The 56585-nt window shown below is 73.2% G+C and carries 50 protein-coding genes and 1 tRNA gene (1 of these 51 running past the window's edge); 19 read left to right on the plus strand and 32 right to left on the minus strand.

Features of this window, described 5'->3' with window-relative positions:
* Together ABT112_RS07270 and ABT112_RS07275 are read left to right on the plus strand one after the other, a co-directional pair.
* On the plus strand, nt 1-827 hold an 827-nt coding region (locus ABT112_RS07270; protein WP_351506531.1), incomplete at its 5' end, for a class E sortase.
* A gap of 129 nt (nt 828-956) precedes the next feature.
* Nucleotides 957-1679 (plus strand): class E sortase, encoded by a 723-nt coding sequence (locus ABT112_RS07275; RefSeq protein WP_351506533.1) that lies wholly within the window; start codon nt 957-959, stop codon nt 1677-1679.
* A gap of 325 nt (nt 1680-2004) precedes the next feature.
* Here ABT112_RS07275 and pknB read toward each other — a convergent pair whose 3' ends face one another.
* The 6 genes from pknB to ABT112_RS07305 all read right to left on the minus strand — a co-directional run bounded on the left by pknB (nt 2005) and on the right by ABT112_RS07305 (nt 10100).
* The gene (gene pknB / locus ABT112_RS07280) at nt 2005-3990 is read right to left on the minus strand and encodes a Stk1 family PASTA domain-containing Ser/Thr kinase (protein ID WP_351506535.1); all 1986 of its coding nucleotides are present in this window, start codon (nt 3988-3990) and stop codon (nt 2005-2007) included.
* Nucleotides 3991-4157: 167 nt separating this feature from the next.
* A complete protein-coding gene (locus ABT112_RS07285; RefSeq protein ID WP_351506537.1) occupies nt 4158-5618 on the minus strand; it encodes a peptidoglycan D,D-transpeptidase FtsI family protein in 1461 nt (486 codons plus the stop codon).
* Complete coding sequence (locus ABT112_RS07290) at nt 5615-7012, minus strand: FtsW/RodA/SpoVE family cell cycle protein (protein ID WP_351506539.1); 1398 nt, start codon at nt 7010-7012, stop codon at nt 5615-5617. The genes ABT112_RS07285 and ABT112_RS07290 overlap by 4 nt, the downstream gene beginning before the upstream one ends.
* A 21-nt stretch (nt 7013-7033) precedes the next feature.
* Nucleotides 7034-8599 (minus strand): PP2C family protein-serine/threonine phosphatase, encoded by a 1566-nt coding sequence (locus ABT112_RS07295; RefSeq protein ID WP_351506541.1) that lies wholly within the window; start codon nt 8597-8599, stop codon nt 7034-7036.
* Nucleotides 8600-8719: 120 nt separating this feature from the next.
* Nucleotides 8720-9256, minus strand: coding sequence for an FHA domain-containing protein FhaB/FipA (locus ABT112_RS07300; RefSeq protein ID WP_351506543.1), 537 nt, complete (start codon nt 9254-9256; stop codon nt 8720-8722).
* Nucleotides 9257-9266: 10 nt separating this feature from the next.
* Nucleotides 9267-10100 (minus strand): FHA domain-containing protein, encoded by an 834-nt coding sequence (locus tag ABT112_RS07305; RefSeq protein ID WP_351506545.1) that lies wholly within the window; start codon nt 10098-10100, stop codon nt 9267-9269.
* A 363-nt stretch (nt 10101-10463) separates the two neighbouring features.
* Between ABT112_RS07305 and ABT112_RS07310 the strand changes: the two genes are divergently transcribed.
* Nucleotides 10464-10550: transfer RNA gene (locus tag ABT112_RS07310), tRNA-Leu, on the plus strand.
* A gap of 504 nt (nt 10551-11054) precedes the next feature.
* Here the strand turns inward: ABT112_RS07310 and ABT112_RS07315 are convergent.
* The 4 genes from ABT112_RS07315 to ABT112_RS07330 form a co-directional block, all read right to left on the minus strand.
* Entirely contained in the window at nt 11055-11357 is a 303-nt protein-coding gene (locus tag ABT112_RS07315; protein ID WP_351506547.1) for a hypothetical protein, read from the minus strand.
* Nucleotides 11354-11968, minus strand: a complete 615-nt coding sequence (locus tag ABT112_RS07320) for an RNA polymerase sigma factor (RefSeq protein WP_351506549.1) — start codon at nt 11966-11968, stop codon at nt 11354-11356. The genes ABT112_RS07315 and ABT112_RS07320 overlap by 4 nt, the downstream gene beginning before the upstream one ends.
* Nucleotides 11965-13527, minus strand: a complete 1563-nt coding sequence (locus tag ABT112_RS07325) for a sodium:solute symporter family protein (protein WP_351506550.1) — start codon at nt 13525-13527, stop codon at nt 11965-11967. Before ABT112_RS07325 ends, ABT112_RS07320 begins: the two co-directional genes overlap by 4 nt.
* 190 nt (nt 13528-13717) lie before the next feature.
* Entirely contained in the window at nt 13718-13960 is a 243-nt protein-coding gene (locus ABT112_RS07330; protein WP_502975269.1) for a DUF3311 domain-containing protein, read from the minus strand.
* Between the two features lie 168 nt (nt 13961-14128).
* Here ABT112_RS07330 and ABT112_RS07335 point away from each other — a divergent pair, with 168 nt between their 5' ends.
* Nucleotides 14129-15631, plus strand: a complete 1503-nt coding sequence (locus tag ABT112_RS07335; protein ID WP_351506553.1) for a sodium:solute symporter family protein — start codon at nt 14129-14131, stop codon at nt 15629-15631.
* On the opposite strand, the gene ABT112_RS07340 is transcribed toward ABT112_RS07335, so the two are convergent.
* The 14 genes from ABT112_RS07340 to ABT112_RS07405 form a co-directional block, all read right to left on the minus strand.
* Nucleotides 15594-16841: an MFS transporter gene (locus ABT112_RS07340; RefSeq protein WP_351506555.1), complete on the minus strand. Its 1248-nt coding sequence runs from the start codon at nt 16839-16841 to the stop codon at nt 15594-15596. The two genes, ABT112_RS07335 and ABT112_RS07340, sit on opposite strands and share 38 nt — an antisense overlap.
* Nucleotides 16842-16895: 54 nt before the next feature.
* A complete protein-coding gene (locus ABT112_RS07345) occupies nt 16896-18134 on the minus strand; it encodes a peptidogalycan biosysnthesis protein (RefSeq protein ID WP_351506558.1) in 1239 nt (412 codons plus the stop codon).
* Between the two features lie 8 nt (nt 18135-18142).
* Nucleotides 18143-18892 (minus strand): SDR family oxidoreductase, encoded by a 750-nt coding sequence (locus ABT112_RS07350; RefSeq protein ID WP_351506560.1) that lies wholly within the window; start codon nt 18890-18892, stop codon nt 18143-18145.
* A complete protein-coding gene (locus ABT112_RS07355) occupies nt 18892-19584 on the minus strand; it encodes an aspartyl/asparaginyl beta-hydroxylase domain-containing protein (RefSeq protein WP_351506562.1) in 693 nt (230 codons plus the stop codon). The genes ABT112_RS07350 and ABT112_RS07355 overlap by 1 nt, the downstream gene beginning before the upstream one ends.
* A 52-nt stretch (nt 19585-19636) precedes the next feature.
* A complete protein-coding gene (locus ABT112_RS07360) occupies nt 19637-20293 on the minus strand; it encodes a class I SAM-dependent methyltransferase (RefSeq protein ID WP_351506564.1) in 657 nt (218 codons plus the stop codon).
* A 20-nt stretch (nt 20294-20313) separates the two neighbouring features.
* Nucleotides 20314-22494: an aminotransferase class V-fold PLP-dependent enzyme gene (locus ABT112_RS07365; RefSeq protein ID WP_351506566.1), complete on the minus strand. Its 2181-nt coding sequence runs from the start codon at nt 22492-22494 to the stop codon at nt 20314-20316.
* Entirely contained in the window at nt 22476-23666 is a 1191-nt protein-coding gene (locus ABT112_RS07370) for a phosphonoacetaldehyde reductase (protein WP_351506568.1), read from the minus strand. The genes ABT112_RS07365 and ABT112_RS07370 overlap by 19 nt, the downstream gene beginning before the upstream one ends.
* Nucleotides 23663-24874, minus strand: a complete 1212-nt coding sequence (gene aepY, locus ABT112_RS07375) for a phosphonopyruvate decarboxylase (protein WP_351506570.1) — start codon at nt 24872-24874, stop codon at nt 23663-23665. The genes ABT112_RS07370 and aepY overlap by 4 nt, the downstream gene beginning before the upstream one ends.
* Nucleotides 24871-25761 (minus strand): isocitrate lyase/phosphoenolpyruvate mutase family protein, encoded by an 891-nt coding sequence (locus ABT112_RS07380; protein WP_351506573.1) that lies wholly within the window; start codon nt 25759-25761, stop codon nt 24871-24873. The genes aepY and ABT112_RS07380 overlap by 4 nt, the downstream gene beginning before the upstream one ends.
* A 10-nt stretch (nt 25762-25771) precedes the next feature.
* Nucleotides 25772-26956, minus strand: a complete 1185-nt coding sequence (locus ABT112_RS07385; RefSeq protein ID WP_351506575.1) for a pyridoxal phosphate-dependent aminotransferase — start codon at nt 26954-26956, stop codon at nt 25772-25774.
* Nucleotides 26953-28065, minus strand: a complete 1113-nt coding sequence (locus tag ABT112_RS07390; protein WP_351506577.1) for an Ldh family oxidoreductase — start codon at nt 28063-28065, stop codon at nt 26953-26955. Before ABT112_RS07390 ends, ABT112_RS07385 begins: the two co-directional genes overlap by 4 nt.
* 228 nt (nt 28066-28293) lie before the next feature.
* A complete protein-coding gene (locus tag ABT112_RS07395; protein WP_351506579.1) occupies nt 28294-29466 on the minus strand; it encodes a glycerate kinase in 1173 nt (390 codons plus the stop codon).
* Complete coding sequence (locus ABT112_RS07400) at nt 29463-30359, minus strand: TauD/TfdA family dioxygenase (RefSeq protein ID WP_351506581.1); 897 nt, start codon at nt 30357-30359, stop codon at nt 29463-29465. The genes ABT112_RS07395 and ABT112_RS07400 overlap by 4 nt, the downstream gene beginning before the upstream one ends.
* 532 nt (nt 30360-30891) lie before the next feature.
* Nucleotides 30892-31542 (minus strand): FMN-dependent NADH-azoreductase, encoded by a 651-nt coding sequence (locus tag ABT112_RS07405; protein WP_351506582.1) that lies wholly within the window; start codon nt 31540-31542, stop codon nt 30892-30894.
* A 105-nt stretch (nt 31543-31647) separates the two neighbouring features.
* Between ABT112_RS07405 and ABT112_RS07410 the strand changes: the two genes are divergently transcribed.
* The 4 genes from ABT112_RS07410 (at nt 31648) to ABT112_RS07425 (ending at nt 35507) form a co-directional block, all read left to right on the plus strand.
* Nucleotides 31648-32010: a winged helix-turn-helix transcriptional regulator gene (locus ABT112_RS07410; protein ID WP_351506585.1), complete on the plus strand. Its 363-nt coding sequence runs from the start codon at nt 31648-31650 to the stop codon at nt 32008-32010.
* 259 nt (nt 32011-32269) lie between these two features.
* Entirely contained in the window at nt 32270-33724 is a 1455-nt protein-coding gene (locus ABT112_RS07415; RefSeq protein ID WP_502975270.1) for a DUF2252 domain-containing protein, read from the plus strand.
* Between the two features lie 548 nt (nt 33725-34272).
* Nucleotides 34273-35106, plus strand: coding sequence for a J domain-containing protein (locus tag ABT112_RS07420; protein ID WP_351506587.1), 834 nt, complete (start codon nt 34273-34275; stop codon nt 35104-35106).
* Nucleotides 35107-35162: 56 nt separating this feature from the next.
* Complete coding sequence (locus ABT112_RS07425) at nt 35163-35507, plus strand: rhodanese-like domain-containing protein (RefSeq protein WP_351506590.1); 345 nt, start codon at nt 35163-35165, stop codon at nt 35505-35507.
* Nucleotides 35508-35759: 252 nt separating this feature from the next.
* Here ABT112_RS07425 and ABT112_RS07430 read toward each other — a convergent pair whose 3' ends face one another.
* The 6 genes from ABT112_RS07430 to paaA form a co-directional block, all read right to left on the minus strand.
* Nucleotides 35760-36896, minus strand: coding sequence for an acyl-CoA dehydrogenase family protein (locus ABT112_RS07430; protein ID WP_351506592.1), 1137 nt, complete (start codon nt 36894-36896; stop codon nt 35760-35762).
* A 405-nt stretch (nt 36897-37301) separates the two neighbouring features.
* Nucleotides 37302-38381, minus strand: a complete 1080-nt coding sequence (locus ABT112_RS07435; protein WP_351506595.1) for a 2Fe-2S iron-sulfur cluster-binding protein — start codon at nt 38379-38381, stop codon at nt 37302-37304.
* Entirely contained in the window at nt 38382-38897 is a 516-nt protein-coding gene (gene paaD / locus ABT112_RS07440) for a 1,2-phenylacetyl-CoA epoxidase subunit PaaD (protein ID WP_502975271.1), read from the minus strand.
* Entirely contained in the window at nt 38894-39595 is a 702-nt protein-coding gene (gene paaC, locus ABT112_RS07445; RefSeq protein WP_351506599.1) for a 1,2-phenylacetyl-CoA epoxidase subunit PaaC, read from the minus strand. The genes paaD and paaC overlap by 4 nt, the downstream gene beginning before the upstream one ends.
* A complete protein-coding gene (gene paaB, locus ABT112_RS07450; protein WP_351506602.1) occupies nt 39592-39879 on the minus strand; it encodes a 1,2-phenylacetyl-CoA epoxidase subunit PaaB in 288 nt (95 codons plus the stop codon). Before paaB ends, paaC begins: the two co-directional genes overlap by 4 nt.
* Complete coding sequence (gene paaA / locus ABT112_RS07455; RefSeq protein WP_351506604.1) at nt 39876-40832, minus strand: 1,2-phenylacetyl-CoA epoxidase subunit PaaA; 957 nt, start codon at nt 40830-40832, stop codon at nt 39876-39878. Before paaA ends, paaB begins: the two co-directional genes overlap by 4 nt.
* Before the next feature lie 178 nt (nt 40833-41010).
* On the opposite strand from paaA, the gene ABT112_RS07460 reads away from it, so the two are divergent.
* The 3 genes from ABT112_RS07460 to ABT112_RS07470 are packed head-to-tail and all read left to right on the plus strand — an operon-like array spanning nt 41011 to nt 43780.
* The gene (locus tag ABT112_RS07460; RefSeq protein WP_351506606.1) at nt 41011-41685 is read left to right on the plus strand and encodes a DUF5819 family protein; all 675 of its coding nucleotides are present in this window, start codon (nt 41011-41013) and stop codon (nt 41683-41685) included.
* Nucleotides 41682-43124 carry an HTTM domain-containing protein gene (locus tag ABT112_RS07465; protein ID WP_351506609.1) on the plus strand — a complete coding sequence of 481 codons (1443 nt, stop codon included), beginning with the start codon at nt 41682-41684 and terminating at the stop codon, nt 43122-43124. Before ABT112_RS07460 ends, ABT112_RS07465 begins: the two co-directional genes overlap by 4 nt.
* Complete coding sequence (locus ABT112_RS07470; RefSeq protein WP_351506611.1) at nt 43121-43780, plus strand: TrmH family RNA methyltransferase; 660 nt, start codon at nt 43121-43123, stop codon at nt 43778-43780. Before ABT112_RS07465 ends, ABT112_RS07470 begins: the two co-directional genes overlap by 4 nt.
* A gap of 52 nt (nt 43781-43832) precedes the next feature.
* On the opposite strand, the gene paaN is transcribed toward ABT112_RS07470, so the two are convergent.
* The gene (paaN, locus tag ABT112_RS07475) at nt 43833-45530 is read right to left on the minus strand and encodes a phenylacetic acid degradation protein PaaN (RefSeq protein WP_351506613.1); all 1698 of its coding nucleotides are present in this window, start codon (nt 45528-45530) and stop codon (nt 43833-43835) included.
* A 154-nt stretch (nt 45531-45684) separates the two neighbouring features.
* On the opposite strand from paaN, the gene ABT112_RS07480 reads away from it, so the two are divergent.
* Together ABT112_RS07480 and ABT112_RS07485 are read left to right on the plus strand one after the other, a co-directional pair.
* Nucleotides 45685-47208 carry a 3-hydroxyacyl-CoA dehydrogenase gene (locus tag ABT112_RS07480; protein WP_351506615.1) on the plus strand — a complete coding sequence of 508 codons (1524 nt, stop codon included), beginning with the start codon at nt 45685-45687 and terminating at the stop codon, nt 47206-47208.
* On the plus strand, nt 47205-47804 hold the full coding sequence (locus ABT112_RS07485; RefSeq protein WP_351506617.1) for a TetR/AcrR family transcriptional regulator: 600 nt from the start codon (nt 47205-47207) through the stop codon (nt 47802-47804). Before ABT112_RS07480 ends, ABT112_RS07485 begins: the two co-directional genes overlap by 4 nt.
* Nucleotides 47805-47938: 134 nt before the next feature.
* On the opposite strand, the gene ABT112_RS07490 is transcribed toward ABT112_RS07485, so the two are convergent.
* A complete protein-coding gene (locus ABT112_RS07490; RefSeq protein ID WP_351506619.1) occupies nt 47939-48439 on the minus strand; it encodes an Lrp/AsnC family transcriptional regulator in 501 nt (166 codons plus the stop codon).
* Nucleotides 48440-48663: 224 nt separating this feature from the next.
* On the opposite strand from ABT112_RS07490, the gene pdhA reads away from it, so the two are divergent.
* From pdhA to ABT112_RS07520, 6 genes are all read left to right on the plus strand, one after another.
* On the plus strand, nt 48664-49806 hold the full coding sequence (gene pdhA, locus ABT112_RS07495; protein WP_351506621.1) for a pyruvate dehydrogenase (acetyl-transferring) E1 component subunit alpha: 1143 nt from the start codon (nt 48664-48666) through the stop codon (nt 49804-49806).
* Between the two features lie 53 nt (nt 49807-49859).
* On the plus strand, nt 49860-50855 hold the full coding sequence (locus ABT112_RS07500; protein ID WP_351506800.1) for an alpha-ketoacid dehydrogenase subunit beta: 996 nt from the start codon (nt 49860-49862) through the stop codon (nt 50853-50855).
* On the plus strand, nt 50855-52417 hold the full coding sequence (locus ABT112_RS07505) for a dihydrolipoamide acetyltransferase family protein (RefSeq protein ID WP_351506802.1): 1563 nt from the start codon (nt 50855-50857) through the stop codon (nt 52415-52417). Before ABT112_RS07500 ends, ABT112_RS07505 begins: the two co-directional genes overlap by 1 nt.
* 128 nt (nt 52418-52545) lie before the next feature.
* A complete protein-coding gene (locus ABT112_RS07510) occupies nt 52546-53607 on the plus strand; it encodes a DUF6457 domain-containing protein (protein WP_351506622.1) in 1062 nt (353 codons plus the stop codon).
* A 565-nt stretch (nt 53608-54172) separates the two neighbouring features.
* On the plus strand, nt 54173-55753 hold the full coding sequence (locus ABT112_RS07515; RefSeq protein WP_502975279.1) for a molybdopterin molybdotransferase MoeA: 1581 nt from the start codon (nt 54173-54175) through the stop codon (nt 55751-55753).
* Nucleotides 55754-55913: 160 nt separating this feature from the next.
* Nucleotides 55914-56585, plus strand: the 5' portion of a protein-coding gene (locus ABT112_RS07520; protein WP_351506803.1) for an NAD(P)H-quinone oxidoreductase. It continues 306 nt past the right edge of the window; only the first 672 of its 978 coding nucleotides appear in the window; it begins with the start codon at nt 55914-55916; its stop codon lies beyond the right edge, outside the window.

Below are 56585 nucleotides of genomic sequence, written 5' to 3' on the forward strand. Positions count from 1 at the left end.
CCGCCCGGCGCAAGGCCGCACAGGGCGGCGGGCGCCGCCGGGCCGGGCACGGACGGCGCGCGGCCGGACCGGCCGCCTCCGCCGCGTCCGGGACGGCCGCCTCGGCTCCGCTCTCCCGGGTGGAGGCCCGGCGGCAGGCGCGAGCGCGCAAGGATCCGCCGAGCGTGATCGCCAGCCGCGCCCTGGGTGAGACGTTCATCACCATCGGTGTGCTGATGCTGCTGTTCGTGACGTACCAGCTCTGGTACACCAACGTCCTCGCCCAGCAGGAGGCCGGCGGCGCCGCCAGCAATCTGCAGAAGGAGTGGGACGGCGAGGGCGCGCGCAGCGCCGGCGCGTTCTCGCCCGGGCAGGGATTCGCGATCATGTACATCCCCAAGCTGGACGTGAAGGTCCCCATCGCCGAGGGCATCGACAAGAACAAGGTCCTCGACCACGGCATGGTCGGCCACTACGCCGACGGGCAGCTGAAGACGGCGATGCCCTGGGACAAGAAGGGGAACTTCGCGGTCGCGGGCCACCGCAACACCCACGGTGAGCCCTTCCGGTACATCAACCGCCTCAACCCCGGCGACGAGATCATCGTTGAGACGCAGCGCACGTTCTACACGTACGAGATGGCGAGCATCCTTCCGCAGACGCCGCCGTCCAACACCGATGTGATCAAGCCGGTTCCCCCGGGTTCGGGCTTCACCGGACCGGGGCGCTACCTCACGCTGACGACCTGCACGCCCGAGTTCACCAGCACGTATCGAATGATCGTCTGGGGAAGGATGGTCGATGAGCGGGCCCGCAGCCAGGGCAAACCGGACGCGCTCGTCGGCTAGACCCCGCGCTCCGCAGGCCCGGAGCCGCTGAGAAGCACCGAGAACCCGACCAGCACCCACGAAGCACGACCCACGAAGCAGCACCCGAGCACCAGAGCACACGGAAAAATCGAAACGGAGTACGACGCGGTGGCAGTGACCCATCACGCAGAGGACACCGAGGCACAGCCACCGCGACCCCAGCGCCCTCGACGGCGGACAGCCGCCGTCGTCAGCGTCATCGGCGAACTGCTGATCACGGCGGGCCTGGTGCTCGCCCTGTTCGTCGTCTACTCGCTGTGGTGGACGAATGTGCTGGCCGACCGGGACGCCTCGGAGAAGGGCCACCAGATCCGGGACCGCTGGGCGGACGGCCCCGGGCCCCTGGACACCAAGGACGGCATCGGCTTCCTGCACGTACCGGCGATGAAGAACGGTGAGGTGCTCGTCACCAAGGGCACCGGTTCCGACGAGCTCAACCACGGCGTGGCCGGCTACTACACCAAGCCGGTCAAGTCGGCGATGCCCTGGAAGCGGACCGGCAACTTCTCGCTTGCCGCCCACCGCGACGGCCACGGCGCGAAGTTCCACAACATCGACAAGGTGGACGAGGGCGATCCGGTCGTCTTCGAGACCCGCGACACCTGGTACGTCTACAAGGTCTTCGCGAAGCTCCCGGAGACCTCCAAGTACAACGTGGACGTCCTGGACCGGATCCCGAAGGAGTCGGGGCGGAAGAAGCCGGGCCGCTACATCACCCTCACGACCTGTACTCCGGTCCTCACGTCGAAGTACCGGTACATCGTCTGGGGCGAACTGGAGCGCACGGAGAAGGTCGACGCGGACCGCACGCCCCCGAAAGAACTGAGCTGACCCCCGCAGGGGCAGCGCCGGAGGCGGGGACGGGGCAGTGACAGGGCCAGTGACAGGGCCAGTGGCAAGGGCCAGGGCCGCCGGCACTCGGCGCCGCTGAGGAGCCGATGAGGCGCACCTGAGGGCCGCTCGGTGAGAGCCGGTCCCGCACGACGGCTCCACGGGCCTCTCCGCCGCCGTCAGAGCCCCCGGCGACCCGGGCCGCGGTGCTGCGGTGGACGGCGGCGGCCCCCGGGACGGCATGACAGAGGGCCCCTGACACCTTCGCGGGTGTCAGGGGCCCTCTGTCATGCCGTGCAGCGGCGTCACGCCCTGCGACGGCCTCTCAGTTCTTCTTGTCCTTCCCGCCGCCCGTGCCGCCGAAGAGGACTCCGCCGTCGTCGCCGCCCTGGGGCGGCGTGGTGACGAGGCCGACCTGGTCGCCCTTCTTGACCTGGGTACCGGCCGCCGGGTTGGAGGCGACCACGGTGGCGTCCTCCTCCTGCGCCGGGCCGGCGGACTGCACGACCAGGCCGGCGTCCTCCAGGGCCTTCTGGGCGTCCTTGAGCTTCTGGTTCGTCACGTCCGGCATGGCGAACTGTTCGGCCTGCTTCGCCACGACCAGGGTGATCGTCGAGTCCGGAGCCACCTCGCTGTTGCCGGCCGGGCTCTGGGAGATCACCGTGCCGGGAGCGGCGTCGCCACTCTCCGTCTCCCGCTTCTGCACCGTGAAGCCCAAGCCCTCGAGCTGCTGCTTCGCCGCGTCGAAGGGCTGGTTGGTGACGTCCGGGACCTGGGTCTTCGTCTTCTCCTTGGCCACGGAGAGCGTGATCGTGGCGGTCTTCGCCCGCTCACTGCCCGCCGCCGGAGTCTGCTCGATCACCGTGCGCGGGGTCCGGTCCGACTCGACCTGCTTGGTCAGGATCTTGTCGAAGCCCTTGCGCTGGAGGCGGCTCCGGGCATCGTCGAGCGGAAGGTCCTCGACGTCCGGGACGGAGACCAGCTCGGGGCCCGAGCACAGGGTGACCTTCACGGTCCCCTTCTTCTCGACCTGGGCGCCCTGCTCCGGATCCTGCTTGGTGACCTGGTTCTTCTTGACGTTGTCGCAGGACGTCGAGCCGTCCTTGACCACGCTGAAGCCGCCGTTCTCACCCTGCGCCTTGGCCTCGGACAGGGAGTCGCCGACCAGGTTGGGTACGTCCACCTGATCCTCCGGCCGGTCGCCGGCGAAGATCTCCCGGCCGATGAAAATCGCTCCGACCAGCACGAGTATGCCCGCGACCACCAGCAGCACCGTGGAGGTGTTGCTCTTCTTGCCACCGCCGCGGCGGCCGCCCCGCTCGTCGTAGCCGAAGCCGCCGTCGTCGTCCCGCATCGGCGGCAGCATCGACGTCTGCCCGTTCCCGTCCTGCGGGCGCAGGGCGGTCGTCGGGTGGTCGCCGCCGTACGCGCCGTAACCGACCGACCCCATGGCCGCCGTGGCCGCCACGGGCTGGCCCTCGAGAGCCGCCTCGATGTCGGCCCGCATCTCGTCGGCCGACTGGTAGCGGTAGTCGGGATCCTTGGTGAGCGCCTTGAGGACGATGGCGTCCATCTCCGGAGCGATCTCCGGATCGAAGGTGCTCGGCGGCTGCGGCTCCTCACGGACGTGCTGGTACGCCACGGCGACCGGCGAGTCGCCCACGAAGGGCGGCCGCACGGTCAGCAGCTCGTACAGCAGACAGCCGGTGGAGTAGAGGTCCGAGCGCGCGTCGACCTGCTCGCCCTTGGCCTGCTCGGGCGAGAGGTACTGCGCGGTGCCGATGACGGCCGCCGTCTGCGTCATGGTCATGCCGGAGTCACCCATGGCGCGGGCGATGCCGAAGTCCATCACCTTGACTTGACCGGTGCGCGTCAGCATGACGTTCGCCGGCTTGATGTCACGGTGCACGATGCCCGCCCGGTGGGAGTACTCCAGCGCCTGGAGGATCCCCACCGTCATCTCCAGCGACCGCTCGGGCAGCAGCTTTCTGCCGGAGTGCAGCAGCTCACGGAGAGTCGACCCGTCCACGTACTCCATGACGATGTACGGGATCGAGACCCCGTCGACGTAGTCCTCGCCGGTGTCGTACACGGCGACGATCGACGGGTGGTTGAGCGATGCGGCCGACTGGGCCTCTCGGCGGAACCGGGCCTGGAACGACGGGTCACGGGCCAGGTCGACCCGCAGCGTCTTCACAGCCACGGTGCGACCGAGGCGGGTGTCATGGGCGAGGTACACCTCGGCCATGCCTCCGCGCCCGAGCACCGAGCCCAGCTCGTACCGGCCGCCGAGGCGACGCGGCTCTTCCATAGCTTTCTCCAGCCCTCTCCGTCTTTCCCGGCGCACCGGTGTGGGTCCGGCAGTGTGCTGTTCGGGCCTACCGTACCCGGCACGCCGTGGGGGTCCCGGACACGACCGCTACCTGATACCGGACCGGTACGGTCTCGTGGGCGGTTCGGTTCAGACCGTGATCCCGGTCACTTGTCGTCGTTGACGACCGCCTCCATGATGTTCCGCGCGATCGGAGCGGCCAGACCGCCACCCGAGATGTCGTCCCGGTTGGCGCTGCCGTCCTCGACGACGACGGCCACCGCGACCGGGCTGCCGTTGTCGGTCTTGGCGTACGAGATGAACCAGGCGTACGGCTTCTCGCTGTTGTCCACACCGTGCTGTGCCGTACCGGTCTTGCCACCCACGGTGGTCCCCGGGATCTGGGCGTTCTTGCCGGTGCCGTCCTGGACGACCGTCTCCATCATGTCCTGGAGCTTCTGGGCGTTCTCCGGCTTGAGCGGCCGGCTCATCTCCTTGGGCGTGTGCTGCTCGACCTTGGTGAGGTTGCGCGCCCGCAGCTCGTCCACCATGTACGGCTCCATCAGCTTGCCGTCGTTGGCGACCGCGGAGGCGACCATGGCCATCTGGAGCGGGGTGGTGGCGGTGTTGAACTGGCCGATGGAGGACAGGGCGTTGCCCGGCCGGTCCATCTTGTCGTCGTAGACGCTCTTGTCGGCGCGGACCGGGGTGAAGACTTCCTTGTTGAAGCCGAACTTCTCGGCCTGCTCCACCATCTTGTCCCGGCCCACGTCGTCACCGAGCTTGCCGAAGACGGTGTTGCAGGAGACCCTGAGCGCGTCCCGGAGCGTGGCGTTCTCGCAGGGGATGTTCCCCTCGTTCTCCAGGTTCCGGGAGCTGAGCGGCAGCTGCCACGGCAGCGGGGACTTGGTGTTCGCGTCGATGTCGTCGACCACGCCGTTCTCCAGGGCGGCGGCGGCGGTGACGACCTTGAAGGTCGAGCCGGGCGGGTACGTCTCCCGCAGCGCCCGGTTGACCATCGGCTTGTCCTTGTCCTTGTTGAGCTTGACCCAGGCCTTCTCGTCGTCCGCGCCGTTGCCGGCGAAGCTCGACGGGTCGTAGCTCGGGGTGCTCGCCAGGGCGAGGATCGCACCGGTCTTCGGGTCGAGCGCGACCGCGGCGCCCTTCTTGGAGCCCAGCCCCTTGAAGGCGGCCTTCTGCGCCTTCGCGTTGAGGGTGGTGACGACCTGCCCGCCCTTCTTCTCCTTGCCGGTGATCATGTCCAGCGTGCGGTTGAAGAAGAGCCGGTCGTCGTCGCCGGTGAGGATGCCGTCGTACAGCTCCTCGAGCTGGTTGGCGCCGAAGGCCTGCGAGGCACGGCCGGTGACCGGGGCCCACATCGGCCCGTTCTTGTAGGTGCGCTTGAACTTGAAGTCGCTGCCGGTCGTCTCGCGGTGGCCGGTGATCGGCTTGCCGTCGACGATGATGTCGCCGCGCTCCTGGCTGTAGCGGCCGATGGCCACCCGGCGGTTGTTGGAGTCGGTGGAGAGCTCCTCGGCCTGGACGAACTGGACCCAGTTCACCCGGACCAGCAGGGCGAGGACGAGCAGGCCGCAGAAGATGGCGACCCGGCGTAGAGGCTTGTTCACGGTCGGACCACCTGGGTCATCTCGGCGTCGGTGGACGGAGCAGGGGCCGGGGCCGGCCGGCGCGCGGTGTCGCTGATGCGCAGCAGAACGGCGACGAGGGCCCAGTTGGCGATGACGGACGAGCCACCCTGCGCGAGGAAGGGCATGGTCATACCGGTCAGCGGGATGAGCCCGGTCACGCCGCCCGCGACGACGAAGACCTGGAGGGCGAACGCGCCGGAGAGGCCGACGGCCAGCAGCTTGCCGAACGGGTCACGCGCGGCCAGGGCGGTGCGCACGCCGCGCTCGATGAGCAGGCCGTACAGCACCAGGATCGCCATCAGGCCGGTGAGGCCGAGCTCCTCGCCGACGGTGGCGAGGATGTAGTCGCTCTTGGGGGCGATGCCGCCGATGAGACGGGAGTAGCCCTGGCCGAGGCCGGAACCGAAGATGCCGCCGGAGCCGAAGGAGTACATCGCCTGGGCGGTCTCGGTGACACCGCCGTTGACCAGCCGCAGCGGGTCCAGCCAGTCGTCGACACGGCGCTGGACGTGGCCCGCGAAGGAGGCCACGGCGACGGCGCCGGCTCCACTGAGCGTGAGGCCGAAGACGACCCAGCTGGTGCGTTCGGTCGCCACGTACAGCATGATCACGAAGAGGCCGAAGAACAGCAGCGAGGTGCCGAGGTCGGTCTCGAAGACCAGGATCAGCAGGCTGAGGGCCCAGATCACCAGAATCGGGCCGAGGTCACGGCCGCGCGGCAGGTAGAGGCCCATGAACCGGCGGCTGGCCAGCGCCAGCGCGTCCCGCTTCACCATCAGGTAGCCGGCGAAGAAGACCGCGATGACGATCTTCGCGAACTCACCGGGCTGGAGCGAGCCGACACCGGGAATGGTGATCCAGATGCGTGCGCCGAACCGGGCCGGGAAGAACATCGGGAGGATCAGCAGGACCAGCGCCACGACCATGGAGATGTAGGTGTAGCGCTGCAGGACGCGGTGGTCCTTCAGGAAGACCAGCACCCCGAGGAAGAGCGCGACACCGAGGGTGGACCACATCAGCTGGCCCGGCGCCATGGCGCCGCCGAGCGTCGGTGTGCTGATGGACGGCTCCAGGTCGAGCCGCCAGATGAGGACCAGACCCAGGCCGTTGAGCAGGGTGGCGATGGGCAGCATCAGCGGGTCGGCGTACGGGGCGAACTTGCGCACCATCAGGTGCGCGACGCCCGCGAGGAGGCCGAGCCCGACGCCGTAGCCGAGCATGCCGGTCGGCATGGTGCCGTCCTTGGCCAGGCCGACGTTGGCATAGGCGAAGACCGGGATCAGGATCGCGAAGACGAGGAGCGCGAGCTCGGTGTTGCGACGGCTCGGCGCTCCAACGGAGCTGATCGTGGTCGTGTTCGTGGTGCTGGTCATGGTCCGGATGGCCCCCTACGGCTACTGCTGGGTGCTATCGCACTGCTTGGCCAGCTGCTTCTCTTCCTCCGACAAGCTGGGGCCGGGCGACGGAGTGGCGCTGCTGGACGGGCGGGTCGTTTCGGTCGTACTGCGGGTCGAGACATTGCTGCCCGAGGCACTGCTGCCCGAGGCACTGGCGCTCGGGCTGCTGCTCGGGCTGCTGCCGGGCTTGGACTGCCGTTCCTCGGCCTTGCGGCGCTCCTCGGCCTGCTTGCGGGCGTTCTCGGCCCGCTCGGAGCTCTTCTGGCACGCCGAGGCCTGCTTGTTCAGCTCCGAGACCTTGCCCTTGGCCTGGTCGAGGCTGCCCACCGCGATCGTCTCCTTGACCTGGTTCCGCTGGTAGGCGGGGAGGTACTTGAGTTCGATCTCGGGGTGGTCCTCATGGACCTCGTTGAGGCTGATCCAGGCCAGATCCTGGCTGATGCCCTGGTACAGCGCGATGTGCTCGCCCTTGGTGCCCACGTAGTACTGGGTCTGGGTCCAGGTGTAGCCGCCGTACAGCGCGCCGCCGAGGGCGCCGAGCGCCAGCGTGATGATCAGCGAGCGCTTCAGCCACCGGCCGCGCCGGCGGGGCTTGGTGAAGTCCTCGTCGGTGTACGCGCCGTAGCCGCCGGTGGAGAGATCGGCGATGTCACCGCTGCCGGGCGGACCGAAGCCCCCCGCGCCCGAGGGGCTCTGCGGCGGTACGCCGCGGCCCAGTTCGGCCGCGCGGCCGGCCGGGGTCTCCATGGCGCCGCCGTCGCCGAGCTGGTGCTGGTTCTCGGCGACCGCGCCCACCACGACGGGGGTGTCGTTGAGCTGCCCGGTGAGGGTGTCGCCGTCGTCCACGTCGAAGACGTCGGCGACGATGCAGGTGATGTTGTCGGGGCCGCCGCCGCGCAGCGCGAGCTGGATCAGGTCCTGCACGGTCTCGTGCGGGCCCTGGTACCCGGCGAGGGTGTCCTCGAGCGTCTCGTGGCTGACGACGCCTGAGAGGCCGTCGGAGCAGATGAGATACCGGTCACCGGCGCGGACCTCGCGGATCGAGAGGTCGGGCTCGACGTGGTCGCCGCTGCCCAGCGCCCGCATCAGCAGCGAACGCTGCGGATGCGTGGTGGCCTCCTCCTCGGTGATCCGGCCCTCGTCGACCAGCCGCTGCACCCAGGTGTGGTCCTGGGTGATCTGGGTGAGCACGCCGTCCCGCAGCAGATAGGCGCGGGAGTCGCCGACGTGCACCAGGCCGAGCCGCTGTCCGGTCCACAGCAGGGCGGTGAGCGTGGTGCCCATGCCCTCGAGCTGGGGGTCCTCCTCGACCATGACGCGCAGCTGGTCGTTGGCCCGCTGCACGGCCGTACCGAGGGACGTCAGGATGTCGGAGCCCGGGACGTCGTCGTCGAGCTGGACCAGCGTGGAGATGACCTCGGAGCTGGCGACCTCGCCGGCGGCCTGGCCTCCCATCCCGTCGGCGATGGCGAGGAGGCGGGGACCGGCGTAGCCGGAGTCCTCGTTGCCCTCGCGGATCATGCCTTTGTGCGATCCGGCGGCGAAGCGCAGTGACAGACTCATGCGCACCTCGCCCGTCGGCTCCGGGTACATCCGCACGGTGCCCACCCTCCGGTCGGGAGCCTGCCGAGGCCTGTTGACAACGAGGCCACGGCTCGCTCGCTCCGCTCGCTCATGGTCGTACTACTTCCGCAGCTCGATGACGGTCTTGCCGATGCGGATCGGCGCGCCCAGCGGAATCGGGGTCGGGGTGGTGAGTCGGGTCCGGTCGAGGTACGTGCCGTTGGTGGACCCGAGGTCCTCGACGATCCACTGGCCGTCACGGTCCGGGTAGATCCTGGCATGCCTGCTGGACGCGTAGTCGTCGTCCAGCACGATCGTCGAGTCGTGCGCCCGGCCGAGGGAGATGGTCTGGCCCTGGAGCGAGACCGTGGTGCCCGTCAGCGAGCCCTCGGAGACCACCAGCTTGGTGGGTGCTCCGCGGCGCTGGCGGCCGGAACCGCGGCCGCCGGACTGGGTGCGCTGCTGCGGCGGTTGTTGCTGCTGCTGGCGGCCGGAGGCCGGCTGGCGGTTCTGCTCGGAGGCGTTGCGGCGCCCCGCGCGTTGGGTCACCCGCGTTCCGAACAGATCGCTGCGAATGACCTGCACGGCCACGATGACGAACAGCCACAGTACGGCGAGAAAACCCAACCGCATGACCGTCAGGGTCAGCTCTGACATTGCCCCCGCTTCACCCTTCGGCTTGCCGGTAAACGATGGTGGTACTGCCCACGACGATCCGCGAGCCGTCGCGGAGCGTAGCGCGGGTGGTGTGCTGCCCGTCCACCACGATGCCGTTGGTGGACCCCAGATCCTGGATCGTCGAGGGCGTTCCGGTCCGGATCTCGCAGTGCCGGCGGGAGACACCGGGGTCGTCGATCCGGACGTCGGCCTCGGTGCTGCGGCCCAGCACCAGGGTCGGCCGGGAGATCTGGTGGCGGTTGCCGTTGATCTCGATCCAGCGCCGGATCTGGGCGCCCGGCATCGGCCCGCCGCCCGGACCGGGCGGTCGGGCCGCCGTGGAGGAGCCGTCCTGCGGACGGCCGCCGGGCGGCGAGGTGGGCATCGGCGGGGCGCCGGCGGGCTGCGCCGGGTATCCGCCCGGATGCGGGGCGGCGGCGGGGCGCCGGCCCGCGGGGCTCTGGGACTCACTGGAGGCCAGCGTCCGGCTCCGCACGCGGTACAGACCGGTGTCGAGGTCGTCGGCCTTCTCCAGGTTGACCTTGATCGAGCCCATGAAGGTGTAGCGCTGCTGCTTGGCGTAGTCGCGCACCATGCTGGCCAGCTCGTCGCCGAGCTGGCCCGAGTACGGGCTGAGCCGGTCGTAGTCCGGTGTGCTCAATTCGACAATGAAGTCGTTGGGGACGACCGTCCGGTCGCGGTTCCAGATGGTCGCGTTGTTGTCGCACTCCCGCTGGAGTGCCCCCGCGATCTCGACGGGCTGGACCTCGGACTTGAACACCTTGGCGAAGGTGCCGTTGACGAGACCCTCGAGTCGCTGCTCGAAGCGCTTCAGTACTCCCACGGGGCACCTCCTTCCCTGATGCTCTTCCTTGAAGTCGTCCAAGTACTGCTTACTGATCGTATCCACGAGCCGCAAACACAGCTGGTTCCACTTCCCGCCATCACCGTCGAGTGTCGCCCCTCACAGGGGCCCGCCCGGAGCGGTTCGCGGGAGTGCTCGTGGGGCCGTCCCCACCGGATCGTAGAGGCGACCACCACGACAGTGTCCCGCAACCGGCGAGGTGCCCGGCCCGAGGGCGAGGAATACGTGTGTGAACCCACCCCCGGCAGCGTGCTAATCTTCTGGATGTCGGAAGGCGCTCACCCCAACGACACGGGCCGCAAGGTCCGGTTCCGGCGGGGAGAGTCGAACGGCAACACCCATGCGCGGGTGGCGGAATAGGCAGACGCGCTGGATTCAGGTTCCAGTGCCCGAAAGGGCGTGGGGGTTCAACTCCCCCCTCGCGCACCATGCGAAAGCGGACCTCTTCGAGGTGACGATAGTCACCCGGAGGGGTCCGCTTCGTTGTGCCGGTAGGCCCTCGCGCTGGGTGACGCTCCGCGGACTCGTGGTCACCGGTACGAGGTGTCCGTGGTGCGGGGATCCGTCTTCTTTTGCTGATCCTGTGTGGGGTCCGCGTGGGGCAGCGGCGGCCCCGGACGGTGTCCGGCCCGCGGGCCTGCCCTCGGGCAGCCGTTCCCGGGGTGTCGAGGGCCTGACCGGGGCCGTGGGGTGCCGCGGTCCCGCCGAGTCGGCGCAGCGCCGTTCAGAGGCTGCTGCGAGGCGTGTGCCGGGCTGCGGGGCCGGGATGGCCCGGCGAGGGTGCCTGCCGCGGCTCCCGGCGGCGCGACGGCCCTTCCCCGGGGCCGGTTGCCGAGACGGGCCGGTGCGGTCCCCGGTGGCGCCCGGGCGGCCGTCTGCGGGGCGGGACGGCCTGGCGGCGCCTGCGCGGCGGTGCCGGCGTGCAGAGGGCTCTCAGGGGGTGCCGGTGCGGTCCACCGGCCGGTGCTGTCCGCCGGGGGTGTCGTCGAAGATGACGCCGGGCTCGGCGGGCACCTGGTTGAGCACCCAGAGGCCGATCAGGGTGGCCAGGGTGAAGAGCACGGTGACCAGCGCGGCCAGCACCATGCGGCGGCGCCGCTCCCGGCGCAGCCAGTCGCCGCGCGCGGCACGGTAGGCGCCCGGGGCGGCGTGGACGTCCCCGACGAGTGCCTCGAGGGCCTCCCGCAGCTGCCGTTCGGTGCCGGGGGGCGGCGCCGGCGTGGGGGAGCTGCTCATCGTCGGGCCTCCATCGCCTGGGTGAGGGCGGCGATCCCCCGTGCGGTGTGCGTCTTGACCGAACCGCACGATATGCCCATCGCTTCCGCGATCTCCATTTCCTTCAGCCCGAGCCAGTGGCGCAGCACCAGTGCCTCGCGCTGCCGGAGTGGAAGCTTCTGCAGGGCGGCGACCAGGACCCGTTGGTCGTCGCGGAGCAGCGCGGAGGTCTCCGCGGACGCGACGGACGAGGCCAGGGTGGTGACGGGTGCCTCCACGTGCTTCCGGGCGACCTGCAGATGCCGGATGCGCATCCGGGTCAGGTTGCACACGACGGAGCGGAGATAGGCCTCCGCGGAACGCGAGTCGCGCAGTTTCCGCCACTTTCGATAGATCTGGTAGTACGCCTCGGCCACGATGTTCTCCGGGTCGTCGGCGCCGAGCAGCGTCGCGAGCCGGAGCATCGAGGTGTAGTGGAGGTCGAACAGCCGGGAGAGGCCGGCCTCGCGTTCCAGCTCGACCGGGTCGACCGGGGGCCCACCGGCGTTCAGCGGCGTGCCGTCCCCCTCGGGCGCGATTCCCGCGGCGGCCTGCGGCAGCGGGGGGAGCACATCCTGGCGAGTCCGTTTCATGTGCTGCTCGTTCCTCTCTCGGGGCGGCGCCTGAGAGCCAGGCGTGGCGGTGGCGCGGTGGTGTCGGCACCGCGCGGCGTACCAAGGCGGTCGAGCACGGTGGTGAGGACCACGGCGACCGCGAGATTGAGGGACAGGGCGACGAGGCCGGTGGAGACCTCCAGGTCGTGGCCGCCGAGGGGGAAGGGCATGACGGAGGAGAAGCCCCGGGTGGCGACCGTGACCGTGCCGGCCGCCATGCCGGTGGCCCAGCCGGCGAGCAGGGCCCGTTGGTGCAGACGCCGGGTGAACAGGCCGCCGATCACGGCGGGGCAGATCTGCAGGATCCAGACGCCGCCGAGCAGTTGGAGATTGACGGCGTCCTGGTTGCGGAGGCCGAGGACGAACGCGACCGCGCCCGCCGTCGCGACCAGCGACACCCGCCGGGCGATCCGTAACTGGCGCTTGGGCGTGGCGGTGGGCCGGAGGTACTCGACGTAGACGTTGCGGACGAACAGCGACGCGGTGGCGATGGACATCACCGCCGCGGGGACGAGGGCGCCCACGGTGAGGGCGCCCAGGACGAGCCCCGCCGGAGCGGCGGGCATCAGCACGTCCACCAGCAGCGGGACGGCCGCCTCGGCGCGGCCGGGAGGCGTCCGGATCCCGGCGGCGAGCGCCGCGATGCCGAGCAGGCCGAACAGTCCGAGCACCCCGGTCCAGGCGGGCAGGCCGATGGCCGCCCGGCGCAGGGTGTCCGGCCCCGACGCGGCGAACCCGGCGGTGAGCACATGCGGGTACATCAGCAGGGCCAGGGCGGAGCCGAGCGCCAGGGTGACGAACGCGCCCTGCTGGTGCGGGGCGAGGGTCAGGGAGGCGCCGGGGGCGCCCGTTCCGGACAGCTGCCGGGACGCCGCCGCGAACAGCGCGCCGGGCCCGCCCAGCCGCCCCAGGGCGAGGGCGATCGCGGTGCCGGCGGAGCCGAAGACGACCAGGGCCTTCAGCGCCGAGACCAGCGTGGGGGCACGCAGTCCGTGGCAGTGGGTCGCCGCGGCCGGCACGGCGAACAGCGTGATCATCGCCAGGTCGCCGACCGTGCCGTGCGGGTACAGCCCGGCGACGGTCAGCACGGCGCGGATGCCCAGCAGTTGCAGGGCGAGGTACGGCAGGGTCGCCAGGATTCCGGTGACGGCGACCGCCAGGGCCAGCGGCGGCGAGCCGTAGCGTCCGCGGACCAGATCGGCCACCGTCACATAGCCGTGGCTGCGGGCCAGCGTCCACAGCCGGGGCAGCAGGACGAAGGCCAGCGGGCAGACGATGACGGTGTAGGGCAGGGCGAAGAAGCCCGCGGCACCGCTGCCGTACACCAGGCCGGGGACGGCGGTGAAGGTGTAGGCGGTGAAGACGGTGCCGCCCAGCAGCAGCCAGGTCCAGCCCGGTCCGAGCGTCCGGCCGGCCAGCGCCCAGCCCTCCAGCGAGGGCAGCGTGTCGCTGCGGTGGAACCGGTGGCCCGCCACCGCCAGCAACGACGCCCCGCCGACCACCACCCCCAAGGCCACGTGCATGGCCTGTTCAGGCATTCCTCACCGTCCCCCCGGTTCCTACCTGCCCCCGTTGCTAGTGAGTTGCGCGAGCGTGGCCGTTCGAGGACAGGGCGGTGGACGGAAAGCCGCGCCGTGTCCGCGGACCGCGGTCCGGGCCCGGGGGTGGGCGGCGCGGTCCGGTGCCGGTGCCGTGCCGCTCACCCGGAGCCGGGCGGCGGGGCGGTGGTCACCGGCGGCGGCGCGGCGGGTGCCGGGTGAGCAGGTGCGCGGCGAGCATGGCCAGGACGCAGCCCGGGATCCAGGCGAGCTGGTACCAGTAGAAGAACGGCACGCCGGCCAGCCGGGGCCGGTCCTGGGCGTACCAGGGGACCCAGGACAGCGCGACGATCGGGACGAGCAGGCAGCAGCCGGCCACCGGCCGGCGCCAGGGCCGCGGCCGTTGCCCGTGCGGGGATCCCAGCGGTCTCACCCGACGACTCTCCTCATTCCTGTCGGTATGTGCAAGAGTTGCCGTTGCTCAACGCTCGGTTGACGGCAAATTCAGTTAGAACCCCGACATTGTTGGTCAGTTGGCGGCGTTGCGTTCGACCCGGCAGTCCGGCACCAGGCACCTGGCACCACACCGAAGGCGGTGAAGATGAGCGGAGGCGCGGCAGCCGGGACGCTTCTCTCCGTCATCGCCGGGGCCTCACTGCTCGCCGTCACCGCCCGTCGGCTGCACCCCAACGACGACCTGCCGTCGCTCGGCCGCTGGGCGCTGGCCGACCGAGGTCTGGGCACCGTGTGGACCTGGTGGCTGCTGGGCGGCACCGTCTTCACCGCCTACACCTTCACCGCCGTCCCCGGCCTGGTGTACGGCAACGGTGCCCCCGCGCTGTTCGCGCTGCCGTACACGATCATCGTCTGCCCGCTGGCCTTCGTCCTGCTGCCCCGGATGTGGGCCGTGGCGCGCCGGCACGGTCATGTCACCGCCGCCGATTTCGTCCGCAGCCGCTACGACTCCGCGCCCCTGGCCATGGTCGTCGCGCTCACCGGCATCCTCGCCACCATGCCGTACCTCGCCCTGCAACTCCTGGGCATCCGTGCGGTGCTGGACGTCGCCGGGATCTCCTCCCGGGGCGTGGCGAGCGACGCCGTCATGGTCGTGATCTTCGCCGGGCTGGCCGTCGCCACCTACCGGTACGGGCTGCGCGCTCCCGCCGTCATCTCACCGCTCAAGGGCGTCGCGGTGTTCGCCTCGGTGCTGGCGGTCTGCTGGCTGGTGCTCACCCGGCTCGGCGGCCCCGGCGGCGTCTTCGCGGCGGCCGCCGCCCGGCTGCCGTCCACGTCCGCGCACGCCACGCTCGTCCTCACCCCCGGGCAGCAGCCCGCGTTCGTCACCCTCGCGATCGGTTCGGCGCTCGCCCTGCTGATGTATCCGCACGTCCTCACCGCCGCGTTCGCCGCCTCCGGGCCGGCCGCGCTGCGCCGGGTCAGCATCGCGCTGCCGGTGTGGACGGCCTGCCTGGCCCTGTTCGGATTCCTTGGCATCGCCGCCGTCGCGGCGGATGTGAACACCCCCGAGCACAGCGCCGAGGCCGCCGTCCCGATGCTGGTCGACCGGCTGATGCCGGGGCCGCTGACCGGGCTGGTACTGGGCGCCATCACGGTCGGCGCGCTGGTCCCGGCCGCGGTGATGTCGATCGCCGCCGCGACCTCCTTCGTCCGCAACGTCTACGTCGAGTACTTCCACCCGACCGCCACCCCGAAGCGGCAGGTGCGGATCGCCAAGGCGGTGTCGCTCACCGCGAAGGCGGGCGCGGTGGCCTTCGTCTTCGGGCTCCGCGACCAGGACGCCGTCAACCTCCAACTGCTCGGCGGTGTCTGGATCCTGCAGATATTCCCGGCCGTCGCCATCGGCCTCTACACAGCGCGGCTGCGCCCCCGCGCGCTGCTGGCCGGCTGGGCCGCGGGCATGGTCTGCGGCACCGTGCTGGTGATCCGCCACGGCTTCTCCCCCGTCGTACCGCTCGGGCTGCCCCGCTCCCCGGCGGTCTACGCGGGGCTCGCCGCGCTGCTGCTCAACCTCGCGCTCGCGGTGGCCTGCACCGCCGCGGCCGAGGTCATCGGGCGGCGCTCCCGCCCCGCCCGGTCAGGGTGACCGCCAGCACCACCGTGAGCAGCGCGAGCAGTTCCACTCCGGTCGCGGCCAGGGTGAGCGCGGTGACCGAACCGTGCTCCATGGCGAGGCCGCCCAGCGCACCGCCGACGGCCAGACCCAGATACGAGGACGAGCCGTTGAGGGACAGCGCCACGGTCGGTTCGGGGATGTCCAGGCCCGATATCAGGTGGTTCTGTGCCGGGGGCAGCGCCCAGGACGCGACGCCGATGACGCACAGGACCAGCGCGAACAGCACCCAGGTGAGCCGGGATCCGCCCGGTGCGGCCAGGGCGAGCGGCACCGTCGCGGCCAGCCCGGCGAGCAGGACGGCGACGGCGCCGTTGTAGGCGGTCCGGCCGCCGAACCGGTCCGCGGCCCGGCCGCCGACGGCGCTGCCCGCGAGCGCCGCGCAGCCCGACACCAGCAGGAAGGCGCTGATGCCGGCCGCGCCCGTCCCGGTGACCTCCTCGGCGAGCGGCGCCACGTAGACCATCACGGTGAACTCGCCCGCGCAGGCCAGCACATTGGCCAGCAGGGCGATCAGCACCTGCGGGTGCGCCGCCGCCCGGAGGCGCTGCCCGACGGTCACCCGCGGCGGGGCCGGCACCCGCGGAACGGCCACGGCCAGCACGCCCACCGCAACCGTGGCGAGCACGGCCACCAGGACGAGGGTGAGCCGCCAGTCGCCGAGGGCACCGATCAGGGTGCCGAGCGGGACCCCCAGGGCGGTCGCCGCCGACATGCCGCCCGCCACGACGGCCAGCGCCCGGCCCCGCCGGTGCTGCGGGGTGACGCCCACCGTGACGGCCATCGCGCACGGCAGGTACAGCCCGGCCCCCACGGCCGCCAGCACCCGGGACGCCATCAGCACCGGGTAGTCCGGGGCGACGGCGCCCAGCAGGTTGGCGGCGACGAAGACGGTCAGCGCGAGCAGCAGCAGCCGCTTGCGGTCCAGCATGCCGGTGACGGTGGCCAGGACCGGTGCGCCGATCGCGTACACCAGCGCGAAGACGCTGATCAGCTGGCCCGCCGTGGCCGCCGAAACGGTCAGGTCGGCGGCGATTCGGTTGAGCAGCCCGCTGATGATGAGGCTGTCGGTGCCGATGCTGAAGGCGCCCAGGGCCAGCGCCGGCAGCAGCAGCCGGTTGGGGGCGCTCTCCTCGGCGGCGGTCGCCGTCCGGGTGTCGCCGGCGGTGCCGGGTGCGGTCATGGCGGGCTCACTGCTCCCTGTCCGTTCGAGGGTGGTCGGGGCGGGCCGTGCCGGTCAGTCCGAGAACCGGCGCAGATACGCGGTGTTCCGGGCGCCCACCAGGTCGAGCAGGTCCCCGAGCGGCCCGCGCGCGGACGCCCGGGGGGTCCAGACCCACAGTTCGCGCGCCTCCACCCGCGCCCCCCGCCGGGTCTTGGCCTCGAAGCCCTCCAGGCCGAGCCGCACCGCCGTGGCGCCGCCGGCGACGGCCGTGCGGACGGGGTAGTAGAAGGCGGCCCACGGGTAGGAGGCGCCGCGGTCCTCGACGCCGTAGTCGCAGCCGTAGGTCATGAAGACGACGCTCCGGCGGCCGGCGAGGTGCATCGCGCACGCGACGATCCGGCCGTCCCGCTCGACGACGGGGATGCGCACCGCCTCCGGCAGCCTGCGCGCGATCTCGATCCGGGCCCGCCCGATCGCCTCGGCGTCGGCCGTGCCGCCGTGCTTGATCAGCGTCTGTGCCTCCAGCTCGCCGATCCGCCGGGCGTGGGCGACCGGGTCGGCCTCGCCGGTCGACAGGCCCGGAGCCCGGTGGAGCCGCTCCTCCTCCGTCCGGTAGTACCGGCGGCGCCGGGCCGGCAGCCCGGCGAGGAACTCCTCGTAGCTGCCGCGGCCCGCGGTGTCCAGCCAGGACGCGCCGGTCATCGCCCCGCCGCGGAAGCCGGCCTCGGTGAGGACCTCGCGCAGCAGGGTGTCGCGGGGGCTGACGAACGGCAATGCCACGGCTCCCGCACCCCGCTCCACCGCCTCCGTCTGCGCCGCCCGGAGCAGCCGCGCGGCCAGGTCCGCCGCCTCCGCCCGGTCCGCCCCGGGGTGGCACCACAGCTCGCTGCGGTCGAACTCCCGGACGACCAGGGCCGGTCCGACGCCGTCCGTCAGCAGCTGCCACAGCGGGGTGTCCGCCGCCCCGGCCGGCTCGCCCGCCGCGGCGTGGACCAGGGCGCGCCGGTCACGGCGGAGGTCCGCCGTCTCGTCCTCGCGCTCGCCGTCCGCCGGCCGCAGCACGGCGTCGGAGCCGATGAACTTCCACGGATCGCTGGTCGCCCCGGACCGGGGGACGGCCATGACGCCCCGCAGGGCGCCCCGCAGCCGTCCCGCCGACCGGGCGGTGAACAGCACGCTGTCGCCCGGCTCCTGGTACTCCCGGAACTGCAGGAAGCCCCGGGCGGAGTCGATGTCCGCGGCCTCGGTCAGCTCCTCCCACTCACCGGCCGGAACCTCGTCCACACTGCGTAAGACGCCGATGTTCCCCACTGCGCCCCTCACTTCCCGCCCGCCAGGTCGATGAACGATCCTGTCACGTAGGAGGACCGGCCGGACAGCAGCCAGACGACGGCCTCGGCCACCTCCTCCGGCTCGCCGCCCCGCCGCATCGGCAGGTTCCGGGCCAGCCGCTCGACCCGGCCGGGGTCGCCGCCGTCGGCGTGGATGCCGGTGCGGATGAACCCCGGCCGGACGGCGTTGACCCGGATGCCCTCGTCGGCGACCTCCAGCGCGAGCCCGGTGGTGAACGTGTCCACCGCCCCCTTGGACGCGGCGTAGTCGACGTACTCCCCGGGGGAGCCGAGCCGGGCGGCGGCCGACGACACGTTGACGATCGCCCCGCCGGCCCCGCCGCGGGCGGTGGACATCCGCAGCACCGCCTGCCGTGCGCACAGGAAATAGCCGGCCACATTGGTGGTCAGGATCCGGTGCAGCCGGTCCGCGTCCAGGTCCACCACACGGCATTGCCGTTCCAGCACACCGACGTTGTTGACCAGACCGGTCAGCGGACCCAGCTCCGCGTCGGCCGTACGGAAGAGCCGCTCGATGTCCTCCGGGCTGCTCATGTCGGCCCGGACCGCGATCGCCCGGGCGCCGGCCGCGGTCACCCCGGCGACGGCCGCCCGGGCCGCCGCCGCGTCCTCGCGGTAGCTGAGGCAGACGTCCCGCCCCTGCTCGCCGAGGAGGCGCGCCACCGCCGCTCCGATGCCCCGGCTGCCGCCGGTGACCACCACCGTGCCGGCCGTCATCAGATGTCGCCGCCCGAGTCCTTGATGAACTGCGCGGACCACTTGCGCTTGGCGCGCAGGCTGAGCCGGTTGACCGCGTCGGGCACCGGGCCCATGGGCCGGCGGATGTCGATGATCAGCATCACGCGGCGGCCGTCGCTCTCGTTGTAGACCTCGTGCTCGAAGGTGTCGTCGATGAGGATGCCCTCGCCCTCCTTCCAGGTGTGCATCTCCCGGTCCACCCGCAGCCGCGGAGGATTGTTCTCCGGGACGGTCAGCGGCAGGTGGTACCGGAGGATGCCGGCGTACGGGCCCTCGTGCGCCTTCAGCGTCACCCCCGGCTCCAGGATCGCGATGATCGCGTTCACGACGCGCGGGGTGCGCTCGGCGAAGTCCACGAACGTGGGGCAGTCCCGGTAGGCCATCGGGTTGGCCTCGCCCAGCATGTAGGCGTAGTACAGCCGCCAGTCGGTGGACACCTCCGCCGCCCGCAGCGGGTCGATGTCGCCGTAGGGCCGCACGTCCCGGTTCTCGATCAGCTCGGTGACCTCGGCCTTGAGCCGGTCGAACTGGTAATCCAGCTTCCGGGCCTCGGGGAAGAGCGCGTACGGCGACATGATCCGGAACCGGGTGGAGCCGCCGCCGGCCTTCAGGAAGTACCGGTTGACCGCCTTCCGCACACCCGGCTGGTTGATGCTCAGGGAACCCTTCACGACTGACTGTCCTCCTGCGACGACGTGGAACGGATGGGGAACGGGGCCGGGCTCACGCGGTGGCGGGACGGCAGGTGGCGTACAGGAAGCCCGGGTGCACCTCGTCGATGCGGCAGCTCCAGCCCAGGGCCGTCAGCCGCTCGGTCAGCTCCGCCGGGCTGCGGAAGACCTTCACGATGCGGAAGCTGCGCCCGTCCTCCAGGGTCCGGCGGACGGCGACGTCCGGCTCGCTGTCGTCCCGCTGTTCCAGCCGCCGTTCGTGGTCGGTGACGTCGACGAACTCCACGACGCCGCCGGGCCGGACGGCGCGGCGCACGGACGCCCAGAACGCCTCGAACCGGTCGTCGGGCACATGGGCCAGCCAGTGCGCGAAGAACACCGCGTCCCAGCTCCGGTCGGGGGTCCAGGCGAAGAGGTCCTGCTGCCGGAACGACACGTTCGGCAGCCGGTGGCGGCTCGCCTCGGCGATCATCTCGGCGGACCCGTCGAGCGAGGTGACCCGGTCGGCGAGCTGCGAGAGGTGGCGGGTCCAGTAGCCGGTGCCGCTCGCCAGCTCCAGCACGTCACCGGTGAGATTCCCGGCCCGCAGCCGGTCCAGCACCGGCGGCAGCGCGGGGTCCATGTACGGCACGAAGGTCGTGTCGTACTCGGTGGCGCGGGCGCGGTAGTAATCGAGCTGACTGTTCGTCAGGGACTGCGAAGTGGACATCGGTGGCTCTTCCTTCCGGGTCAGCGTGGGCCGATCATCGCCACGAGGTTCTGCGGGCGGAGCAGCATCTTTTCCTTGAAGGTCTCGTTCAGCCGCCCGCACTCGATCGACTCGGCGCCGGTCGACCGCATGAGCCGGACGATCTCCCACCACAGGGCGTAGTAGGGGCTGAACCTGAGGTCGGCGCGGCCGCGCACGTAGCCGCCCGCCCATGCCTGGAGCCGTCTCTCCTCCAGGAAGCAGACGGCCACGGCGAGCGGCCCGCCGTCGTTCTCGCGCACCTCCACCACCCGGACCGGGCCGTCGAGTTCGCGCAGGAACGCCGCCAGCCGCTGCGGGTCGTAGTACTTGGGCGAGCCGGTCCTCGTTGCGCTGGCCGCGATCAGCTCCAGCAGCGGCACCAGCCCCGGGTGGTCCGCCCGGTGGACCCGGACGTGCGCCTGCTCCTCGTACCGGCGCAGCTGCCGCTGGTAGTCCCGCCGCACCGACCGGCGCATTCCGGCCAGATAGGTGTCGCCGTCGGGCGCGTCGGACCGGTGCAGCGTCCAGCGGGGCACCAGCTCCTGGCGCCGGAACCCGCCGCGCTCCAGCGCCGGCAGCATCGGATGGTCGGCGCCGAGGTTGACGAACCCCCAGCGGGCGGCGCCGAGTTCGGCGGCCCGGGCGGCGAACGCGCCGGTCAGCGCCTCCAGCGCGGCCTCGTCGGCGGCCAGCAGCCGGGAGTCCGGGGAGTGCCACATGGGGGACAGCAGAGCCTGTTCGCCGTCGGCCAGCCCGAGCAGGCCGAGCGGATCGCCCTGGAGATAGGTGGGGGCCGCGGCGACCAGTTCGCCGTCCCGGCGGACCTCCAGGTAGCGGGGTTCGCTGATCCGCTGGACGGGGTGGTGCTCGTAGGCGCGGAGGAAGGCGCGGGTGTGGAAGACCGGGGCGTCCAGCCGGGTCACCAGGGCGTCCCAGTCGGAGGTCAGCCCGTCCGCACCGCCCGTGCCGCGGACCTCGGCGGGCGCGGGCCCGCCGAGGTCCGTCCTCGCCGGCTCGGCGGCGGGGGACGCCGCCGGCCGGTCCGCCGGTCCGGACTCCGGGGCGGCGGTGGCGGCCGCGGCGGGCGGCCGGGGCGCCGGGGACGGCCCGGCCGGGCGCCCCAGCACGGCGCCGATCGCCCGGGCGCACCCGTCGATCTCGGCGGCCTCCACCGGTCCCATGTGGCCGATGCGCAGCACCTCGCTCTTCCAGGGGCCGCGCCCGGAGGACACCCAGACGTCGTGCTCGGCCGCCAGCCGCTCGCGCACCCGTTCCGCGTTCCCCTCGGGCAGCCGCACCGCGGTCACCGTGGGGGAGCTGTCCGCTTCGGCCGGAACGACCGTCAGACCCTCGGCGCGCAGCGCCTCCCGGCAGCGCCGCGCGGTGCGGGCGTGGCGCTCCCACACCGCCTCGACGCCCTCCTTCTCCACGGCGGCGAGGGCGGTGTCCAGGGCGTACAGCACCGAGAGGGCCGGCGTGTACGTCGTCGTGCCCTCCCGCGCGTGCTCGGCGGCGCGGGCGAGGCTCAGGTAGTAGGGGGCCGCGCCGGGTGCGGCGGCCCGGGCCAGGGCCCGCTCGGAGACGGCGACCAGCGACAGGCCCGGCGGGCAGGCGAGGGCCTTCTGCGTCACTCCCACGGCGGCGTCCAGCCCCAGGTCGTCGAAGGCCACTTCACGGGCGGCCAGCGAACTGACCACGTCGACGAGGACGAGGCAGTCGCTGACCGACCGGATGGCCCGCGCCCAGTCGCGCAGCGGCGCGACGACCCCGGTGGACGTCTCGTTGTGGGTGAGCAGCACCGCGTCGTACCCGGTGGCCAGCCGCTCGGTGAGGCGCTCGGTGTCCACGACGGAGCCCCAGGGGGCGGCCAGCACGTCGACCAGCGCGCCGTGGTGCGCGGCGATCTCCGCGAAGCGCTCGCCGAAGTAGCCGAGCTGGACGGAGAGCACCCGGTCCCCGGGCCGCAGCAGCGAGCCGGCGACGGCCTCCAGGCCGCCGGTCCCGGAGCAGGTCAGCGGCAGGACGGTGCCGCTCGTGCCGAACACCGCGCCCAGCCGCGGCGCGATACCGCCGAACAGGTCGCGGAAGCCGGCCGAACGGTGGCTCACCATCGGGGTGGTCATGGCCGCGAGGGTGGCTTCCGGCACGTCGACCGGTCCGGTCACCCGGTAGTTGCGCATGTGCTGCCTCGCTTTCCCCTCACGTCGGTGCAAAGGATCGACTCCAGCCCCGCCCGCACCTGGTCGCGGTCCAGCCGGACGGGTGTCCCGGTCATCCGGTTCGAGGACATGCCTTCCGCGACGAGCGGATCGAGCGGCGTGTCCCGGGAGGTGCCGTACGGCCGGGCGGCACGCAGGTCCAGCAACTGCCGCAGCGCCCCGGCCAGGTCGGTGCCCGCGGCGTCGGCGCCGAAGAGCCGCCGCAGGGTGGCGACCGCCTCCCGGACCGCCGCCGGGCCGCGGGCGTCGGTCACCCGGTCCGGCTCGGCCGTCTCCACCAGCGGCGCGAGCCAGGACAGGTTGAGCGCGCAGGCCAGGCCGTGGGGGATGCCGAGATGCGCGGTCAGCGGATAGGAGAGGGCGTGGGCGGCCGTGGTCCGGGTGATGTCGATGGCCTGACCCGCCAGGGTGGCCGCCCGGCTGAGCGCGTCCCGCCCGGCCGGGTCCGGCAGCGTGCCGGCGTGCCGCAGGACCGGCAGCAGGTCGGTCAGCGCCGCCGTGGCCAGCTCCCGGGACTCGGCGGTGGACCGCACCGACCACAGCGACTCGACGGCGTGCGCCAGGGTGTCGAAGGCGCAGGTCCAGGTCAGCGCGGGCGGGCAGGTCTCGGTCAGCTCCGGGTCCACCACGGCCGTCTCGGCGAGCGCCGCCGGGGTGTCCAGGGAGACCTTGCGGTGTCCCCGGTAGAGCGTCGCGAACCGGGTCACCTCGCTGCCGGTGCCGGCCGTGGTGGGCACGAGCAGCAGCTCCGGCCCGTCCACCGGGGCCGGCCGGCGGCCCGCGATGACGTCGTCGGCCCCGGCCGGGTCGGCGGGCAGCACCCGTGCGGCCTTGGCGACGTCCAGCGTGGAACCGCCGCCGATGCCGACCACCAGGTCGGCGCCGGAGGCACGGCACAGCCGGGCGGCCTCGACCGCCTGCCCGACCGTGGGGTTGGGGTGGAAGGCGCTGAACGTCGGTGCGTCCGGCGGCAGCCAGTCGGCGACCGGGGCCCGGCGCAGCGCCCCGGCGCCGGCGACGACCAGGATCCGGCGGCCCGCGCACACCCGGGCGACCTCGGCGAAGCTGCCCCGGCCGGTCAGCAGGAGGGGGCCGCCCCGGCGGCCGGTCCGCTGCCCGGAGGCCGCGGTCACGGTGCCTCCCGGGAGGCGTGGTCCTGCGCCGGGCCGGCCGTTCCCGCCGGGCCGGCTGTTCCGGCCGAACCGTCCGTTCCCGCCGGGCCGGCCGCGGCGGGTGCCCCGGTGGCCGCTGTCCGGAACCGCTCGGCGATCTGCACCGGGCCGGTCGAGGCGGTCGCCCGGGGATGGACCTCGCCGGGGGTGGGCTGCACGGTGAGCGCGAGGAGCACCGGCCCCTCGGCGGTCAGCGCGGTGCGCAGCCGGCCGGTCAGGTCCTCGGCACGGTCGCAGGTGAGGACGGTCCGGTAGCCGAGTCCGCGGCCCAGGGCCGCCCAGTCCAGCCCGCCGGAGGTGGTGGGCTGGCAGCCGGTGGACTCGTAGCAGCCGTTGTCGACCACGACGTGGGTGAGGTTCCCGGCGCCGGACGCGCCGATCGTGGAGCCGGTCCCCAGGTGCATGAGGAAGGCGCCGTCGCCGTCGAGGACCACCGTGCGCCGGTCCGGGCGGGCGGTGGCCAGGCCGATGCCCACCGCGGAGGCGTGCCCCATGGAGCCCTGCATGTAGAAGTTGCCCGGCCGGTCCCGTTCGTGGTGGGCCTGGCGGGACAGATAGCCCGTGGTGCTGACCAGCAGCTCGTCCGTCAGCTCCGCCATGAGGGCGGACACCGCGCGCGGCCGGGTGAGCCGGTCGTCGGCGGGCGCGCCGGCGGGGTACGCGCCGGCGCTCTTGCCGATGGCCCCCCGGGGCACCAGCAGGAAGAACGGACGGCCCTGCGCCCGCGCCTCGGCGGCCCGGTCCAGCGCCTCGGTGAGCTTCCCCGGCCACAGCACGGTGTGCGGCACGTCGAGGGTCTCCAGCAGCGCGACGGTCGAGCCGCCCATGGCGGCGTGCTGCGGCTCGTCCTCTGCCGGATCGGGCCAGCCGCGCATGGTCATGACCACGAGGACCGGCACCCGGTACGGCAGCAGCAGCGAGGTGAGCGGGTTGACCAGATTGCCGAAGCCGGAGTTCTGGCAGAGCACGGCCGACATCCGGCCCGCCAGCTCCCAGCCGGCCGCGACGGCGAGGGCGGCACCCTCGGAGGCGGCGGGCGTCAGCTCCCCGGCGCCGTCGAACAGCGCCCACGGCCCCGCGAGATGGCCGCAGGGCACCCCCGTCACGCTGCGCACCCCGTGCGCCCGGAGGGCGTCGGTGAACTCCTCCGCGGTGATCTGCCCGCTCATCGGTCGATCTCCAGCCACTGGTCCATCCCGGAGACCGCGAAGATGTCCTTGACCGAGGCGATGCGCGGCTCCACGGCCGCGGTCGACCCCTCCGCGAGGACGGTGGCCCAGGTGTCCCGGATGGCCGTGATGGCCGCCCGCATGCCCTGGTTGGCGTAGATGACCATGGAGATCCCGGCCTCCCGCGCCTCGGTGGCGGAGAAGTCGGAGTAGGTGGTCGGCACCACGACCACCGGCGCCCGGTGGTTCCACTCCCGCATGAAGGAGACGACCTCACCGGAGTCGACCGACTTGGAGTGGACCAGGACGGCGTCGGCCCCGGCGTCGACGTAGTGGTGGCAGCGGCTCAGCGCCTCCTGGAGGCCGAGACCGCAGATGAACGCCTCGGTCCGGGCGATCAGCACGGTGTCCGGGGAGGCCTGGGCGCCCTTGGCTGCCTCCAGCTTGTGCCCGAACTCGCCGATGTCGAGCAGCTTCTGACCGGAATTCACAAAGCTGTTCCGCTTGGGGAAGATCTTGTCCTCGATGCAGACACCGGCGACGCCGGCCTCCTCGTAGCGCATCATCGTGTGGGCCGCGTTCAGGACGCCGCCGAAGCCGGTGTCGCAGTCGGCGACCACCGGCACCGTCACCGAGCGCTGCATCGCGACGGCCCCGGACAGGTACTCGGCCATGCCGAGCAGGCTCACGTCCGGCAGGCCGTGCGCGGCCGAGATCTCCAGTCCGGACGCCCAGACGGCGTCGAATCCGGCTTCCTCCGCGAGCCGGGCCGACAGACCGTCGTGCGCGCCGGCCGTCCGGACGAGACGGCCGCTCGCGAAAGCCTCCCGGAGGACGGCTGCGCGCGGGGCGGACAGGGCGGGTGCTGCGTGTGGAGCTACGGTCATGGGATTCCCCTCAGTGATCGGTGGCCGCGCTTGCCGCCGCCGTCAGACAGGTGGTCAGCCGGCGGCCGGCGGCCAGCAGGACGTCGTCGGTCTCCGCGACGCAGAGCCGCAGATGACCGGGCATGCCGAAGGTCGAGCCGGCCCGCAGGCCGACCCCCGCCGCGCGCCGCAGCGCGTGGCACAGCTCCCGGTCGTCCCCGGCGCCGAGCAGCCGGCGCGCCAGGGCCCGGGAGGCGTCCAGGCAGAGATAGAGGCCGCCGGCGGGCGGCACCGGACGCAGGAAGGGCACGCCCGCCATCGCCTCCAGCGCCCGGGCCCGCCGGCCGGCCAGCTCCGCGGCGCGCCGGGCGACGGCCTCCCCGGCGACGGCCGCGCCGGTGCCGCCGGTGCGGCTCTCCTCCCGCAGCACCGCCGCCGCGGCTTCCTGCGCCGGTCCGGAGACGGGTCCGGTGGTGTGCTCGACGGTCTCCCGCACGGCCGCGACGAGCGGCCGGTCGGCCCACACCCAGCCGATCCGCAGCCCGGCCAGGGCGTACACCTTGGAGGCTCCGCCGACCACCACCTCGTGCGGCCCGGGCCGCACGCCGGTGTCCACGTGCGAGCCGTACGCCCAGTAGGTGTCGTCGACGATCAGGGTGACGTCCCGGTCGGCCGCCCAGGCGCGCAGCTCCCGCATCCGGTCCGCGTCGTAGCAGGCACCGGACGGGTTGACCGGGCTGTTGACCAGCAGGGCCCGGGTGCGGGCGGTGCGCACGGCGTCCAGCCGGGCCGGGCCGGCCGGCCGGGCGCCGTCCGGGTCGCCGGGCACGGTCACCGGGGTGCCCCCGGCCTGCCGGACGAGGGTGGGGTAGTGGCTCCAGTGCGGTGCGGGCACGAGGACGTCATGACCGGGCGCGACGGCGGCGAGGGCCGCGAACAGACCGTGCCGGGCGCCGGCGGTGACGGTGATGTCGTCGGGTCCGGCGGCGGTCCCGGTGCGGCGCGCGTAGTGGTCCGCCACGGCCGCCCGCAGCTCCTCCAGGCCGGGGCCGGGGGCGTACGCGGCGGCCCGCGGGTCCTCGGCGGCGCGGAGCATCGCCTCCCGGGCGACGGCGGGGAGCGGCTCCACGATCTGACCGGACGACAGGTCGATGAGCGGCGGCTGCCGGTCCGCGGAACCGGTGCGGGCGGGAGCCGCGGTGCGGGACGGGCTCACGCCGGTACCTCCCGGGCGCCGAGCGGCTTGATCCCGGTGAGCTCGGCGATCCTCCCCAGATCCCGGACGACCGGGGGGAGCAGCGGAATGCCGTGCTCCGAGCGCTCCTCGGCGCAGCGGTGCCGGCGCTCTCCCGGGAGCCGTACCGGAACCTCCTCGTCTGCCCGCTGGGCGCCGCGGATCTCCTCGGCCATCGCCTCGACGTCCCGGGTGATGCTCCCGGCGTCGCCCAGCGCCGCCAGGTCCACGCAGAGGACGAACTGGCCGAGGTCCGCGCCCTGCGGGCCGTAGGTGTGCCGGCTCCAGCTGGCCCCGGCGAGCGGTCCGCAGAGGAGTTCGGCGAGGAGGCCGATGCCGGATCCCTTGTGCCCGCCGCGCTCCTCGCCGAGCCCGCCGACCGGCAGCAGCGCGTAGCCCTCCCGGGCCTTGAGCCCGGCGACGACCCGCGGGATGTCGGTGGAGGTGGCGCCGTCGGGGCCCACGGCCCACCCGGCGAGCATGGGCTTCCCCTCCCGGTGCAGCCGCTCCAGCTTGCCGCGCGGGACGATGCTGGTCGCCGCGTCGTAGCAGAGCGGCTCGCCCGCCGTGGGGAGGGCGTAACTCACCGGGTCCGTGCCGAACATGGGCTCCGCGGCACCCGCGGGGGCGACCTGCGGTGTGGCGTTGGTGGTGAGCAGCGCCAGGGTGCCGGACCGGGCGGCGCGTTCGGTGTACCAGCCGGCGATGCCGATGTGGTTCGAGCGACGGACCGCCACCGCCGCCACGCCGTGTTCCTTGGCGCGTTCGACGGCCAGGTCGACGGCGAAGCAGAGGGCGGGCTGGCCGAGCCCGTTGCCGGCGTCGACGACGCTGACCCCGCCGGTCTCCCGGACGACACGGGGCCGCGCCCGGCCGTTGATGGTGCGGTTCCGCAGTCCCTCGACGTAGCGGCGGAGCCGGGCGACGCCGTGGCTGTCCACCCCGGCGAGGTCGGCGGCCACCAGGACGTCGGCGGTGAGCGCCGCGTCGGCCGCGTCGGCACCGGCGGACACCAGTGCCTCGACCACGAATTCGGTCAGATTCTTCCGGCCGGCCACGAACGCCCGGCCGGTGCCGTCACTGCGGTCCATATCGCTCCAGCATCCTTACGTCCTCGTGTCCTACGGGGTCATGCGTGCTGTCGAAAGTGCTGCGGGGCCGAGTCGTGGCCGTGCGGGCCGACTCGGACGCATACAGGGTGAAGTCGGGTCGTACCGGTGCGAGTCGTGGGTGGGCATGCCCGGGTCGTGGGCGTGCGGGGCCGGTTCCGGGCAGGGGTGACCGCGGCGGGGCCGACGGCCGGCCCGGGGTGTCGTGCCTCAGGCCGCCCGGACCGCCCAGGCGTGGCAGGCGTCCGCCGCGGCCCGCGCCAGGCCTTCCCGGAGCGCGGGTCCGGTCAGCGGTCCGTCCGGCGGTGCGCCCGGGACGAGATGGGTGGTCACGAGCGGATCGGGCCCGGCCCCGGTCCGCGCGGCACGCACCGCGACCATGCCGGTGGGCAGCCCCCGTTCACGGCGCAGCCGGGCGACGGTGCCGGGCAGCTTGCCCTGCCACGTCCCGGCGTCGATCGCCCCCTCGGCGGTGACGACCAGGGCCGCCGTGCCGATGTGGCCGTCGGGGTCGGCGATCTCCAGCAGCGCCTCCGCGCCGCTCTCCGCGGTGGTCTCCGCCACGGCCGACAGCCCGAACCCGATGCCGCCGCCCGCCCCGAACCAGGGGGTGAGGAACCGTTCCCCGGCGGTGTGGTCGCCGGCGCCCACCAGGAGTCCGGTGAAGTGCCGCAGCGCCCGCACCGCCGCCGGACGGTTCTGCGCGGTCACGCCCTTCTGGGCGCCGAACGACTGAAGGTTGTCCGACAGCGGGGTGCGCACATCGGCCAGCAGCCGCACGTTCACCCCGGCCAGCAGCCGGCGGGCGGGGGCCAGATCGACGGTCACCGCCTCGGGCAGCCGCGCCGGGCAGGGCTCCACCTCCCGGCCGCGGTCGTCCAGGAAACGCGCGCCCAGCGCGGCGAGCGCCCCGGCCCCGCCGTCCACCACCGCGGTGCCGCCGAGGGCGACCAGGACCGTGCGGGCCCCGGCCGCGACCGCGGCCGCCACGGCCTGCCCCGCTCCCGCCGAACCGGCCTCCAGCGGTCGCAGCTCCGCGGGGCGCAGGGCCCCGAGTCCGCACACCGCGGCGGTCTCCACCACGGCGGTGTCCCGGTCCAGCGCCAGCCACTGCGCCGTCCGGGTCCGGCCGAGCACATCGACGGCCTCGACCGGACGGCGGCTGCCGCCGCGGGCGGCGTACAGGGCGTCGAGCGTCCCGTCGCCGCCGTCGGCGAGCGGCCGGGCCACCGGGTGCGCTCCGGGCCGGGCCCGGCGGACCCCGGTGACCAGTGCGCCCGCCACCTCGGCCGCCGAGGCGTAACCACGCAGGCAGTTGGGGGCCACCACGATCTCCGGAACGGCCGCGGCGGCCGGCGTGACCGCTGCCCGAGCCGCGGTCATGACGGTTCGCCGGCGCGGCGGACCCAGGTGCGCAGCAGGAGACGGGTGCGATCGGGCTCGTCCTGGAACTCGGTGCGCCCGTGCAGCAGCGACAGATTGTCGAACAGCGCCAGTTCGCCCTCCCGCAGCTTGCCGGTCAGCAACGCGGGGCCGGCGGCGATCAGCGCGTCGAGTGCGTCGAGCGCCGCCCGCTGGGCCCCGGTGAGGCCGGGCACGCCGGGATGGTCGTGTCCCTGGTCGATGTAGCTGCGGAGATAGCTGATCGCGGGACGTCCCCGCTGGGTGAAGAGCACGGGCTTCGCCGTCGTGGGGTCGCCTCCGGCCGTCTGGTCGCCGCGCCGGTCGAACCGGAAGGGGGCCCGCAGCGTGGCCAGGGTCTCCGCGTCCAGCGAGCGCTCCACCTCCCGCACGTGGAGGCACTGGAGGGCGCCGCCGCGCACCGACTGACGGACGCAGAAGAGGGTGAACACATCGGGCGCGGGCAGCGGGGCCTCGGCGCCGTCGGTGTGCAGGTCGCCGCCGAAGCGCGAGTCCGAATAGCGGGTCCGGCCCCGCTGGCTGATGCTCATCCCCCGGTCCCGCACCTCCCGGACGAGGGTGCCCTCCCGGTTCTGCGGCAGCGGCTCCCCCAGCAGACCGGTGGCGCGCAGCACGGCCCGCTCGGCGCCCTCCGGGTCGGTGGGCAGCCCCGTCAGGACCAGCACGCCCGCCCCGTCGTCCAGGTGGATCCCCACCAGCTTCGCCAGTTCGGCCGCGGCGGCCTCCGTGTCGGCGGTGCTCGGGTCGGTCTCCGTCAGACAGGACCGCAGCGATCCCGTCACCGCCACCCGTACCTCGTCGAACCCGTCGGCCGGCGTCTGCCCCCGGACGGGCCCGTGCCCGCTGTCTGTCACTGGCGCCCCCTGTTTCCGCTGCCTGCTGTTGCTTCGTGTTGCTGTTGCGCTGCTTTCTGGTGCCGGTGTGGTGCTTGGTGCTGGTGGTGCTGGATGGTGCTGGTGGTTCTGATTGGTGCTGGTGGTGCTAGCGATGTCGATTCAGCTGGTGGATCTGGTGGATCTGGTGGATCTGGTGGATCCGGTGGATCCGGGTCCGGGTTCGGTGCTGTCCTGTGCCGGTCGCTGCTGACGCGTGGCGCGCGGCGGTGGCATGTGATGGCGGCACGTGGTGCACGGGTGCCGCGGGCCGCATTTCCCGTCGGCCCGAGGAAGAGTTGTCGAGGTGGCCGATTCGGTTGACCGAAGTTCCCGGGAGTTTTCTCCGGTGTTTCGCGGGGGCGGGGAGACGGGGCGGGGCGGAGCGTGTGGCGCACGGACAGCGGGCCCCTCCGAGCGACGTCCGTCGACGTCCGTCGCATGATCGGAAGGGCCCGCTGTCCGGGGCTTCAGGGGCGCTCGGCGGACCGGGAGCCGTCGTCCCGCGGCCGGTTCAGGCGGCGAGGCGGGCGGCGAGGGCCTCGGCCTTCTCCGTCGCGTCCTCGTGCGCCTTGGTGCGGGACGCGTCGGCGAGCTCGACCAGGTCGGCCATGGCCGGGTTGCTCCGGGCGAGCGTGAGCTCCGGAACGATGAAGTCGACCTCGAGCCCGAGCATCCCGCCGAGCACCTTCTCCAGGTAGGTCTGGACGAACTCGAAGCCCTCGCGCGGTGTGCCCGGGGCGTACGAACCGCCCCGGCTGGCGATCACCGTGACCGGCGTGCCCGCCGCGGAGGGGGCGTCCCCGGCCGTCCGGCCCATCACGATCACGTGGTCGAGCCAGGCCTTGAGGGTCGAGGGAATCGTGAAGTTGTACATCGGGGCGCCGATGAGCACCGCGTCGGCCTGCTCCAGCTCCTTCGCGAGGGTGTCGCGGAGGGCGAAGGCCGTTTTCTGCTCGGCGGAGTGCCCGGAGGGGTCGGCGAAGGCCGCGGAGATGCCCGCAGCGTCGATGTGCGGCAGCGGGTCGGCGGCCAGGTCGCGGTGGATGACCGTGCCGTCGGGGTGCTGCGCCTCCCACGCCCTGCGGAAGGTGGCGGCGACGTCACGGGAGGAGGAGCCGCCCAGCGGGAGGGCGGAGGAGTCGAGGTGGAGCAGCGTGGGCATGGGGTGCCTCCGGCGTCGAGAGAAGTTGAAATCCGTACGTAGCTATTCTTAGCACAGCTACTTACTTTTCTGCAGTTCCGTACGGATGGCTAGTACCCTGGAGCCATGACGAACGGCGACGAGCAGGCGTGCAAGAAGGTCGATGCCGGCATGACGCGGGTCTTCGAGCTGTTCGGGAAGCGCTGGACCGGCCTGATCGTGTCCGTGCTGCTGCAGCGGGCGGTGCACTTCGCCGAGCTCCGCCGGGCCATCCCGGGCATCAGCGAGCGCATGCTGTCGGACCGGCTGACGCAGCTCGCCGGGGCGGGCCTGGTCGTGCGCGAGGTCGACGCCGGGCCTCCGCTGCGCGTCTCCTACCGGCTCACGGAGGCCGGCCGGGCCCTGGAGCCGGCGCTGAAGGAGCTGGGGCGGTGGGCGGAGCTGCACCTCCCGGACGGGGGCGACTGCCCGGAGCGCTTCCGCGGCTGAGGCGTGAGGGGCCGGCGTTGACGGGCTGGGGCTTTGCCGGCGCCCGGCGGAGGTGGGGCACAGTGCGTCCTCGTCCCTGTGCCCGTCCTCGTCTTCCCGGCCCTCCCGTCGCTCCCCCGCAGGTCGCGCCCTGTGCGAGCCACTCCCGCGCCGGCCGCCGGGTGTCGTCCGCAGAGGTTGTCCACAGGGTCTGCGCCGGCTGGGAACCGGCGGTACGGTCGTGGCCCAGTCGTAGTGGGTGGTTACGGGGAGGCGGCACATGATGGACGAGGCGGAGGCGGGACGGGCGGGACCGGCGGGACGAGCGGGGCGGCCGGGCAGGCGGATTCCTCATGTGCCGGGGTTCGCCCCGTGGCCGGAGGGGTCCCCCACGCCGAAGGAGCGGGGCAAGGCGCTGCGGGAACGGGTGCCGCGCTCCGCGCACGCCGAGGCCGCGCTCGGGGCGGGGCGGCCGGATGCCCTGACGGCCGTCGAGGAGTCCAACGCCGGGCGGCTCCCGGAGCTGACGCCGATCCGGGTCGGCCGCATGGCCGCGAACCCGTTCGCCTTCCTCCGCGGATCGGCGGGGCTGATGGCGTACGACCTGTCGGGCACGCCGGTCACCGGGATCGGCGCGCAGATCTGCGGTGACGCGCACGCCGGGAACTACGGCCTCTACGGCGATCCCCTGGGCAATCTCGTCATGGACATCAACGATTTCGACGAGACCGTGCACGGTCCCTGGGAGTGGGATCTCAAGCGGTTGGCCACGTCGCTCGTGCTGGCGGGCCGGGTGGCGGGCGCGGACGAGGACACCTGCCGGAAGGCGGCGCAGGACACCGCGGGGGCCTACCGCCGCACCGCCCGGCTGCTCGCGAAGATGCCGGTGCTGGACGCCTGGAACGCCATCGCCGACGAGGAGCTGGTCTCCCACACCGACGCGCGCGACCTGATCGGCACCCTGCAGCGGGTCTCGGAGAAGGCGCGGCGCAACACCAGTGCGCGATTCGCCGCCAAGGCCACCGAAAGCCTCCCGGACGGCGGCCGCGGCTTCACGGACGCCCCGCCGGTGCTGCGGCGGGTCTCCGACGCCGAGGCCGCCGCGGTGGCATCCGCGCTGCCCGACTATCTCCGGACGCTGCCGCCCGACCGGCTGCCGCTGCTCGGGCGGTACGCGGTGCACGACGTCGCCATCCGGGTCGTCGGCACCGGCAGTGTGGGCCTGCGGTCCTATGTGGTGCTGCTGCTCGACCACCTGGGCGAGCCGCTGGTGCTCCAGGTCAAGGAGGCGCGGCCCTCGGTGCTGCTGCCCCATGTGGAGAAGTCCGGATTCGGCACGCACCAGGAGCGCCGCGGCGGGCACGAGGGGCAGCGCGTGGTGCTCGGCCAGCAGCGGATGCAGGTGGTGAGCGACCTCCTGCTCGGCTGGGCCACGGTCGACGGGCATCCGTTCCAGGTCCGGCAGTTCCGGAACCGGAAGGGCAGTGTGGACCCGGCAGCCCTCGCCCCCGACCAGCTCGACGACTACGGGCGGATGACCGGCGCACTCCTGGCGCGGGCGCACACGCACAGCGTGGATCCCCGGCTGATCGCCGGCTACTGCGGCAAGAACGAAGTGCTGGACGACGCGATCGCCGCCTTCGCGGTGGCGTACGCGGACCGGACCGAGGCGGACCACGCCGAGCTCGCCACGGCGGTGCGGAACGGGCGGATAGCCGCTGAGCCGGGGGTCTGACCGGGCTGCACTGGGCTGATCCGGGCTGGGCCGGGCTGGGTCGGCTGATCCGCTGATCCGGGCTGGGTCGGCTGATCCGGGCCGGGCAACGCCGGCGACCGAGACGGTGGGCGACCGGAACGCCCGCGGGCAGGGCCGGCCCGGCCGGGTCGGCTGGGTCGCCCCGGCTGGGTCGGCAGGGGCGGCTGCTCTGCGGGCCGGGCTGGCTGCCCCGGGCTCGGCCGGGGCGGGCCGGAGCCGCAGGCGGGGTGCCCGAGCTCCCGGGCCCGGCCGTCACCGTCCCGACGTGCCTTCCTGACCGTCCCGACGTCCCGTGCCTGCCGTCCCGGGACGGCAGCGGTCCGGCCGGCACCGGTGTGCGCCCGCTCACGAGCCGGTCGTCGGTGAACGGCAGCCGATGAACGGCGGCCGGTGAACGAGCGGGTCGTGAACCGGCAGCTCGTGAACCGGAGTGCGGCACCGCTGCGGTGAGGCGCCAGTCCCCTGCCGGGCCACCGTTCCTGGCCCTCCTGGAACCACCGGGGAGGAACGGCCCGTAGGCTGGCCGGGTGACAAATCCGGAAGCCGAGACGAACCCGGAAGCGGAGCGGACGGAGCCCCAGGGCGGTCCGCGGCCGGAGGCACGCCTGGAGCAGGCGGTGAGCGCGGCCGAGCAGGCGCTGATCGAGTTCGAGATCGCCGTGGAGACTTTCCGGGTCGAGGTGGAGAACTTCTCCCGGCTGCACCACCAGCGGCTCGGCCCGATGTACGCCCGGCTCGACGAGCTCGACGCGATGATCGCCGAGGCGATCGCCGCCCGGACCGGTGACCCGGAGGACCTGCGCAAGGCACAGCAGGCCCGGGGGCTGGTCCTGCCGATGCCTGCCGTCGAGGAACTGTTCAACGGCTGGATCGACTCCGACGGCCTGTCGCCCGAAGCCTCGGCGATGCTCACCGAGCGCCCGGTGCAGCCGCCGCGTCGGGTGCGGCCGAGCGAGGAGGCCCGGCGGATGTACCGCGAGCTGGTCCGCAAGGCGCACCCCGATCTGGCACGGGACGAGACGGAGCGGGAGCGGCGCAGCGAGTTCATCGTGCGGGTCAACAAGGCCTACGCGGCGGGCGATCAGGCGGCGCTCGGCGACCTCGCGCAGGAGTGGGAGGCCGGTCCTCGCGACGAGGAGCAGCGCCCCAGCAGGAGCGAGGAGCTCTACGCCCGCCTGGAGTGGCTGGCCCAGCGCAAGGAGATGCTGGCCGCCGTCGCGGCCGAACTGGAGTCGAGCGCCATCGGCGCGATGCTGAAGATGGCGCCGGAGGACCCGGACGCCCTGCTCGACGAGATCGCCGAGCAGCTGCTGGCGCAGGTCTCCGAGCGGGAGGCGCGGCTGGCGGAGCTGGTTGGGTAACGTGCGGGGGGAGGGCCGACCCGTCCGGCCCGACGACACCGAGAGAGGCTGACCTCATGCACTTCGCCCAGCTGCCCGCCGTGGATGCCGGGGCGGTTCCGTCCGACGGCTTTCTGCTGGACGTCCGTGAGGACGACGAATGGGCGGCCGGGCACGCCGAGGGCGCGCTGCACCTCCCGATGGGCCAGGTCGTGGCACGGTTCGGCGAGCTGACCGAGGCGGCTGCCGACGGTCGGCGGGTGCACGTGGTGTGCCGGGTCGGCGGCCGGTCCGCACAGGTGGCGCAGTACCTGATCGCCCAGGGCCTGGACGCGGTGAACGTCGACGGCGGCATGCTCGGCTGGGAAGCCGCGGGGCGCCCGCTGGTCGCGGAGACCGGCGGACAGGCCTTCGTGCTCTGAGCCTTCCCGGCTTTCCCGGCCTTCCCGGTCCGTGCTCTGAGCCTCCCTCGCCCGTGCTCTGAGCGCCCTGCCCGGCCCCGGCCCCGGCCTTTTCGTCCCGGCCCTCGGCGCCGTCCCGGTCGCCCGCTCCGTCCCGGTCCCCGGCGGTCCGGATGCCCGGCGGTGCGGATGCCCGGCGGTCCGGACCGGGCGTCCGGTGCTCGGGTGCCGTGCTCGGGTGGCCGTGGAGGCCGGCCGGTTCCCGGGCGGCGTCTAGGAAGCGAGGGGGTGGGCGGCGAGGAGCGTGCCGAGGGCTTCCTCATGGGCCGCGGCCGGGCCGAGCGACAGCTCCAGCTGTTTGGCCCAGGCGTGGTAGCGGTGCAGCGCGTAGTCGGTGTCCGCCCCGAAGCCGCCGTGCAGGTGCTGGGCTGTCTGCACGACCCGGCGCACACCCTCGGAGGCCCAGATCTTCGCCACCGCCACGTCGCCGCTCGGGGGCAGCGCCCCCGGTGCTCCGCTGGTGAGCCGCCAGGCGGCCTGCCAGAGGGTCGCCTCCATGGCGCGCAGATCGATGAAGCGGTCCGCGGCCTGGACCGCCACCGCCTGGAAGGTGGCCACGGGGAAGCCGAACTGCTCCCGCTTGGCTGTGTATTCGCCGGTCATCCCGAGCACACCGAGCCCCAGGCCGAGCGCGAGAGCGCAGGTGCCGGTGGCGAGCACATCGCGCAGCCGCTCCCAGACGCCCTCGCCGGACAGGGTGTCGCGGTCGGCGATCCGTACGGAGTCCAGACGGACCTCCGCGTAACGCTCGCCGCTGGTGGACACCTGCTCGGCCAGGGACACCCCGTCGTGGGGGCGGGGGACCAGGGCGACCACCGTTCGACCGTCCCCGGTACGCGCCGGTACGAGAACGAGGTCTGCGACCTGCCCCCAGGGCACGGCCGTCTGCACCCCGTCCAGCTGCCAGGCGTCACCGTCCCGGTGTGCGGTGACCGAGAGCGGCGCCGCGTCGTGGCCGGTACGGCCGTTGGAGGCGACCGTCAGGACGAGTTCACCCCGGCCGATCCGGGGGAGCAGGTCGTCACAGAGTTCGGCACCGCCGTGGGCCCGCAGGGCGAGGGCGGCGGCGCCGGTTTCCAGCAGGGGAATCCGTGCCAGCACCTTCGCGGACTCCCGCAGTACGAGGCAGAGCGCCATGAGGTCGAGGCCCGCCCCGCCGTGCCGGGGTTCGAGGACGAGGCTCAACAGGTCGGCCCGGGCCAGCTTGTGCCACAGCGCACGGTCGAAGTCCTCGGCGACGGCACCGGGCACGAGGGCGGGGCTGGGCACACTGTCGGGTGCCACCCCGGAGAAGACGGCCTGTGCTGCCTCGACGGCCGCCTGCTGCTCTTCGGTGAAGGTGAAGTCCACTGCCCGTCCTCCCGCACACACCCGCAGAGTCTCTGACGGTGCGTCAAGGTAGAACATGTTGCAGGAATTGGGAATGGTGTCCGCACTCCCACCGGACAGCCCGCTGCGTTTCTCCGCCGGGAAGGCCCCGCAGGCAAGGCACCGCAGGCAAGGCGGGAGTCCCCCGGAGCGTGGCTCCCCTGGAGCGAGTCCCCTGGAGCGAGTCCTCCGGAGCGTGGCTCCCCCCGGATCGCCGCCGGCGGCGCCCGGGCAGGGCTACGTCCCCCCGCCGATAACGCCCGGTGCTGCCGGTGGTGACTCCGGCGCGCCCGCGCACCCGGCGCCGCATGCCGACCCCGGCGCCGGGGAGTGGATGATGCCGTTCGGCGCCCAGGCCGGCCACCCTCGGAGCGACGCGTCCGCAGGTCAGCGGTCGAAGTCCAGCTCCACCTGCTCGGTGACCGGGTGGGACTGGCAGGCCAGGACATAGCCCGCGCCGACCTCGTCCGGCTCCAGCGCGAAGTTCCGGTCCATACGGACCTCGCCGGAGACCACGAAGGCCCGGCAGGTCCCGCACACGCCACCCTTGCAGGCGTACGGAGCGTCGGCGCGGTTCCGCAGAACGGCCTCCAGCAGTGACTCGGCGTTCCGCACCGGCCAGCTGCCGGACCGGCCGTCCAGGGTTGCCGTCACCGTGCTGTGCGCCGGTGCCGACGCCGGTGCGGCCGGCGCGGACGAGTCGTCCGCCACATGGAAGATCTCCTCGTGGACCCGGGCGCGCGGTACGCCGAGCGCCCGCAGGGCCCGCTCCGCACCCTGCACCAGCCCGTAGGGGCCGCACAGGAACCAGCCGTCGATCGAGTCCACGGGCAGCAGAGCCGGCAGCAGTTCCCCGAGCCGGGCCTCGTCCAGCCGTCCCGACGGCAGACCGGCCTGTTGATCCTCGCGGGACAGGGTCTGGACGAGCTGCAGCCGGTCCGGGTACCGGTCCTTCAGGTCGGCGACCTCGTCCAGGAACATCGTCGAGGCGGCGGTGCGGTCGCTGCGGATCAGACAGAAGCGGGCGTTCGGCTCCCGGGCCAGCAGGGTGGAGACGATCGACAGCACCGGGGTGATACCGCTGCCCCCGACCACAGCGGCGAAGTGCCCCGCCGTGGGTTCCAGGACGAATCGCCCGGCCGGCGCCATGACCTCCACGGTGTGGCCGGCCTGCAACTCCTTGAGGGCGAACGTCGAGAACTCCCCGCCCTCGACCAGCCGCACCCCCACCCGCAGCGTCTCCGGCCCCCCGGAACTCCCGGCGGGGCCGCAGAGGGAATAGGTGCGGCGGATCTCCGTGCCGTCCGCGCCGCGGCGCCGCAGCGCGAGGTGCTGCCCGGGGGTGAACCGGTACGCCTCGCGCAGCTCGGGCGGAACCGTGAAGGTGACGGCGACCGAGTCGTCGGTGAGCCGGTCGACCGCGGCCACCTGCAGCTGATGGAAGGCGCCATGACGAGCCGCGGCCATCTACAACTCCTTGAAGTGGTCGAACGGTTCGCGGCAGGACTCGCAGCGGCGCAGCGCCTTGCACGCGGTGGAGGAGAAACGGCTCAGCAGCGTGGTGTCGGTGGATCCGCAGTTCGGGCAGCGCACGGACAGCTCCACCATGACCGGACCGCTCGGGCCTCCCGGGCGCGGTGGTGCGATACCGAACTCTTCGAGCTTGCGCCGGCCTTCGGAGCTGATGGCATCGGTCGACCACGGCGGGGCGAGGACCGTGCGGACGGCGACGTCGGGTATGCCTCGCTCGTGCAGGACCCGCTCGATGTCCGCGGTCATGGACTCGATGGCCGGGCAGCCGGTGTACGTCGGGGTGAGCTCCACCTCGACCCGTCCCGGGCCCAGGACATGCAGTCCGCGCAGGACCCCCAGCTCCTCCAAGGTGAGCACGGGGAGTTCCGGGTCGGGCACCGAACCGGCGAGCCGCCGGAGCTCCTCCTCGAGGGCGGTCGGGGCGGCCGGGGGCGCCGTGTCGGGGGTCACCACGTCGCTCCCGGGTGGCTGCGGTGCAGATGCTGCATCTCCGCGAGCATCCGCCCGAACGATTCGGTGTGCAGGCCCTGACGGCCCGCGCCCGCCGCCCATCCGCCACGCTGCGGACCGGTCGGCAGCGTCAGAGTGGCGCGCTCCACCACGGACGCGACGGATGCCGTCCACGCCGCTCGGAGGGACTCCCAGTCCACGGCCGGCCCCTCGACCGGCTGGAACAGCTCGCCGGTGAAGCGCCACAGCTCGTCGAGCGCGCGCTGCATCCGGGCGTGGCTCTCCGCCGTACCGTCACCCAGGCGCAGGGTCCAGTGCTCGGCGTGGTCGCGGTGGTAGGCGACTTCCTTGACCGCCTTCGCCGCGAGCGGGGCGAAGGCGCTGTCCCCCTGAGCCAACTGCCCGTACAGCAGCTCCTGGTAGGTGGAGAAGTAGAGCTGCCGGGCCATGGCCTGCGCGAAGTCGGTGCAGGGCTGTTCGACGAGCTGCACATTGCGGAAGGCGCGCTCCTCGCGGAGGTAGGCGAGTTCGTCCTCGTCGCCCTCCATGGACAGCAGGACCCGCGCCTGGCCGAGCAGGTCGAGGGCGATGTTGGCGAGAGCGACCTCCTCCTCGAGCACGGGGGCGTTGCCCGCCCACTCCCCCAGCCGGTGGGAGAGCACGAGGGCGTCGTCGCCGAGGGCCAGCGCTGCGGTCACAGGTGCTGCACCCCTTCCGGGATCTCGTAGAAGGTCGGGTGCCGGTAGGGCTTGTCGGCTGCCGGCTCGAAGAACGGGTCCTTCTCATCGGGGGAGGAGGCGGTGACGGCCGTGGAGGGCACCACCCAGATCGAGACGCCCTCGGCCCGCCGGGTGTAGAGGTCACGGGCGTTGCGGAGCGCCATGGCGGCGTCGGGGGCGTGCAGGCTTCCGGCGTGGGTGTGCGACAGGCCCCGCCGGCTGCGGACGAACACCTCCCACAGTGGCCAGTCCGTAGCGCTCATGCCGATGCCTCCCCGTGTTTGGCGGCGTACGCCGCCGCTGCCTCGCGCACCCAGGCGCCTTCCTCGTGCGCCCGTCGGCGCTGGGTGATCCGCTGTTCGTTGCACGGGCCGTTGCCCTTGAGGACCGCGCGGAACTCGTCCCAGTCGATGGCCCCGAAGTCGTGGTGCCCGCGGTCCTCGTTCCACCGCAGGTCCGGGTCGGGCAGGGCCAGCCCGAGGGCTTCGGCCTGCGGCACGCAGATGTCCACGAAGCGCTGCCGCAGCTCGTCGTTGGAGTGCCGCTTGATCTTCCAGGCCATGGACTGGGCGGAGTGCGCGGACTCGTCGTCGGGCGGGCCGAACATCATCAGGGACGGCCACCACCAGCGGTCGACCGCGTCCTGTGCCATCGCGTGCTGTGCTTCGGTACCCCGGCTGAGGGCGAGCAGCAGTTCGTATCCCTGCCGCTGGTGGAACGACTCCTCCTTGCAGATCCGCACCATGGCGCGGGCGTAGGGCCCGTAGGAGCAGCGGCACAGCGGCACCTGGTTGGTGATCGCGGCACCGTCGACCAGCCAGCCGATGGCCCCCACGTCCGCCCAGGTCAGCGTGGGGTAGTTGAAGATCGAGGAGTACTTCTGACGGCCGGAGTGGAGCTTGTCGAGCAGTTCGTCCCGTCCGGTGCCCAGGGTCTCGGCCGCGCTGTACAGGTAGAGCCCGTGGCCGGCCTCGTCCTGGACCTTCGCCATGAGGATCGCCTTGCGCCGCAGGGACGGCGCGCGGGTGATCCAGTTGGCCTCCGGCTGCATGCCGATGATCTCGGAGTGGGCGTGCTGGGCGATCTGCCGCACCAGCGTCGCGCGGTAGGCGTCCGGCATCCAGTCACGTGGTTCGATCCGCTCGTCCGCCGCCACCGCCGCGTCGAACGCCGCTGCGTACGCGCCCGCGCTCTCGGCTGCAACCACCGTTGTCACCAGGCGCCCCTCTCATCCGACGAGCCCGGATCGACCGACCGCCGACCGACCGATCGTTCGGTTCAATGGTGCGGTGGGGGATCGTAAGGTGTCAAGGCTGTGGATAACCGCGAGACGCTGTGCCGGAAGGGGCGCTCTGAGTACCGTTCCACGGAGATCCGGACTCGGGAGGGGCGGAATGGAGCGTCACGAGGAGGGGACGGCGGTGCCGGGCGGTGTCGCCGCGCTCTCGCTGCCTTCGCGCATAGTGGTCGCGGTGGCGTTCGCCGTGGTCGTGGTCGCCGCCGCGGTGCATCTCGGGATGGTCTTCCTGCACCTCGCTCCCGCCAACACGATCACCAAGCAGCACGGGGCGACGATCGACGACTACATCTATCCGGAGTTCGAACAGAACTGGAAGCTGTTCGCCCCGAACCCGCTCCAGCAGAACATCGCCGTCCAGGCCCGCGCCGAGATACGCACGGCCGAGGGAGGCACCGCGACCACGAAGTGGACCGATCTGTCGGCCCAGGACGGTGCGGCGATCCACCACCGGCTCCTCCCCAGCCACACCGAGCAGAACGAACTGCGCCGCGCCTGGGACCTGCTCATCGGTTCGCACGACACCAGGAACCGGCCCAACGGTCTGCGCGGAGAGCTGTCCGAGCAGTATCTGCGCCGCATCGTGATGCTCCGGTTGGGCCCCGAGGAGTCCGGAGGCAAGGTCCGGCGGATCCAGCTGAGGTCCGCCACCACCCCGATCGCCCCGCCGCCGTGGAGTGACGAGAAGGTCGACACCAAGACCGTCCACCGGGTGATGCCCTGGTGGCCGGTCTCCTCGAAGGACATACCGGAAGGGGCCGGCCACCGATGACCCCGACCTCCGCCCCGCGTCGCTCCGTCCCGCGTCGCGCCGAACGGGCGTTCGCCCGCGGCATCGCCCGCGTCACGGGCAGCGCCCTCGGGCCGTACCAGACCGCCGTGATCCGGATCGGCTTCTCCTTCACCTGGCTGGCCTTCCTGCTCCGCGAGTGGCCGCACCGCCATGAGCTGTACGGGCCCGACGGCCCGTGGAGCTGGGACATGGCCCGTCGGCTGATCGACGAGAACGGTGCCCTCACCGCGCTGATCTGGTCCGACGGCAGGCTCTGGTTCGAAGCCGTCTACTTCTTCGCCATCGCCGCCGGTGTGCTGCTGCTGCTCGGCTGGCGCACCCGTGCCACATCGGTGCTGTTCATGACCGGGGTGCTGTCCCTGCAGAACCGCAGCATCTTCGTCGGCGACGGCGGCGACAACGTCATCCACCTCATGGCGATCTACCTCGTGCTCACCCGCTGCGGGCAGGTGTGGTCCCTGGACGCCCGGCGTCGCGCGCGGACGGGGGACGGCGGCGGGGACCGGGGCGGGATCGTTCTCTGGGCCGTGCTCGGCGCCGTTCTCCTCCTCGCCACCGCATCGGACCGGCTCAGCGCGGGCTGGCAGGCGGTCTACTGGGGCCTCTGGGTCGCGCAGGGCGTCCACGGGGCGGTCCGCCGCCGTGTCTGTGGCACCGGCCTGCCGATGCCCGGGGACACGAGCGCACCGAGTGTGCCGGGGCAGCGCGGACCGGCCGACGCGACACCCGCACGGACGGCACCGGCCCTGACGGCGTCGGCCGGTGCCGCACTGACGGAACCCGCACCGGCCGAGCGGACGACGATGCAGCAGGCGGGCGCGGCGGGTACGGGCGCGGGGGCGGCCGCTGGGACGTCGCCCCGGGAGGTGCGGCCGGAGCGGACCGTGAGCCGTGAGGCGGCCACCGTCCTGGAGGCCGTCACCAATCTCGTCCACAACGGCGCCCTGTTGGTGATCATGGCCGAGGTGTGTCTGATCTACGCGACCGCCGGCTGGTACAAGGTCCAGGGCACGCGCTGGCAGGACGGCACCGCCCTCTACTACCCGATGCACCTGAACTACTTCTCACCCTGGCCCGAGCTCTCCGGTGTCCTCGCAGGCAGCGGGGTGCTGGTCATGCTCATCACCTACGGCACGGTGATCGTCCAGGTCGCCTTCCCGTTCACCCTGTTCAACCGCGGGGTCAAGAACGTCCTGCTCGTGCTGATGATGGCCGAGCACCTGGCCATCGCCTTCGCGCTCGGCCTGCCCTTCTTCTCGCTCGCCATGATCGCCGCGGACGCGGTCTTCCTGCCGACCGGGTTCCTCCGGTGGGTCGGGGGCCGGGCGGCCCGGCTCCGGGAGCTCCGTCCCGCCCGCTCGGCGGGGGAGGCCGTCCGGAGCGACGGCGGGCGGCCGGACCGTACCCTCGTCGGGTGAGCAGCGACAGCATCGAGACCGTTCAGTACGACGACGGCTACGGACCCGCCGAGGTCGGCGTCGGCCCGCACCCCCTGCCGTGGCCGGAGGGCGACCGTTACGACCCCGAGCTGCTCGCGCACGGCGACCGGCGCAATGTCGTCGACCGCTACCGCTACTGGACGCGTGAGGCGATCGTCGCCGACCTCGACACCCGCCGCCACGACTTCCACGTCGCCGTGGAGAACTGGGGGCACGACTTCAACATCGGCTCCGTGGTGCGCACCGCCAACGCCTTCCTCGCGAAGGAGATCCACATCGTGGGGCGGCGGCGCTGGAACCGGCGCGGCGCCATGGTCACCGACCGCTACCAGCACGTCCGCCACCACCCCGACACCGCGGAGCTCACCGCCTGGGCGGCGGCCGAGAGGCTGCCGATCATCGGTATCGACAACCTCCCCGGCTCCGTCCCGCTGGAGACCACGGAGCTGCCCCGCCGCTGTGTGCTGCTGTTCGGCCAGGAGGGCCCGGGACTGACCGAGGAGGCCCGCCGGCACGCGGCCATGGTGTGCTCGATCGCGCAGTTCGGCTCCACCCGGTCGATCAACGCGGGCGCGGCGGCCGCCGTCGCCATGCACGCCTGGATCGGCCGCCACGCCCGTATCGAGAACCCGTAGCCCCTGCCCGCCCCCGGCGCCGGAGGGATCCGCGGCGCCGGGGAAGCGCGCACTACGCCGGGCGGCGGACCTCGACCGTGCGGAAGCGGTTCGCGACGAAGGCCCCGTCACAGAGCACGGAGTTCGCCGCCGGGTTGCCGCCCGAGCCGTGGAAGTCCGAGAACGCAGCGGTCTGGTTGACGTACACGCCGCCGGTCAGATTGAGCGACAGCTGGGCGCACTCCTCCAGGCACGCCTCCTCGATCAGCTGCTCGACGTCCGGGGAGGTCGTGTACGCGCCGACCGTCATGGCGCCCTTCTCCCGGACGGTGCGGCGCAGCAGCTCCACCGCGTCCGACGCGGAGTCGACCGCCACCGCGAACGACACCGGTCCGAAGCACTCCGACAGATAGGCGGCGTCCGGCTCCGCCCCGTCCCAGACCTTCCGCGTCCCGTCCGCCTTCACGATCACGGGCGTACGGACCGTGGCTCCGGGGAAGTCCGGGTGCGCCACCTTCCGGGACTCCAGGGCGACTTCGCCGTGCCCGGCGGCGGACTCCAGGCGCTCCCGCACCTGGGGGTTGACGATGGCGCCCAGCAGGGCGTTCGCCCGGGCATCGTCGCCCAGCAGGCCGCTCACGGCGCCCGCCAGGTCGCTGACGAACTCGTCGTACGACTTGTGGCCGGCGTCCGTGGTGATGCCGTCGCGCGGGACGAGGAGGTTCTGCGGAGTGGTGCACATCTGGCCGCTGTAGAGGGACAGCGAGAAGGCGAGGTTGCCCAGCATGCCCTTGTAGTCGTCGGTCGAGTCGACGATCACCGTGTTGACGCCGGCCTTCTCCGTGTACACCTGCGCCTGTCGGGCGTTGGCCTCCAGCCAGTCGCCGAAGGCGGTCGAGCCGGTGTAGTCGATGATGCGGACCTCGGGCCGCACGGCCAGGGTCTTGGCCAGCCCCTCGCCGGGCCGCTCGGCGGCCAGTGCCACCAGGTTCGGGTCGAACCCGGCCTCGGACAGCACCTCGCGCGCGACCGCCACCGTCAGCGCCAGCGGCAGGACCGCCCGCGGGTGCGGCTTGACCAGCACGGCGTTCCCGGTGGCCAGGGAGGCGAACAGGCCCGGGTAGCCGTTCCAGGTGGGGAAGGTGTTGCAGCCGATCAGCAGGGAGATGCCGCGCGGCACGGCGGTGAACGCCTTGCGCAGGTTCAGCGGGTCCCGCTTCCCCTGGGGCTTGGACCAGTCCGCGGCCTCCGGGGTGCGCACCTGCTCCACATACGCGTACGCCACGGCCTCCAGACCGCGGTCCTGGGCGTGCGGCCCGCCCGCCTGGAACGCCATCATGAACGCCTGGCCACTGGTGTGCATGACCGCCTGGGCGAACTCATGGGTCCGGGCGCTGATCCGGGACAGAATCTCCAGGCAGACCATCGCGCGGGTCTCGGGCCCGGCCTCCCGCCACCCCGGCATGGCCGCCCGCATCGCCGGCAGCAGCACGTCGACATCCGGGTGCGGATACTCCACGCCCAGCTCCGGGCCGTACGGCGAGACCTCGTCGCCCGCCCAGGCGTCCGTCCCGGGCTGGCCGAGGTCGAGCCGCTTGCCGCGCAGCGCCTCGAAGGCGGCCAGGCCGTCGTCGGCCGCGGATTCGCCGTACGCCTTCGGGTGCTCCGGGTGGGGAGACCAGTACGCGCGGGTGCGGATGGCTTCCAGCGCCTGGTCGAGGGTCGAGCGGTGCTTCTCGATCAGCTGGAGAGCGGTGAGATCGGCGGCCATGGCTGACCAACTCCTCGTTGAGCCGGGCTGGGAATCGAGTATCCGGAGTGCGAGGGGCCCGGGGGCTTCCCCCGGGAGATACTGTAACCGAACGATCGGTCGGGACAAGGGGGCCTGGGGTCCTGTGGACAACTCGTCGGGGAGGATCTTCACCATGACCGCAATCGACCGCACCGGCACCGTCGCCGTCGTCGGCACCGGCACCATGGGCCAGGGGATCGCCCAGGTCGCGCTGCTGGCCGGGCATCCGGTGCGGCTCTACGACGTGGCTCCCGGCCGGGCCGGGACGGCGGTCGACGCCATCGCGGTGCGCCTCGACCGGCTCGTGGAGAAGGGCAGGCTCACCGCGGAGGAGCGGGACGCCGCCCGCGGCCGGCTCGGCGCGGTCACCGAACTCGGCGGCCTCGCGGACGCCCGGCTCGTCGTCGAGGCGATCCTCGAGGAGCTGGGCGCCAAGCAGCAGCTCTTCACGGCCCTCGAATCCGTCGTCTCCGAGGACTGCCTGCTCGCCACGAACACCTCCTCGCTGTCCGTCACCGCGGTCGGCGGGGCGCTCTCCCGCCCCGGACGCCTGGTCGGGCTGCACTTCTTCAATCCGGCGCCGCTCCTTCCGCTGGTGGAGGTGGTGAGCGGGTTCGCCACCGACGAAGCCGCCGCGAAGTGTGCCCACGACACGGCGGCGGCCTGGGGGAAGACGCCCGTCCGCTGTGCCGACACCCCCGGTTTCATCGTCAACCGCGTCGCCCGGCCGTTCTACGCCGAGGCCTTCCGGCTGTACGAGGAGCGGGCGGCCGACCCGGCCACCATCGACGCCGTCCTGCGGGAGTCCGGCGGCTTCCGGATGGGCCCGTTCGAGCTGACCGACCTCATCGGCCAGGACGTCAACGAGGCCGTCACGCGGTCCGTCTGGGAGTCCTGCTTCCACGACCCGCGGTTCACCCCCTCGCTCGCCCAGCGCCGGCTCGTCGAATCGGGTCTGCACGGCCGGAAGTCGGGCCGCGGCTGGTACGCGTACGGCGAGGGGGAATCCAGGCCGGAGCCGCACACCGCGGAGCCCCGCAAGGCGCCGGCCACGGTCGGCGTCCACGGCGACCTCGGGCCCGCCGCGGTCCTGGCCGAGCTGATCGCCGAGGCGGGCATCGAGGTCACCCGCGATCGCACCTCCTTCGTGTCGGAGGGGTTCATCGCGCTGCCCGGCGGCACGCGGCTCACGCTCACCGACGGCTCGGCCGCCACCACCGATCTGTCCGGCACCCATATCCGCTTCGATCTCGCACTGGACTACCGCACCGCCACCCGGATCGCCCTCGCCCCCTCCGACCTCGTCTCCCCCGAGGCGCTCAGCGACGCGATCGGCCTGTTCCAGGCGCTCGGCAAGCAGGTCAGCGTGATCGACGACGTGCCCGGAATGATCGTCGCGCGCACCGTCGCGATGCTCGCCGACTTCGCCACCGAGGCGGTCGCCCGCGCCGTCGCCGGCGCGGAGGACGTCGACACCGCGATGCGGCTGGGCGTCAACTACCCGCGCGGCCCGCTGGAGTGGGCCGACGAGCTCGGCGCCGGCTGGGTGCGCAGGGTCCTGTGGGGCCTCGACGACGCGTACCCTACTGGCCGCTACGTCCCGTCCCAGCCCTTGCTCCGTCGTGCGACGGCCGAAGGAAAGCTGTTCTCATCATGACCATGGCCAAGCGCGACACCTATACGCCCGAATCGCTGCTCGCGGTCGCCGTCGAGGTGTTCAACGAGCGGGGCTACGACGGCACCTCCATGGAGCACCTCTCCCGGGCGGCGGGGATCTCCAAGTCGTCCATCTATCACCATGTCCGCGGCAAGGAGGAACTGCTGCGCCTGGCGATACGCCGCGCCCTCGACGGGCTCTTCGCCATCCTGCGGGAGCCGGGGGCGTGCGAGGGCCGGGCCATCGACCGCCTCGAGCACGTGACGCGGCGGACCGCGGAGGTGCTGATGGCCGAGCTGCCGTACGTCACGCTGCTGCTGCGGGTGCGCGGCAACACCGACACCGAGCGGTGGGCCATGGAGCGCCGCCGCGAGTTCGACCAGCAGGTCGCGGAGCTGCTGAAGCAGGCCGCGGCGGAGGGCGACCTGCGCGACGACGTGGACCTGCGGCTCGCCACCCGGCTGCTGTTCGGCACGATCAACTCGATCGTCGAGTGGTACCGGCCGCACGGCAGCGGCCACGCGGACGGCGACGACGTGGCCGAAACGGTGGTGCGGATGGCCTTCGACGGCCTGCGGACGTCCGCCTCTTCCTAGACCCTTCTTCTGGGCGTCGGCCCTCCTCCGGGGCGACGCTCCGCCCAGGCGCCGGCGGGCGGATCGCCCCGGCGGCGCTTCGGGCCCACCCCGCGCCGTCCCGGGCCGGTTCCGTCCCTGCCGCCGGCCGCGGTTCAGGCCTCGGCCGGATCCTCCGGCCAGAGGTCCGTCTCCTCGAACACCAGCAGCGTGCGCGTGCTCAGCACCTCGGGGATCGACTGGATCCGCGTCAGGACGAGTTCCCGGAGCGCGCGGTTGTCCTCGGTGTGCACCAGCAGCAGGACGTCGAAATCGCCGCTGACCAGGGCGATGTGCGCGGCGCCCGGCAGCTCCTCGAGCTGCTCGCGGACCGTGCGCCAGGAGTTCTGCACGATCTTCAGCGTGATGTACGCGGCGGCGCCCTGGCCTGCCCGTTCCATGTCGACCCGGGCTCCGAAGCCCTGGATCACGCCGTCCTCGATGAGCCGGTTGATGCGCGCGTACGCGTTGGCGCGCGAGATGTGCACCCGTTCGGCCACGGAGCGTATCGAGGCGCGCCCGTCGGTGCGGAGCATCCGGAGGATGGCGCGGTCGATCGCGTCCAGCGGCCGCGGGGGCGGCATCCGGCTCTCGTCGGCCATCCGTTCAGTTGCCATCCGCCTATGCCTCCCCACGGTGGACGTCCTGCCCTCATCTCAGGCTGTGGAAAACCGTTTGTCCACAGGCTGAGGCCGCATGTAGCCAAAATGTGCCGTCGACCGAACAATCGGTAGGTGAGACGTGCCACACCGCGTCGCGCTAAGCCCTGCCCGTCGCCCCGGCCCAGCAGGCCCCAGGTCCCCACGCCGAAGCCCAGGGGCGAGTCCCAGGAGGTGCTCGAATGACGGTCCTCGAACAGCCCGGGTCCTACCACCCGGCCCCGCCGCCCGCCTGGCGGCCCCGCACCGACCCGGCGCCGCTCCTTCCCGACCAGGAGCCGTACCGCCTGCTGGGTACCCCCGCGGGGCGGGACACCGATCCCGCCCTGCTGAAGCGGCTCCACGCCGAGCTGGTCCGCGGCCGCCGCTACAACACGCAGGCCACGGCCCTCACCCGGCAGGGGCGGCTGGCCGTGTACCCCTCCAGCACCGGTCAGGAGGCCTGCCAGGTCGCCGCCGCCCTCGTCCTGGAGGACCGGGACTGGCTCTTTCCCAGCTACCGCGACACCCTCGCCGCCGTGGCCCGCGGGCTCGACCCCGTACAGGCGCTCACCCTGCTCCGCGGCGACTGGCACACCGGGTACGACCCGCGGGAGCACCGCGTCGCGCCGCTGTGCACGCCGCTCGCCACCCAGCTCCCGCACGCCGTGGGCCTGGCGCACGCCGCCCGGCTCAAGGGGGACGACGTCGTCGCGCTCGCCATGGTCGGCGACGGCGGCACCAGCGAGGGCGACTTCCACGAAGCACTGAACTTCGCCGCCGTCTGGCGCGCCCCCGTCGTCTTCCTCGTCCAGAACAACGGCTTCGCGATCTCCGTGCCGCTCGCCAAGCAGACCGCCGCGCCCTCCCTGGCCCACAAGGCGGTGGGGTACGGCATGCCGGGCCGGCTCGTCGACGGGAACGACGCGGTCGCGGTCCACGACGTGCTCGGCGAGGCCGTCCGCCGTGCCCGCGCGGGCGAGGGGCCGACGCTCGTGGAAGCCGTCACCTACCGCATGGAAGCCCACACCAACGCCGACGACGCCACCCGCTACCGCCCGGACGACGAGGTCGAGGAGTGGCGGGAACACGACCCGATCACGCTGCTGGAGCGCGAGATGCGGGACCGGCACCTGCTGGACGACAAGGAAGCCCGGGTGGTCCGCGAGTCCGCCGAGGAGATGGCGGCCGACCTGCGGGAGCGGATGAACCAGGACCCGGTCCTGGACCCGATGGACCTGTTCGGCCACGTGTACGCCGAGCAGACGGAGCAGCTGCGGGAACAGGCCGCCCAGCTGCGCGCCGAGCTCGACGCCGCCGACCACGAGGGAGAGGGCGGGAAGTGACCACCGCACCAGCCGCCGCCGGGCCCGCCGCCCCGGTGCGCAAACCCGCCACCATGGCCCAGGCCCTGGGCCGCGCCCTGCGGGATTCCCTGGCCGAGGACCCGTCCGTGCACGTCCTCGGGGAGGACGTCGGCACGCTCGGCGGCGTCTTCCGGATCACCGACGGCCTCGCCCGGGAGTTCGGCGACGACCGCTGCACGGACACACCGCTGGCCGAGGCGGGCATCCTGGGCACGGCGGTCGGCATGGCGATGTACGGTCTGCGGCCCGTCGTGGAGATGCAGTTCGACGCCTTCGCGTACCCGGCGTTCGAGCAGCTCATCAGCCATGTCGCCCGGATGCGCAACCGGACGCGGGGCGCGATGCCGATGCCGATCACGGTGCGGGTGCCGTACGGCGGCGGGATCGGTGGCGTCGAGCACCACAGCGACTCGTCCGAGGCCTACTACATGGCCACCCCGGGCCTGCACGTCGTCACCCCGGCGACGGTGGCGGACGCGTACGGTCTGCTGCGGGCCGCCATCGCCTCCGACGATCCCGTCGTCTTCCTGGAACCGAAGCGGCTGTACTGGTCGAAGGCCGACTGGTCGCCGGACGAGCCCGAAGCGGTCGGCCCGATCGGTCGCGCCGCGGTCCGGCGAGCGGGCCGCAGCGCGACGCTCATCAGCTACGGGCCGTCCGTGCCGGTGTGCCTCGAGGCCGCCGACGCCGCCCGCGCCGAGGGCTGGGATCTGGAAGTCCTCGACCTGCGGAGTCTGGTGCCGTTCGACGACGCGACGGTCTGCGCGTCCGTCCGCCGGACGGGGCGGGCCGTCGTGGTGCACGAGTCCAGCGGGTTCGGCGGTCCCGGAGGGGAGATCGCCGCGCGGGTGACGGAGCGGTGCTTCCACCACCTGGAGGCCCCGGTGCTCAGGGTCGCGGGATTCGACATCCCGTATCCGCCGCCGATGCTCGAACGCCACCACCTGCCCGGCGTCGACCGCATCCTGGACGCGGTCGCCCGGCTGCAGTGGGAGTCGGAGTGGACACCGGGGGAGGTGCGGAGCTGATGGCCGTGGTGCGGGAGTTCAGGCTGCCCGATCTCGGCGAGGGGCTGACCGAGGCCGAGATCATCCGCTGGCTGGTGCAGGTCGGCGACGTCGTCGCCGTCGACCAGCCGGTGGTCGAGGTGGAGACGGCGAAGGCCATGGTGGAGGTGCCCTGTCCCTACGGGGGCGTGGTCACCGCACGCTACGGCGAGGAGGGCACGGAGCTGCCGGTCGGGGCACCGCTGCTGACGGTCGCGGTCGGCGCGGACGCGGGCACCCCGGGCGGCCCCGGGCCCGGCACCTCGGTACCGGGAACGACCCCGGGCTCGGCCGGCGCGGACTCGGCTGCGCCGGGTGTCGGGTCCGAGGGCGGCGTCGACGGCAGGGCCGGCGCGGGCGGGGACGAGGGATCGGGCAATGTGCTCGTCGGCTACGGCACCGGTGCGCCGGTGGCCCGCCGGCGCAGGGTCCGTCCCACGGGCGGCTTCTCGCTGCCCTCCGCGCCCGCGGCCGACGGACCGCGAGGGGGAGCCGGCGGAGCCGCCGTCCGTGCGGCCCCGCAGCAGGAAGCGAACGTTCCGGCAGACGGCCGTGCCACGACACGCGCCACCTCCGCAGCCACGACAGCCGGCGGCTCCGGACCGGTCGCCGTGATCTCGCCTCTCGTCCGGCGGCTGGCCAGGGAGAACGGGATCGATCTCCGCGAGGTGCGGGGCAGCGGGCCCGAGGGGCTCATCCTCCGGGCCGACGTCGAGAGCGCCGCGCGGACACTCACCGGGCCGCCGGCCCGGCCGGCGCCGAGCCACACGGCTCCCTGCGCCTCCGGGGTGGCGACCGCCACCGACCGGGGAGGGCCCGAGGCGGTCAGGCAGCCGGCCACCGGCGGGGCACCGGCGGCGGAACGCATCCCGCTGCGCGGAGTGCGCGGAGCCGTGGCGGACAAGCTGTCGCGGAGCCGACGGGAGATCCCCGAGGCGACGTGCTGGGTGGACGCCGACGCCACCGAACTCATGGCGGCCCGCTCCGCCATGAACGCCGCCGGTGGGCCGAAGGTGTCACTGCTCGCGCTGCTGGCCCGGATCTGCACGGCCGCACTCGCCCGCCACCCCGAACTGAACTCCACGGTGGACATGGAGGCCCGCGAGGTCGTCCGGCTCCCCGGCGTCCACATCGGATTCGCGGCGCAGACGGACCGGGGCCTGGTCGTGCCCGTCGTCCGGGACGCGCACACCCGGAACGCGGCCTCCCTGTCCGAGGAATTCGCCCGGCTCACGGAGAAGGCGCGGGCGGGCACGCTGACACCGGCCGACCTGACCGGCGGCACGTTCACGCTCAACAACTACGGCGTCTTCGGCGTGGACGGCTCGACGCCGATCATCAACCACCCCGAAGCGGCGATGCTGGGCGTGGGGCGCATCGTGCCGAAGCCGTGGGTGCACCGGGGCGAGTTGGCGGTGCGGCAGGTCGTTCAGCTGTCGCTCACCTTCGACCACCGGGTCTGCGACGGCGGCACCGCCGGGGGCTTCCTCCGGTACGTCGCCGACTGCGTCGAGCAGCCGGCGGTGCTGCTGCGCACCGTGTGACGTCGCCTGTCCCCGGCGGCCGGCGCCGGGGACAGGGCCGGCATTGCCGGGAGTGGGGCGCGCGCCTCCATGCGGGCGGGGAGCCATGAGGCTGCCGCGACGTCCCACGCGCCCGGGATACTCGAGGCATGACTGCGCAGGGGTACGACGCGGTGGTGCTGGCCGGTGGCGCCGCCAAGCGAATGGGCGGAGCGGACAAACCGGGCCTCCATGTGGGCGGGCGCTCGCTCCTGGACCGCGTGCTCGGGGCGTGCGCCGACGCCACCGCGACCGTTGTCGTCGGTTCCCGGCGGCCGACCGCGCGCCCGGTGCGCTGGGCGCGTGAGCAGCCCCCCGGCGGCGGCCCACTGGCGGCGCTCAACGCCGGCCTCGCACACGTCACGGAGCCGGTGGTACTCGCCCTCTCCGCGGATCTGCCGTTTCTGTCGGCCGAAACGGTGCGGGCGCTGATCGGGGCGCTGGACGGGGAGGAGCCCGGGCCGGGCCCGGCCCCCGCGACACGGCCGGACGCCGACCCGGATGCCGGCCGGGCCACCGCGGACCGGGAGATCCGGGACGGCGGCGCGCCCCGGCCCGAGGCGGCCGACCCCTTCCGGGCGGCGCGGAACGCGGCCACGGCCCGGGCGGATGATGCCAACGGCACCGCGGGAAACGAGCCGGCCGACGGGGTGCTGCTCGTCGATTCCGACGGAAGGGACCAGCCGCTGGTCGCCGCCTACCGAACCGAGCCGCTGCGCCGTGAACTCTCCCTGCTCGCCGCCGAGCACGGCGGCCTCGCTCATCTGCCGCTGCGCCTGCTCAGCGCCGAACTCACCCTCCGGCGCATACCCGGGCCCGTCCCCACGGCGTCCTTCGACTGCGACACCTGGGAGGACCTTGCGTCCGCCCGCGCCCGCATCAGGGAGCATGGAAACGTGCTGGACGAATGGATGGCCGCAGTCAAGGACGAACTCGGGATCGAGCTGGACGTCGACACCGGCGTTCTGCTGGACCTCGCCCGCGATGCCGCGCACGGCGTGACCCGGCCGGCGGCGCCCCTGACCACCTTCCTGGTGGGGTACGCGGCGGGCCGGGCGGGTGGCACTCCGGCCGAGGTGGCGGAAGCCGCGCGCCGGGCGGCGGCACTCGCCGCGCGCTGGGCGGCGGAGTCCGCCGAGGGACCGGCCGACGGTGGAAAGACCGACGGATGACGAGGCAGGGCGCGGACCGATGACGAACCGTGAGACGCACCACGACACCGACCGGGACGCGGACCGCGACGCTCTGTCTCCCGGCGACGGCCGTGTTCTCGGTGAAGGCCGCGTTCCCGGTGACGGCCGCGCCCGCGGGGATGTCCGGCACGGGCGGGCCGACCGCTCCGCACCCGGCTGCGGTGACATCGGTGGGACGGCCACCGGGGGGAGCGAGGCACACCGGAACGCCCCGGGGAATGACCCCTTCGGCCCTGAGGCCACCGGACCGGACCGGAAGGCCCGGTCGGTGGCGGACGCGAGGTCCCGGTCGGCGGTGGTCGAGAGGGACGTCGACCAGGCGGTGGACGAGGCCCTGGCCATCGCGAACGAGGGGCGCCGGCCGCTGACGGGACAGCGCTCGACCGACTCCGTCGACCCTGCCGCGCCTCGTCTTGGCGGGCGCACCACGGCGACCGCTCAGGGGCATTGCCCGTGCTGCTGCACGGGGGAACTGCACGGTCCGCCGGTGGCGGGCGCGGCGCCAGGACATGCCGCTTCCGGGTGTCCCGATGGATCGGACATCGTGCGGGCGGAGCCCGACCCGCGCGAATCGGCGGTGGGGCACGAGGCGTACGAGGGACTTCCTACCGGTGGAGGGGCCCCCGGAGCAGCCGCCCCCGCGTCCGAGTGCGCCGGGGTCCCCGCATCGGGTTCCGGCGCGCGCTCCGGTTCCGGCGCGCGCGCTCAGGGCGCGGGGCCTGCCGGGCAAGCGCCGTCCGAGGACGACGCGTGGCCGTCCGTGTCGGACATCCTCGGCGTGCCGGAACGGTTCGCCGGGTCGGAGGACTCCGGGCCGGAGCGCACCGCGGCCTCCGTTCCGGTCACGCGTTCCGGCCAGGTCCGGGACGGCAGGCCTCTCGGAGCGACTCCCTGGCCCGCGGCCAGGGAGCGTGCCGCCCGGGCCGCGAACGGTCCGCTGCCGACGGCGGTCCTGGGGCTGGACGACTCGCTGGGACGCATCCTCGCCGAGCCGCTCCCGGCCCTGACCGACCTGCCCTCCTTCGACACCTCCGCGATGGACGGCTGGGCCCTCGCCGGCCCCGGCCCCTGGACGGTCGACGACCCCGGTGACCCCGGCATTCTCGCCGGTCAGGACGGTCCCGCGGCGCTGCCCGACGGGCACGCCGTCCGCATCGCCACCGGTGCTCCCGTTCCCGCCGGAACCACTGCGGTGCTGCGCACCGAGCACGGCGAGACCCGGGGGCGTCCCGGCTCTCCCGGTGAGCGCCTGCACATCGCCCCCGGCCGGAACATCACCCCCGGTCAGGACATCCGTCTCCGTGGCCAGGAGTGCCGCCGCGGCGACCGGCTGCTGCCCGGCGGGACGCTAGTCACCCCTGCCGTCCTCGGCCTCGCGGCCGCCGCCGGCTATGACGAACTGCCCACCGTCACCCGCCCCCGGGCCGAGGTCCTCATCCTCGGCGACGAGCTGCTGAGCAGCGGACTTCCCCGCGAAGGCCGTATCCGTGACGCGCTCGGACCGATGCTCGGCCCCTGGCTGCGGGCGCTCGGGGCGGACGTCGTGTCCACCCGCCGGCTCGGCGACGACGCCGGCCTCCTGCACCGGGCCGTCGCGGACTCCACCGCCGACCTCCTCGTCACGACCGGTGGCACCGCCGCCGGACCCGTCGACCACGTCCATCCGGTCCTGCGCCGGGTCGGTGCCACGCTGCTGGTCGACGGCGTCGCCGTGCGCCCGGGGCACCCGATGCTGCTCGCCCGACTCGCCCCGGAGCGGCACCTGGTGGGGCTCCCCGGCAATCCGCTCGCGGCCGTCTCCGGCCTGCTCACGCTTGCAGAACCGTTGCTGCGGACGCTGTCCGGCCGCGGCCCGAACCCGTACGCCGTCACGCTGCCGTTCGCCACCGATGTGCAGGGCCATCCCCACGACACCCGTCTCGTCCCGGTCGCCCTCGACGGCGAGGCCGCCAGGCCCCTGCACTTCACCGGTCCGGCCATGCTGCGAGGCATCGCCGCCGCCGACGGGCTCGCCGTCGTACCGCCGGGCGGCGCCGAAGCGGGAGCGGATGCGGAGATCCTCGAACTGCCCTGGCCCGACCGGTTCGACACGGCCGCACCTCCGGCCGGGGACGACTTCCGGTGACCCGGTCAGGGACGGGCGGGCGGCAGTGCCGTACGGCGACCGTCCGTCCGCGAACGGCGCGCTGACGGACCGGCCGGCGCCGCGGGACGGCGTCGGCCGCCGTTCCGGGGCGCGTGATCGTCGTGCCGTCCGGGGGCGGAGTAGCCTCGCCGCCATGCCTATGAACGCGATCACCATCCCCGAACCCGGCGGACCCGAGGCCCTGGTGTGGGCCGAGGTCCCGGAACCCGTCCCCGGCGAGGGCGAAGTCCTGGTCGAGGTCGCGGCCGGCGCGGTCAATCGCGCCGATCTGCTGCAGCGGCAGGGCTTCTACGATCCGCCGCCGGGCTCCTCCCCGTACCCCGGCCTGGAGTGTTCCGGGCGGATCACCGCCCTGGGGCCCAATGTGTCCGGGTGGGCCGTGGGCGACGAGGTGTGTGCGCTGCTGGCCGGCGGCGGGTACGCGGAGCAGGTCGTGGTCCCGTCGGGCCAGCTGCTGCCGGTGCCCGAGGGCGTCGACCTCGTGACGGCCGCGGCTCTGCCGGAGGCCGTCTGCACCGTCTGGTCCAACGTCTTCATGGTCGCCCACCTGCGCCCCGGGGACACCCTGCTGATCCACGGCGGCTCCAGCGGCATCGGCACGATGGCGATCCAACTGGCCAAGGCCATCGGCGCGCGTGTCGCGGTGACGGCGGGCAGCGCGGAGAAGCTCGAGCGCTGCCGGGAGCTGGGTGCCGACATCTTGATCGACTACCGCGAGCAGGACTTCGTGGAGGAGCTCCGGAAGGCCACCGACGGCAAGGGGGCCGATGTCATCCTCGACATCGTCGGCGCCAAGTATCTGAGCCGGAAC

This window comes from Streptomyces sp. NPDC002055, assembly GCF_040296705.1.
In the GTDB taxonomy this organism is placed as follows: domain Bacteria; phylum Actinomycetota; class Actinomycetes; order Streptomycetales; family Streptomycetaceae; genus Streptomyces.

What these genes read in the sequence shown, in the direction of transcription:
- pknB (WP_351506535.1), bottom strand. Translation starts at nt 3,990, where the DNA reads ATGGAAGAGCCGCGTCGCCTCGGCGGCCGGTACGAGCTGGGCTCGGTG.
- ABT112_RS07290 (WP_351506539.1), bottom strand. Translation starts at nt 7,012, where the DNA reads ATGACCAGCACCACGAACACGACCACGATCAGCTCCGTTGGAGCGCCG.
- ABT112_RS07295 (WP_351506541.1), bottom strand. Translation starts at nt 8,599, where the DNA reads ATGAGTCTGTCACTGCGCTTCGCCGCCGGATCGCACAAAGGCATGATC.
- ABT112_RS07300 (WP_351506543.1), bottom strand. Translation starts at nt 9,256, where the DNA reads ATGTCAGAGCTGACCCTGACGGTCATGCGGTTGGGTTTTCTCGCCGTA.
- ABT112_RS07315 (WP_351506547.1), bottom strand. Translation starts at nt 11,357, where the DNA reads ATGAGCAGCTCCCCCACGCCGGCGCCGCCCCCCGGCACCGAACGGCAG.
- ABT112_RS07320 (WP_351506549.1), bottom strand. Translation starts at nt 11,968, where the DNA reads ATGAAACGGACTCGCCAGGATGTGCTCCCCCCGCTGCCGCAGGCCGCC.
- ABT112_RS07325 (WP_351506550.1), bottom strand. Translation starts at nt 13,527, where the DNA reads ATGCCTGAACAGGCCATGCACGTGGCCTTGGGGGTGGTGGTCGGCGGG.
- ABT112_RS07335 (WP_351506553.1), top strand. Translation starts at nt 14,129, where the DNA reads ATGAGCGGAGGCGCGGCAGCCGGGACGCTTCTCTCCGTCATCGCCGGG.
- ABT112_RS07340 (WP_351506555.1), bottom strand. Translation starts at nt 16,841, where the DNA reads ATGACCGCACCCGGCACCGCCGGCGACACCCGGACGGCGACCGCCGCC.
- ABT112_RS07350 (WP_351506560.1), bottom strand. Translation starts at nt 18,892, where the DNA reads ATGACGGCCGGCACGGTGGTGGTCACCGGCGGCAGCCGGGGCATCGGA.
- ABT112_RS07360 (WP_351506564.1), bottom strand. Translation starts at nt 20,293, where the DNA reads ATGTCCACTTCGCAGTCCCTGACGAACAGTCAGCTCGATTACTACCGC.
- ABT112_RS07365 (WP_351506566.1), bottom strand. Translation starts at nt 22,494, where the DNA reads ATGCGCAACTACCGGGTGACCGGACCGGTCGACGTGCCGGAAGCCACC.
- aepY (WP_351506570.1), bottom strand. Translation starts at nt 24,874, where the DNA reads ATGAGCGGGCAGATCACCGCGGAGGAGTTCACCGACGCCCTCCGGGCG.
- ABT112_RS07380 (WP_351506573.1), bottom strand. Translation starts at nt 25,761, where the DNA reads ATGACCGTAGCTCCACACGCAGCACCCGCCCTGTCCGCCCCGCGCGCA.
- ABT112_RS07390 (WP_351506577.1), bottom strand. Translation starts at nt 28,065, where the DNA reads ATGGACCGCAGTGACGGCACCGGCCGGGCGTTCGTGGCCGGCCGGAAG.
- ABT112_RS07395 (WP_351506579.1), bottom strand. Translation starts at nt 29,466, where the DNA reads ATGACCGCGGCTCGGGCAGCGGTCACGCCGGCCGCCGCGGCCGTTCCG.
- ABT112_RS07405 (WP_351506582.1), bottom strand. Translation starts at nt 31,542, where the DNA reads ATGCCCACGCTGCTCCACCTCGACTCCTCCGCCCTCCCGCTGGGCGGC.
- ABT112_RS07410 (WP_351506585.1), top strand. Translation starts at nt 31,648, where the DNA reads ATGACGAACGGCGACGAGCAGGCGTGCAAGAAGGTCGATGCCGGCATG.
- ABT112_RS07415 (WP_502975270.1), top strand. Translation starts at nt 32,270, where the DNA reads ATGATGGACGAGGCGGAGGCGGGACGGGCGGGACCGGCGGGACGAGCG.
- ABT112_RS07425 (WP_351506590.1), top strand. Translation starts at nt 35,163, where the DNA reads ATGCACTTCGCCCAGCTGCCCGCCGTGGATGCCGGGGCGGTTCCGTCC.
- ABT112_RS07435 (WP_351506595.1), bottom strand. Translation starts at nt 38,381, where the DNA reads ATGGCCGCGGCTCGTCATGGCGCCTTCCATCAGCTGCAGGTGGCCGCG.
- paaB (WP_351506602.1), bottom strand. Translation starts at nt 39,879, where the DNA reads ATGAGCGCTACGGACTGGCCACTGTGGGAGGTGTTCGTCCGCAGCCGG.
- ABT112_RS07460 (WP_351506606.1), top strand. Translation starts at nt 41,011, where the DNA reads ATGGAGCGTCACGAGGAGGGGACGGCGGTGCCGGGCGGTGTCGCCGCG.
- ABT112_RS07465 (WP_351506609.1), top strand. Translation starts at nt 41,682, where the DNA reads ATGACCCCGACCTCCGCCCCGCGTCGCTCCGTCCCGCGTCGCGCCGAA.
- paaN (WP_351506613.1), bottom strand. Translation starts at nt 45,530, where the DNA reads ATGGCCGCCGATCTCACCGCTCTCCAGCTGATCGAGAAGCACCGCTCG.
- ABT112_RS07480 (WP_351506615.1), top strand. Translation starts at nt 45,685, where the DNA reads ATGACCGCAATCGACCGCACCGGCACCGTCGCCGTCGTCGGCACCGGC.
- ABT112_RS07485 (WP_351506617.1), top strand. Translation starts at nt 47,205, where the DNA reads ATGACCATGGCCAAGCGCGACACCTATACGCCCGAATCGCTGCTCGCG.
- ABT112_RS07490 (WP_351506619.1), bottom strand. Translation starts at nt 48,439, where the DNA reads ATGGCAACTGAACGGATGGCCGACGAGAGCCGGATGCCGCCCCCGCGG.
- pdhA (WP_351506621.1), top strand. Translation starts at nt 48,664, where the DNA reads ATGACGGTCCTCGAACAGCCCGGGTCCTACCACCCGGCCCCGCCGCCC.
- ABT112_RS07500 (WP_351506800.1), top strand. Translation starts at nt 49,860, where the DNA reads ATGGCCCAGGCCCTGGGCCGCGCCCTGCGGGATTCCCTGGCCGAGGAC.
- ABT112_RS07505 (WP_351506802.1), top strand. Translation starts at nt 50,855, where the DNA reads ATGGCCGTGGTGCGGGAGTTCAGGCTGCCCGATCTCGGCGAGGGGCTG.
- ABT112_RS07510 (WP_351506622.1), top strand. Translation starts at nt 52,546, where the DNA reads ATGACTGCGCAGGGGTACGACGCGGTGGTGCTGGCCGGTGGCGCCGCC.